50 protein-coding genes and 1 tRNA gene (2 of these 51 running past the window's edge) are annotated in these 56342 nt (G+C 68.1%); 20 read left to right on the forward strand and 31 right to left on the reverse strand.

Features of this window, described 5'->3' with window-relative positions:
• From V5F66_RS06265 to V5F66_RS06280, 4 genes are all read left to right on the forward strand, one after another.
• Positions 1-185, forward strand: partial view of an ABC transporter ATP-binding protein gene (locus tag V5F66_RS06265; RefSeq protein ID WP_394093478.1) — the 3' end only. 685 nt of this gene lie to the left of the window's left edge; only the last 185 of its 870 coding nucleotides appear in the window; its start codon lies off the left edge, out of view; its stop codon occupies positions 183-185.
• A gap of 100 nt (positions 186-285) precedes the next feature.
• Positions 286-2178 carry a sensor histidine kinase gene (locus V5F66_RS06270; protein ID WP_394093479.1) on the forward strand — a complete coding sequence of 631 codons (1893 nt, stop codon included), beginning with the start codon at positions 286-288 and terminating at the stop codon, positions 2176-2178.
• Entirely contained in the window at positions 2168-3547 is a 1380-nt protein-coding gene (locus V5F66_RS06275) for a sigma-54-dependent transcriptional regulator (protein WP_394093480.1), read from the forward strand. The genes V5F66_RS06270 and V5F66_RS06275 overlap by 11 nt, the downstream gene beginning before the upstream one ends.
• A 146-nt stretch (positions 3548-3693) precedes the next feature.
• On the forward strand, positions 3694-4551 hold the full coding sequence (locus V5F66_RS06280) for a beta-keto acid cleavage family enzyme (protein WP_394093481.1): 858 nt from the start codon (positions 3694-3696) through the stop codon (positions 4549-4551).
• A gap of 149 nt (positions 4552-4700) precedes the next feature.
• Here V5F66_RS06280 and V5F66_RS06285 read toward each other — a convergent pair whose 3' ends face one another.
• Positions 4701-6707: a sigma-54-dependent Fis family transcriptional regulator gene (locus V5F66_RS06285; RefSeq protein ID WP_394093482.1), complete on the reverse strand. Its 2007-nt coding sequence runs from the start codon at positions 6705-6707 to the stop codon at positions 4701-4703.
• 398 nt (positions 6708-7105) lie between these two features.
• On the opposite strand from V5F66_RS06285, the gene V5F66_RS06290 reads away from it, so the two are divergent.
• The 7 genes from V5F66_RS06290 (at position 7106) to V5F66_RS06320 (ending at position 14072) form a co-directional block, all read left to right on the forward strand.
• The gene (locus V5F66_RS06290; RefSeq protein WP_012116013.1) at positions 7106-8113 is read left to right on the forward strand and encodes a thiamine pyrophosphate-dependent dehydrogenase E1 component subunit alpha; all 1008 of its coding nucleotides are present in this window, start codon (positions 7106-7108) and stop codon (positions 8111-8113) included.
• 29 nt (positions 8114-8142) lie between these two features.
• Positions 8143-9165 (forward strand): alpha-ketoacid dehydrogenase subunit beta, encoded by a 1023-nt coding sequence (locus V5F66_RS06295; protein ID WP_394093483.1) that lies wholly within the window; start codon positions 8143-8145, stop codon positions 9163-9165.
• Between the two features lie 255 nt (positions 9166-9420).
• Positions 9421-10539: an acetoin dehydrogenase dihydrolipoyllysine-residue acetyltransferase subunit gene (locus tag V5F66_RS06300; protein ID WP_394093484.1), complete on the forward strand. Its 1119-nt coding sequence runs from the start codon at positions 9421-9423 to the stop codon at positions 10537-10539.
• Between the two features lie 90 nt (positions 10540-10629).
• Positions 10630-11415: a glucose 1-dehydrogenase gene (locus V5F66_RS06305; RefSeq protein ID WP_012116010.1), complete on the forward strand. Its 786-nt coding sequence runs from the start codon at positions 10630-10632 to the stop codon at positions 11413-11415.
• Between the two features lie 14 nt (positions 11416-11429).
• Positions 11430-11780, forward strand: a complete 351-nt coding sequence (locus V5F66_RS06310) for a carboxymuconolactone decarboxylase family protein (RefSeq protein ID WP_394093485.1) — start codon at positions 11430-11432, stop codon at positions 11778-11780.
• 13 nt (positions 11781-11793) lie between these two features.
• Positions 11794-12864, forward strand: a complete 1071-nt coding sequence (locus V5F66_RS06315; RefSeq protein ID WP_394093486.1) for a 2,3-butanediol dehydrogenase — start codon at positions 11794-11796, stop codon at positions 12862-12864.
• Between the two features lie 287 nt (positions 12865-13151).
• The gene (locus V5F66_RS06320) at positions 13152-14072 is read left to right on the forward strand and encodes an NAD(P)/FAD-dependent oxidoreductase (protein WP_394051293.1); all 921 of its coding nucleotides are present in this window, start codon (positions 13152-13154) and stop codon (positions 14070-14072) included.
• Between the two features lie 9 nt (positions 14073-14081).
• Here the strand turns inward: V5F66_RS06320 and V5F66_RS06325 are convergent, their stop codons facing one another.
• Genes V5F66_RS06325 through V5F66_RS06335 form a run of 3 tightly spaced genes read right to left on the reverse strand, consistent with a single transcriptional unit; the run spans position 14082 to position 16676 of the window.
• Entirely contained in the window at positions 14082-14879 is a 798-nt protein-coding gene (locus tag V5F66_RS06325; protein ID WP_394093487.1) for an ABC transporter ATP-binding protein, read from the reverse strand.
• Positions 14880-14881: 2 nt separating this feature from the next.
• Positions 14882-15622: an ABC transporter permease gene (locus V5F66_RS06330; protein WP_394051295.1), complete on the reverse strand. Its 741-nt coding sequence runs from the start codon at positions 15620-15622 to the stop codon at positions 14882-14884.
• Positions 15623-15680: 58 nt separating this feature from the next.
• A complete protein-coding gene (locus tag V5F66_RS06335) occupies positions 15681-16676 on the reverse strand; it encodes an ABC transporter substrate-binding protein (RefSeq protein WP_394093488.1) in 996 nt (331 codons plus the stop codon).
• 326 nt (positions 16677-17002) lie between these two features.
• On the opposite strand from V5F66_RS06335, the gene V5F66_RS06340 reads away from it, so the two are divergent.
• The 4 genes from V5F66_RS06340 to V5F66_RS06355 all read left to right on the forward strand — a co-directional run bounded on the left by V5F66_RS06340 (position 17003) and on the right by V5F66_RS06355 (position 21717).
• Positions 17003-17851: an amino acid ABC transporter substrate-binding protein gene (locus V5F66_RS06340; RefSeq protein ID WP_049776017.1), complete on the forward strand. Its 849-nt coding sequence runs from the start codon at positions 17003-17005 to the stop codon at positions 17849-17851.
• 87 nt (positions 17852-17938) lie between these two features.
• Positions 17939-19327, forward strand: a complete 1389-nt coding sequence (locus V5F66_RS06345) for an ethanolamine ammonia-lyase subunit EutB (RefSeq protein WP_394093489.1) — start codon at positions 17939-17941, stop codon at positions 19325-19327.
• Positions 19324-20100, forward strand: coding sequence for an ethanolamine ammonia-lyase subunit EutC (gene eutC / locus V5F66_RS06350; RefSeq protein WP_394093490.1), 777 nt, complete (start codon positions 19324-19326; stop codon positions 20098-20100). The genes V5F66_RS06345 and eutC overlap by 4 nt, the downstream gene beginning before the upstream one ends.
• Positions 20101-20214: 114 nt before the next feature.
• Complete coding sequence (locus V5F66_RS06355; RefSeq protein ID WP_394093491.1) at positions 20215-21717, forward strand: amino acid permease; 1503 nt, start codon at positions 20215-20217, stop codon at positions 21715-21717.
• Positions 21718-21757: 40 nt separating this feature from the next.
• On the opposite strand, the gene V5F66_RS06360 is transcribed toward V5F66_RS06355, so the two are convergent.
• A complete protein-coding gene (locus tag V5F66_RS06360; protein ID WP_041576008.1) occupies positions 21758-22138 on the reverse strand; it encodes a hypothetical protein in 381 nt (126 codons plus the stop codon).
• A gap of 324 nt (positions 22139-22462) precedes the next feature.
• On the opposite strand from V5F66_RS06360, the gene V5F66_RS06365 reads away from it, so the two are divergent.
• Complete coding sequence (locus V5F66_RS06365; protein WP_394005420.1) at positions 22463-22822, forward strand: hypothetical protein; 360 nt, start codon at positions 22463-22465, stop codon at positions 22820-22822.
• A gap of 86 nt (positions 22823-22908) precedes the next feature.
• Here V5F66_RS06365 and V5F66_RS06370 read toward each other — a convergent pair.
• From V5F66_RS06370 to V5F66_RS06380, 3 genes are all read right to left on the reverse strand, one after another.
• A tRNA-Leu gene (locus tag V5F66_RS06370) sits at positions 22909-22993 on the reverse strand.
• Between the two features lie 98 nt (positions 22994-23091).
• A complete protein-coding gene (locus V5F66_RS06375; protein WP_394093492.1) occupies positions 23092-23544 on the reverse strand; it encodes a DoxX family protein in 453 nt (150 codons plus the stop codon).
• Positions 23545-23674: 130 nt separating this feature from the next.
• Positions 23675-24100, reverse strand: coding sequence for a HesB/IscA family protein (locus V5F66_RS06380; RefSeq protein ID WP_012116584.1), 426 nt, complete (start codon positions 24098-24100; stop codon positions 23675-23677).
• A 667-nt stretch (positions 24101-24767) separates the two neighbouring features.
• On the opposite strand from V5F66_RS06380, the gene V5F66_RS06385 reads away from it, so the two are divergent.
• Positions 24768-26843, forward strand: coding sequence for a putative bifunctional diguanylate cyclase/phosphodiesterase (locus V5F66_RS06385; RefSeq protein ID WP_049776061.1), 2076 nt, complete (start codon positions 24768-24770; stop codon positions 26841-26843).
• A gap of 103 nt (positions 26844-26946) precedes the next feature.
• Here V5F66_RS06385 and V5F66_RS06390 read toward each other — a convergent pair whose 3' ends face one another.
• The 20 genes from V5F66_RS06390 to V5F66_RS06485 all read right to left on the reverse strand — a co-directional run bounded on the left by V5F66_RS06390 (position 26947) and on the right by V5F66_RS06485 (position 50291).
• Positions 26947-27219 carry a DUF1467 family protein gene (locus tag V5F66_RS06390; RefSeq protein WP_012116586.1) on the reverse strand — a complete coding sequence of 91 codons (273 nt, stop codon included), beginning with the start codon at positions 27217-27219 and terminating at the stop codon, positions 26947-26949.
• A 122-nt stretch (positions 27220-27341) separates the two neighbouring features.
• Positions 27342-27746, reverse strand: a complete 405-nt coding sequence (mce, locus tag V5F66_RS06395; RefSeq protein ID WP_394000591.1) for a methylmalonyl-CoA epimerase — start codon at positions 27744-27746, stop codon at positions 27342-27344.
• A gap of 102 nt (positions 27747-27848) precedes the next feature.
• A complete protein-coding gene (locus V5F66_RS06400; RefSeq protein WP_394093493.1) occupies positions 27849-29519 on the reverse strand; it encodes a ribonuclease J in 1671 nt (556 codons plus the stop codon).
• 204 nt (positions 29520-29723) lie between these two features.
• On the reverse strand, positions 29724-30491 hold the full coding sequence (locus V5F66_RS06405; protein WP_012116589.1) for a biotin--[acetyl-CoA-carboxylase] ligase: 768 nt from the start codon (positions 30489-30491) through the stop codon (positions 29724-29726).
• 3 nt (positions 30492-30494) lie between these two features.
• Complete coding sequence (nuoN, locus tag V5F66_RS06410; protein ID WP_012116590.1) at positions 30495-31925, reverse strand: NADH-quinone oxidoreductase subunit NuoN; 1431 nt, start codon at positions 31923-31925, stop codon at positions 30495-30497.
• Positions 31926-31940: 15 nt separating this feature from the next.
• Positions 31941-33452 carry an NADH-quinone oxidoreductase subunit M gene (locus V5F66_RS06415; protein ID WP_012116591.1) on the reverse strand — a complete coding sequence of 504 codons (1512 nt, stop codon included), beginning with the start codon at positions 33450-33452 and terminating at the stop codon, positions 31941-31943.
• Between the two features lie 2 nt (positions 33453-33454).
• Positions 33455-35380, reverse strand: a complete 1926-nt coding sequence (nuoL, locus tag V5F66_RS06420; RefSeq protein WP_012116592.1) for an NADH-quinone oxidoreductase subunit L — start codon at positions 35378-35380, stop codon at positions 33455-33457.
• A gap of 4 nt (positions 35381-35384) precedes the next feature.
• Complete coding sequence (nuoK, locus tag V5F66_RS06425) at positions 35385-35693, reverse strand: NADH-quinone oxidoreductase subunit NuoK (RefSeq protein WP_024278575.1); 309 nt, start codon at positions 35691-35693, stop codon at positions 35385-35387.
• Positions 35694-35703: 10 nt separating this feature from the next.
• Positions 35704-36318: an NADH-quinone oxidoreductase subunit J gene (locus tag V5F66_RS06430; RefSeq protein WP_012116594.1), complete on the reverse strand. Its 615-nt coding sequence runs from the start codon at positions 36316-36318 to the stop codon at positions 35704-35706.
• A gap of 203 nt (positions 36319-36521) precedes the next feature.
• Positions 36522-37010 carry an NADH-quinone oxidoreductase subunit NuoI gene (gene nuoI / locus V5F66_RS06435; protein ID WP_012116595.1) on the reverse strand — a complete coding sequence of 163 codons (489 nt, stop codon included), beginning with the start codon at positions 37008-37010 and terminating at the stop codon, positions 36522-36524.
• Between the two features lie 43 nt (positions 37011-37053).
• Complete coding sequence (nuoH, locus tag V5F66_RS06440; RefSeq protein ID WP_012116596.1) at positions 37054-38073, reverse strand: NADH-quinone oxidoreductase subunit NuoH; 1020 nt, start codon at positions 38071-38073, stop codon at positions 37054-37056.
• Between the two features lie 55 nt (positions 38074-38128).
• On the reverse strand, positions 38129-40207 hold the full coding sequence (gene nuoG / locus V5F66_RS06445; RefSeq protein WP_394093494.1) for an NADH-quinone oxidoreductase subunit NuoG: 2079 nt from the start codon (positions 40205-40207) through the stop codon (positions 38129-38131).
• Between the two features lie 118 nt (positions 40208-40325).
• A complete protein-coding gene (gene nuoF / locus V5F66_RS06450; RefSeq protein ID WP_012116598.1) occupies positions 40326-41627 on the reverse strand; it encodes an NADH-quinone oxidoreductase subunit NuoF in 1302 nt (433 codons plus the stop codon).
• Positions 41628-41632: 5 nt separating this feature from the next.
• Positions 41633-42322, reverse strand: coding sequence for an NADH-quinone oxidoreductase subunit NuoE (nuoE, locus tag V5F66_RS06455; protein WP_394000580.1), 690 nt, complete (start codon positions 42320-42322; stop codon positions 41633-41635).
• A gap of 119 nt (positions 42323-42441) precedes the next feature.
• Positions 42442-43629 (reverse strand): NADH-quinone oxidoreductase subunit D, encoded by a 1188-nt coding sequence (locus V5F66_RS06460; protein WP_394093567.1) that lies wholly within the window; start codon positions 43627-43629, stop codon positions 42442-42444.
• 32 nt (positions 43630-43661) lie between these two features.
• Entirely contained in the window at positions 43662-44291 is a 630-nt protein-coding gene (locus tag V5F66_RS06465; protein WP_012116601.1) for an NADH-quinone oxidoreductase subunit C, read from the reverse strand.
• 15 nt (positions 44292-44306) lie between these two features.
• Positions 44307-44891, reverse strand: coding sequence for a NuoB/complex I 20 kDa subunit family protein (locus V5F66_RS06470; protein ID WP_012116602.1), 585 nt, complete (start codon positions 44889-44891; stop codon positions 44307-44309).
• Positions 44882-45247 (reverse strand): NADH-quinone oxidoreductase subunit A, encoded by a 366-nt coding sequence (locus V5F66_RS06475; RefSeq protein WP_012116603.1) that lies wholly within the window; start codon positions 45245-45247, stop codon positions 44882-44884. The genes V5F66_RS06470 and V5F66_RS06475 overlap by 10 nt, the downstream gene beginning before the upstream one ends.
• Positions 45248-45932: 685 nt before the next feature.
• The gene (locus tag V5F66_RS06480; protein ID WP_394053736.1) at positions 45933-47354 is read right to left on the reverse strand and encodes a DUF3300 domain-containing protein; all 1422 of its coding nucleotides are present in this window, start codon (positions 47352-47354) and stop codon (positions 45933-45935) included.
• Between the two features lie 363 nt (positions 47355-47717).
• Positions 47718-50291 (reverse strand): hybrid sensor histidine kinase/response regulator, encoded by a 2574-nt coding sequence (locus V5F66_RS06485; RefSeq protein ID WP_394093495.1) that lies wholly within the window; start codon positions 50289-50291, stop codon positions 47718-47720.
• A gap of 388 nt (positions 50292-50679) precedes the next feature.
• Between V5F66_RS06485 and V5F66_RS06490 the strand changes: the two genes are divergently transcribed.
• Positions 50680-52395, forward strand: coding sequence for a flagellar biosynthetic protein FliO (locus V5F66_RS06490; RefSeq protein ID WP_394053738.1), 1716 nt, complete (start codon positions 50680-50682; stop codon positions 52393-52395).
• 94 nt (positions 52396-52489) lie between these two features.
• On the opposite strand, the gene dksA is transcribed toward V5F66_RS06490, so the two are convergent.
• On the reverse strand, positions 52490-52906 hold the full coding sequence (gene dksA / locus V5F66_RS06495; RefSeq protein ID WP_041576138.1) for an RNA polymerase-binding protein DksA: 417 nt from the start codon (positions 52904-52906) through the stop codon (positions 52490-52492).
• 303 nt (positions 52907-53209) lie between these two features.
• On the opposite strand from dksA, the gene V5F66_RS06500 reads away from it, so the two are divergent.
• Together V5F66_RS06500 and V5F66_RS06505 are read left to right on the forward strand one after the other, a co-directional pair.
• Complete coding sequence (locus tag V5F66_RS06500) at positions 53210-54055, forward strand: AAA family ATPase (protein ID WP_012116608.1); 846 nt, start codon at positions 53210-53212, stop codon at positions 54053-54055.
• Positions 54056-54073: 18 nt separating this feature from the next.
• The gene (locus tag V5F66_RS06505) at positions 54074-54454 is read left to right on the forward strand and encodes a hypothetical protein (RefSeq protein WP_394005410.1); all 381 of its coding nucleotides are present in this window, start codon (positions 54074-54076) and stop codon (positions 54452-54454) included.
• Between the two features lie 167 nt (positions 54455-54621).
• On the opposite strand, the gene V5F66_RS06510 is transcribed toward V5F66_RS06505, so the two are convergent.
• Positions 54622-55470 carry a MipA/OmpV family protein gene (locus tag V5F66_RS06510; RefSeq protein WP_012116610.1) on the reverse strand — a complete coding sequence of 283 codons (849 nt, stop codon included), beginning with the start codon at positions 55468-55470 and terminating at the stop codon, positions 54622-54624.
• A 193-nt stretch (positions 55471-55663) separates the two neighbouring features.
• On the reverse strand, positions 55664-56342 hold the 3' portion of the coding sequence (locus tag V5F66_RS06515; RefSeq protein ID WP_394093496.1) for an SURF1 family protein. It continues 104 nt past the right edge of the window; 679 of the gene's 783 nt are visible here — the last part of the coding sequence; its start codon lies off the right edge, out of view; it ends in the stop codon at positions 55664-55666.

Genomic DNA, 56342 nt, shown 5'->3' on the forward strand with positions numbered 1-56342 from the left:
ACCGCATCGTCGTGCTCACCTACCGGCCGGGCACCATCAAGCGGGACATCAAGGTGGAGCTGCCGCGCCCGCGCGACAGCGCCTCGCCCGCCTTCAACGAGCTGAAGCGCGAGCTCTCCGCCCTCGTCACCGCCGAGCAGCACCGCTTCGAGGAGGTGGAACTCAAAGGCTTGACCACCGACTGAGCCGGGACGAGCATCCGCCGGCGCCTACCCTCGGGCGCCGGCTAAAGACAAGGACCGCGCCACGGCGGCCAAGCGGCCAGGGAGCCGACGGACCAGGACCATGCGCCCCGATCTCGCCACCGCAGCGCGCGCCATGCTCCTCGCCGTTCTCGGCGCGGCAGCACTGTTCGCCGTGGTGAAGGCGGGGGAGATGGCGGAGGCCCGCGTCGGCGAGCGCCTCGCCAGCGAGGCCCGCCACCGCAGCGAGATCTATGCCCAGAGCCTGGAGGGCGCCATCGAGCGGTTCGGCTATCTGCCCGCCGCCGCCGCCCTCGACCTCAATGTGCGCAGCGCCCTCGTCCAGCCCGACGACCCGAGGCTGATCGCCACCGTCAACACCTATCTGGAAACCCTCAACCGCGCTGCCGGGGCCAGCGTGCTCTATCTCATCGACCCCTCGGGCATGACCATCGCCGCGTCCAACTGGGACACGCGGGAGACCTATGTGGGCGTGGACTTCAGCTATCGCCCCTATTTCACCGAGGCCATGGCGGGCCAGGCCGGCCGGTTCTACGCCATCGGCACGCTGACCGGCGTGCCCGGCTATTTCATCAGCGCCCCGGTGGCGATCGACGGCAGGATCCGGGGCGTGGTGGTCACCAAGGTCAATCTCGACCCCTTGGAGGCGGTGTGGCAGGAAGCCGCCGACCGGGTGCTGGTGACCGACCCGAATGGCATCGTCTTCCTCGCCTCCGATACGCGCTTCAAGTTCCACGCCACCCGCCCCATCGATGCCGCCACCGCGCAGGAATTGAAAAAGACTCGCCAATACGGGCGCAAGACCTATCCGCTGCTCAATCTCGGCACGGTGGAGACGGTGGGCGGCGTGCCCCTGATCGCGGCCTCGGACGTGGCCCCTCACGGCCGGGTCATCGCCGACGACAAGCCCCTTGTCCCCTATGACTGGCACCTGCTGCTGTTTGCCGACGCCGCTGCGCTGGAGCTGGCCGGGCGCACCGCCCGCGTGGGCATGACGCTGGGCTTCGGCGTGCTCGGCCTCATCGGCCTCTATTGGTGGCAGCACCTCAAGCGCGCCCGCGAGAGCCTCGCCGCCCGCGCGGCACTGGAGGCCGCGCAGCGCGAGCTGGAAGCCAAGGTGGAGGCCCGCACCGCCGACCTCACCGCCGCCAACGGCCAGCTCGCGGGCGAGATCGAGGAACGCCGCCGCGCCGAGGCGGAGCTGCGCGCCGCGCAGGACGAACTGGTGCAGGCCGCCAAGATGGCGACCCTCGGCCAGATGGCGGCCGGCATCACCCATGAGCTGAACCAGCCCCTCACCGCCTTGCGCGGCCTCGCCGACAATGCCGGCAAGCTTTTGGAGCAGGGGCGCGAGGAGGAGGCGCAGGCCAATCTCGGCCGCATCACCGCCATGGTGGACCGGCTCGGCAAGATCACCGGGCAGTTGCGCGCCTTCGCCCGCAAGAGCAGCAGCGAGACGCTGCCGGTGGACGTGGCGGCGGCGGTGGCCGAGAGCCTCGCCATCCTCGCCCCGCGCATCCGCGTCGCCGGCATCGGCGTCCAGACCGACCTCGACGCGGCCGCTGCCACCGTGCGGTTCGAGCCCATCCGCCTGAGCCAGGTTCTGGTGAACCTCGTGGGCAACGCGCTGGACGCGGTGAAGGGCCGGCCTAGCGCCTGGGTCGGCCTTTCCACCCGGCGCGAGGGCTCCCGCATCGTCCTCAGCGTGGAGGACAACGGCCCCGGCCTGCCGGAGGCCACCCTCGCGCGCATCTTCGATCCCTTCTTCACCACCAAGCCGGCGGGCGAGGGGCTGGGGCTGGGCCTGCCCATCTCGCTCGCCATCGCCCGCGAATTCGGCGCCACCCTCACCGCCCGCGCGCGGACAGGCGGCGGCCTCGCCTTCGATCTCGTCATGGAGGCTGCGGAGAGCGCGGACGCGGTCCCGCCCCAGCCGGAAAGATTGCGCCACGAAAGGACGCACCATGTGTGCTGAGCGCGCCCTCAAGTCCACCCCCGCCCCGCACTCGGCCGCCCGGCCCCGCGTGGTGCTGGTGGACGACGAGGAGATGATCCGCATCACCATCGAGCAGACGCTGGAACTGGCCGGCATCGCGGTCGAGACCTTCGACAGCGTGGATGCGGCCCTGCCCGCCATCGGCCGCGACTTTCCCGGCGTGGTGGTGAGCGACGTGCGCATGCCGGTGCGCGACGGGCTGGAACTGCTGGCGGACGTGCGCCGGCGCGATCCCGAATTGCCGGTGGTGCTCATCACCGGCCATGGGGACGTAGCCATGGCGGTGAGCGCCATGCGCGAGGGCGCCTATGATTTCATCGAGAAGCCGTTCGTCTCCGACGCCTTCGTGGAGGTGGTGCGCCGCGCCCTCGACAAGCGCGCCCTCGTGATGGAAAACCGCCGCCTGCGCATGGCGCTGGACCGGGGCGAGGCGGGCGATGCCATCGAGCGCTGCCTCGTCGGCCAGTCCCCCGCCATCCGCCGGCTGCGGGACGACGTGGCCCAGCTCGCCTCCACCAGTGCCGACGTGCTGGTGCTGGGCGAGACCGGCGCCGGCAAGGAGCAGGTGGCCCGCGCCCTGCACGAGGGCGGATCGCGGCGCGACAAGCCGTTCGTGGCGGTCAATTGCGGCGCCATCCCCGAAAGCATGTTCGAGAGCGAGATGTTCGGCCACGAGGCCGGCGCCTTCACCGGCGCCGGCAAGAAGCGCATCGGCAAGATCGAGCACGCGAGCGGAGGCACCCTCTTCCTCGACGAGGTGGAGAGCATGCCGCTCGCCATGCAGGTCAAGCTGTTGCGCGTGCTGCAGGACCGCAAGATCGAACGGCTCGGCTCCAACACCGCCGTGCCGGTGGACCTGCGCGTGATCGCCGCCACCAAGGAGGACCTTGCCGCCCTCGCCGACGCCGGCCGCTTCCGCAAGGATTTGTGCTTCCGCCTCGATGTGGTGAAGCTGGTGCTGCCGCCTTTGCGCGAGCGGCGGGAGGATATTCCCCTGCTGTTCGAGCTGTTCGTGGTGCAGGCGGCGGTGAAGTACCAGCGGCCGGTGACGGAGGTGCCGCCCTCGCTGCGCCGTGCGCTCATGCTGGCCGACTGGCCGGGCAACGTGCGCGAGCTGAAGAACGCCGCCGAGCGCCACATCCTGGGCTTCCTCGCCCCCGATTTCGCCGCCGGCGGGGCCGCGACCCCCGGCCTCAACGAGTTGCTGGACCGGGTGGAGCGCCTCGTGATCGAGGATGCGCTCAAAGCGTCGGGCCAGCGCATCTCGGCGGCGGCGCAGGCCCTCAACATCCCCCGCAAGACCCTCTCCGACCGCATGAAGCGGCTCGGCCTCACCGCCGCGGAGTGACCCTCGCGGTTTTCGGACAGTTTCGAGACTCTGCTTTCCCGTGCCTTCGGGCCCGGTATCCACTCCTGCCGCAAGCGTCCCTCCCCTCCCGCCCTCGCGGGGGCAGGGAGGTCCGCCGTCGCTGAAAACGCCCTGGAAAGCCGCCCATGACCAAGACCGCCGCCGATCCCGCGCCCGTGTCCGCTTTCGACTGGCCGCCCCTCATCGTCGCCAACGCCCCCAACGGCGCCACCCGCACCAAGGCGGACCACCCGGCCCTGCCCATGACCGCGGCGGACCTTGCCCGTGCGGCCGCCGAGAGCCTGGAGGCCGGCGCGGCGCTGCTGCATTTCCATGTGCGTGACGCCGAGGGCCGCCACCTGCTGGATGCCGACGCCTATCGCGACGCCTCGGCTGCCATCCGCGCGGCGGTGGGCGATCGTCTGGTGCTCCAGATCACCTCGGAGGCGGCGGGCCGCTACAAGGCGCCGGAGCAGATGGCGGTGGTGCGCGACGTGAAGCCGGAGGCGGTGTCGCTGGCGCTCCGGGAGATCATTCCCGATGAGGCGGCCGAAACGGCGGCGGCGGATTTCTTCGCCTTCGTGCGGCGCGAGCGCATCTTCACGCAGATCATCCTCTACAGCGCCGACGACGTGGTGCGCTATGGCGCCCTCAAGGCCCGCGGCGTGCTGGGCGAGGGGCAGGATTTCCCGCTGTTCGTGCTGGGGCGCTACACCACGGGACAGGTCTCCCAGCCCAGCGATCTTCTGCCCTTCCTCGCGGCGGGGACGCAGACGGCGCCGCTCTGGTCCATGTGTGCCTTCGGGCCGAAGGAGAACGCCTGCGCCACGGTGGCGGCGGGGCTCGGCGGCCACGTGCGGGTGGGCTTCGAGAACAACCTGTTTGCCCCTGACGGCACGGTTGCGCCCAACAACGCCGCCCAGGTGCAGCGCGCCTGCGACGCCGCACGCGCCCTCGGCCGCCCCCTCGCCAACGCCGACATGGCCCGCAAGCTGATGGCGTGAGTGCCACATGGCATGAGCGCTACCGGCGTTGAATCTCAGATAAGCCCGGCCGTCAGGACCGGGGCGCAACATGGACCCCTCCCCCGCAGGCGGGAGAGGGAGCAGACCGCGCCAGGCGAAACCGTCCGCTTTGAAGCTCCGGGCTGACCTCAGTTGCCCCCCTCGTCCCCATGCCGTGGCGAGGTGATCCCCAAGCGGCGCATGCGGCGGTGGATGGTGGTGCGGTCCACGCCCAGCGCGCGAGCCACCGCCGAGACGTTCCAGCGCTGGGCGGCAAGAAGCGCCAGCAGGGCGCCGCGCTCGTCCGGACTGGTGCCACCAGCCCCCATCCCGCCAACGGCAGAAGACCCGACGAGGAGCGCCACAGGCGCCGTCCCACACGGCCCAGTCGCCACCGGCGCCGCGTGGCGGATGCGGTCGGGCAGGTCGTCCCAGGCGATGACGGCGTCGCCTGCCACCGCGCAGGCATAGTCCAGCGCATTGGCCAGCTCGCGGATGTTGCCGGGCCACGCATAGGCGTGCAGCGCCGCCCGCGCTTCGCCCGACAGCTCGAACGGCACCCGCAGCACCCCGCCCCGCTCGGCCAGAAACCGCGCCACCAGCCAGTCGAGATCCGCGCGCTGGCGCAGGGCCGGCAAAGCGAGCACGCCGCCGCTGAGGCGGAAATAGAGGTCCTCGCGGAAGCGCCCGGCCTTCACCTCGGCGATGAGGTCGCGGTGGGTGGCGGCGATGACGCGGATGTTGACCGGCACCGGACGGGTACGGCCAATGGGCGTCACCTCGCGCTCGGCCAGCACCCGCAACAGGCGGGTCTGGAGGGTCAGCGGCATGTCGCCGATCTCGTCGAGGAAGAGGGTGCCGCCATCCGCCTCCATGACGAGGCCGCGCTTGCCCTTGGCGGCGGCGCCGGTGAAGGCGCCCGGCTCGTAGCCGAACAATTCGCCCTCGATCAGCGTCTCCGGCAGCGCTGCGCAGTTCACCGGCACGAACGGCTTGCCGGCACGACCGCTCGCGGCATGGATGGCTTTGGCCAAATGCTCCTTGCCGGTGCCGGTCTCGCCGCAGATGAGCAGGCTCATCTGGGTGTTGACGAGCTTGGCCGCCCGCGCCGCCACCTCCAGCATGGCGCCATCGCCGCAGGTGAGGGCTTCCAAAGGCTTCGGCAGGACCGGCGCGGGGGCAAGCGGCGAGGGCGAGGCGACACGCGCCGGCGGCTGCTGGGCCTGCGCGAACAAGGGCGTGCCGGAGAGGGCGAGGCGCACCATGCGCTGCGACGCCGGCCGCGACGGCATCAGGCGCGGCAGGTCGTCCACCTGGAGGTCGAAGAACTCGGACAGGGGTCGGCCGGCGAGCGGCCGCCCGTCGGCCAGGGCGGGGCGGCATTCCAGCTCGCGCATCATGAGCTGGCGGGTGCGGTTGTTGAAGCCGAGGATGCGGCCCGATCCATCCACCGCCAGCACATAGGCCGGGTCCACGTCGGCAAATTCCGGCGAGGGCGCGAGCTTCACGATCCATTCGCGGCGGAAGCGGTTGAGAAGGTGCGCCGTCTCGATCTTGTGGGCGACGGATTTGACGAACTGCAGCGCCAGATACTGGCTCTCCTTGGGCTGCGGCGAATGCAGCGCCGAGATGTCCAGCACCGCCGCCAGCGCGCCGCTGGGGTCGAACACCGGCGCGGCCGTGCAGGTGAGCGGGATGTGGGTAGCGTCGAAATGGTCGGACTGGTGCACCACCAGCGCCTCGCCGGTGGCGATGCAGGTGCCCACCGCGCAGGTGCCGGCATGCGGCTCGTTCCAGTCGGCGCCGAGATAGAGGCCGGCGCGCATGAGGTTGCTGTCGAAGGTGGGATCGCCGATGAAGTCCACCGTGATGCCCTTGGCATCGGTGAGCAGCAGCACGTAGCCGAGGCCCGCCACCTCGCGATAAAGCGTCTCCACCCCGAAGCGCGCCGTGTGCAGGAACTCGTCCATGGCCTCCTGATGCTCGCGCAGGCGGGCATTGGTAACGATGCACGGGTCGCGCAGCACCACCGGGTCAAGGTTGTGCTCGTTGACGCAGCGCCGCCACGACGCCTCGATGATGGCATCGCGGCGCGAGCCGTGCCCGCTCGCCGCGCGCACCAGCTCATCGATGTGCGCGGCCTGCTCCCGCTTCATGACGATCCTCCCAGACCGTTCCTTTTGCCGGAAGTCTCGCCCTGATCGGCGGCGGCGGCAAGGGGCGCGGCAAATGTGCTGGCGCGGGCTCCCTCAAGTCGTGCCGCAGCGCAGGCAATCCAATGCCAAGTCAAGGCTGCAACACCTGTGGCATTCGCCGCCACACCTGTGGCGCGCGCGCAGCAGTGGCGTACCGATGTTGCAATGCAATACGTAAGCGGAGCCAAGCTTTTTCAGAAAATCGGACAGTTGGCCCGCCCCTTGCTCAAGTCCCTCCAAGGCAAAAACAACGAGCCAAAGCAAATTCAACGGAGAGGATGCCCGATCGCTACCGCACCGGACATTCCGGTGGGAGCGGGGACCAACCGCCCTCCCCGTCCCTTAAGGAGGAGAAGAGCATGCCTGAGCCGACGCCAAGCGCTTTGTCCAACAATCCCATCCCGCTGCCGAAGGACCAGCTCCTCGAAGCCTATCGCACCATGCGCACCATCCGCGATTTCGAGGAGCGGCTGCATGTGGAGTTCGCCAAGGGCGATATCCCCGGTTTCGTGCACCTGTATGCCGGCGAGGAAGCCTGCGCCACCGGCGTCATGATGCACCTCACCGACATCGACCGCATCGCCTCCACCCATCGCGGCCACGGCCACTGCATCGCCAAGGGCGTGGACGTGGGCGAGATGATGGCCGAGATCTACGGCAAGGAGACCGGATCCTGCCGCGGCAAGGGCGGCTCCATGCACATCGCCGACCTCTCCAAAGGCATGATGGGCGCCAACGGCATCCTCGGCGCCGGCGCGCCTTTGATCTGCGGCGCCGGGCTTGCGGCCAAGTTCCGCGGCGACGGCGGCGTCGGCATCACCTTCTTCGGCGACGGCGCGGCCAACCAGGGCACGGTGCTGGAAAGCATGAACCTTGCCGCCATCTGGAACCTGCCGGTGATCTTCGTCATCGAGAACAACGGCTATGCGGAGGCCACTTCCGTCACCTACGCCACGGCTGTGGACAGCTACGTGGACCGCGCCACCGGCTTCGGCCTGCCGGCGGTGAGCGTGGACGGCACCGATTTCTTCGCAGTTCACAAGGCGGCCGGCGACCTCATCGCCAAGGCCCGCGCGGGCGGCGGGCCGGCGGTGCTCGAATGCAAGATGAACCGCTTCTTCGGCCATTTCGAGGGCGACAGCCAGACCTACAAGGCCAAGGGCGAGAACGAGTTCAACCGCGCCAACCGCGACTGCCTGAAGATCTTCGCCGATCGCGTCACCGCCGCCGGGGTGGTGAGCGAGGCCGAGATCGCCCTCCTCGACCGGGAGGTGGCAAGCCTCATCGACGACGCGGTCACCTCCGCCAAGGCGGCGCCCTTGCCGGCGGCGCGCGACCTGCTCAGCGACGTCTACGTCGCCTACTGATCAATCAAGATAATCCGGAAGGAAACACCATGGCTCGCAAGTTGAGCTTCAAGATGGCCATCAATGAAGCCCTCGATCTTGAGATGCGCCGCGACCCCAGCGTCATCCTGCTGGGTGAGGATATCGTCGGCGGCTCCGGGGCGCCGGGGGAAAAGGATGCCTGGGGCGGCGTGCTCGGCGTCACCAAGGGGCTTTATGCCAAGCACGGCAACCGCCTGCTCGACACGCCCCTGTCCGAGAGCGCCTATATCGGCGCGGCGGTGGGCGCGGCGGCCTGCGGCATGCGCCCGGTGGCGGAACTCATGTTCCTCGACTTCATGGGCGTGTGCTTCGACCAGATCCTGAACCAGGCGGCGAAGTTCCGCTACATGTTCGGCGGCAAGGCGACCACCCCGGTGGTCATCCGCGCCATGGTGGGGGCGGGTTTCCGCGCCGCCGCCCAGCATTCACAGATGCTCACGCCCATGTTCACCCATGTGCCGGGGCTCAAGGTGGTGTGCCCCTCCAATGCCTATGACGCCAAGGGCCTGCTGATCCAGTCCATCCGCGACAACGATCCGGTGATCTTCTGCGAGCACAAGAACCTCTACGGCCATGAGGTGGATGTGCCCACGGAGGCCTATGCCATCCCGTTCGGCGAGGCCAATGTGGTGCGCGACGGCAAGGACGTGACCATCGTCAGCTACGGCCTCACGGTCCACCGCGCCATGGACGCGGCGTCTGCCCTGTCGCGCCAGCACGGCATCGAAGCGGAGGTGATCGACCTGCGCACCCTCTCGCCCATCGACTGGGATACGGTGATCGAGAGCGTGGAGACCACCGGCCGCCTGGTGGTGGTGGACGAGGCCCATCCGCGCTGCTCCATCGCGACCGACGTCGCCGCCTACGTGGCGCAGCAGGCCTTCGGCGCGCTGAAGGCCGCCCCGCAGATGGTGACGGCGCCGCACACCCCGGTGCCGTTCTCGCCCACGCTGGAAGACCTTTACATCCCCACCGCCGACGCCATCGCCGGCGCGGTGCTGCGGACGGTCCCCCACGCGCTGGCAGCGTGAGGGGGGACCCGGGGCGGCTGAAGCGACGCCGCCCCCTCTCCCGCCCGCCGACACACCGTCATGCCCGGCCTTGTGCCGGGCATCCACGCCGGCCCGCTTGCCTAGACCTATCGAGGCAGTTCCCAGCCGCGGAGCGTGGATGGCCGGGACAAGCCCGGCCATGACGATACCCGTGAAACAGAGCAATCGAGAGCCGTTGCGACGGACCGTAACCCGCCTCGATCCGTCTCCCCAAACCCCTTTTGAGGAACCCCAATGCTGGACACCCGCATCAAGCCCATCGTCATGCCCAAGTGGGGCCTGTCCATGTCGGAGGGCAAGGTCACGGGCTGGCTCAAGCCGCCCGGCACCAAGATCTCCGTGGGCGACGAGATCCTCGAGGTGGAGACCGACAAGATCGCCGGCGTGGTGGAGGCGGGCGATGCCGGTATCCTGCGCCGCGCCATCGGCGCCCGTGACACAGTCTATCCGGTCAAGGCCCTGATCGGCGTCATCGCCGATGAAGAGGTGAGCGACGACGAGATCGACGCCTTCGTCGCCACCTATGCCGCCCCCGCCGAGGAGGACGAGGCGGCGGAGGAGAGCGCGCCGAAATACCAGTTCGCGGAGACCCCGTTCGGCCGCCTGCGCTATGCCAGGCGCGGCGATGGCTCCCGCACGGTGGTGCTCATCCACGGCTTCGGCGGCGATCTCGACAACTGGCTGTTCAACATCGACGCCTTGGCCGGCTCTGCCACCGTCTATGCCCTCGACCTGCCGGGCCATGGCCAGTCGGACAAGGCCGTCGGCGAGGCGAGCCTCGGCTGGCTGTCCGGCGCCGTGCTCGCCTTCATGGACAAGACCGGGATCGAGAAGGCCCATCTGGTCGGCCATTCCATGGGCGGGGCGGTGGCCATGCGCACCGCTCTGGACCAGCCGGGGCGGGTCGCCTCCCTCGGCCTCATCGGCTCGGCCGGGCTCGGAGCCGAGATCAACAGCGGCTACACGGATGGCTTCGTCGCCGGATCGTCCCGTCGCGACATGAAGCCGGTGCTGGAACAGCTGTTCCACGATCCCGGCACGGTCACCCGCCAGCTGGTGGAAGACATCCTGAAGTACAAGCGCCTCGACGGGGTGGACGACGCCTTGCGCGCGCTCGCCGCCAACCTGTTCCCGGCCAGCCGCCAGAGCGAGATCCTGGCCGAAAAGCTGAAGCCGACGGATGTGCCGGTGCTCGTCATCTTCGGCGCCAGCGACAAGGTGATCCCGCCCGCCCATGCCGGGGCTCTCGGGGACCGCGCCCGGGCCGAGGTGCTCGGCGAGGCCGGGCACATGGTGCAGATGGAAAAGGCCAACAAGGTCAACGAGCTGCTCCTGGACCACATTGGCCGCTGACCGCTCGTCCACCGCCGCCGCAGTCCGGAAGTGGCCGCCCGAGAGGGCGGTCAACGGCGACGTGTGGCCAATCATAATCAAGGAGGAACCATGCCCAGCCTGAAGGACAAGAGCATCGTCATCACCGGCGCGGCCGGCGGCATCGGCGCCGCCATCGCGAAAGCCCTTGCGGCGGACGGCGCCCGCATCACTGTGGCCGACCTCTCGGAGCCCGCCGCCCGCGCGGTGGCCGGGGAGATCACGGCCGCCGGCGGCACCGCCATCGCGGTTGCGGTGGATGTGCGCCAGCGGGCGCAGGTGCGCGCCCTGCTCGATGAGGCCGTGGCCGCCCATGGCCGGCTCGACGTGCTGTTCAACAATGCCGGCGTGGCCCAGACCCGGCCCTTTCTCGACATCACGGAAGACGACTGGCGCTTCGTCACCGACGTGAATGCGCTGGGCGTGCTCATCGGCATGCAGGAGGCCATCAAGACGTTCAAAAGACAGGGCGGCGGCGGCAAGATCGTCAACACTGCCTCCATCGCCGCCAAGCAGGGCTACGAGCCGCTGGCCCATTATTGCGCCAGCAAGTTCGCCGTGGTGGCCCTGACCCAGGCGGCGGCACGGGCCTTCGGGAAGGATCAGATCACCGTCAACGCCTTCTGCCCCGGCGTGGTTGCCACCGACATGTGGAAGATCATCGACAAGGGCTTCCGCGACAGCGGCCTCACCAGCGCCGACAACGAGGCGTTCGACACCTTCGCCGCCGGCGCCGTGCTGGGCCGGCCCTCCACCCCGGCGGACCTCGTGGGGGTGGCGCGTTTCCTCGCCTCCTCCGCCTCCGACTTCATGACCGGCCAGTCCCTGCTGGTGGACGGCGGCATGGTCTTCACCTGAGCGGGAGAGCGGCGATGAGCGAGCAGTCGATATCGAACGAGCTGAAGTCCATGAACCTTCGGTTCGCCACCCTCGGCAAAGCCTTGCCCCAGGCCATGGGCGCGTTTCGCAACCTGATGTCGGAGGCGTCGAAGTCCGCGACCCTTTCGACCAAGGTCAAGGAGCTGATGGCGCTGGCCATCGCCGTGCACAAGGGCTGCGGCGATTGCATTTTGTTCCATGTTTCCAATGCCAAAGGCCATGGCGCCAGCCGCGAGGAGCTGGCCGAGACGCTGGCCGTGGCCATCGAGATGGGCGGCGGCCCTGCCGCCGTCTACGCCGGCAAGGCCTTGGCCGCCTACGACGCGCTAACCAACGATAAATGAAGGAGAAACGCCCATGAAGGCCGCCCGCTTCCACGCCCGGCGCGACGTGCGCGTCGAGGATATCCCGGCCCCGACCGACCAGCCGGGTCCCCGCCAAGTCCTTGTGAAAAATAGGTTTTGCGGCATCTGCGGCACGGACCTGCATGAATATGCCGCCGGTCCCATCTTCATCCCCACCCAGCCCCACCCCTACACCGGCGCCAAGGCCCCCCAGATCCTCGGTCATGAGTACGGCGGAACCGTTGTGGCTGTTGGATCTTCGGTCACCAACGTGGCGGTTGGAGACCGCGTCTCGGTGCAGCCCATGGTGTCCCCGAGGGATGATTATTTCGGCCAGCGCGGCCTCTATCAACTGAGCGAGAGCCTCGCCATAATCGGCCTCGCCTGGCCGTGGGGCGGCATGGCGGAATACTCGCTTGTCAATGATTACAACGTGTTCCGGGTGCCAGACAGCGTCAGCGACGCGCAGGCCGCCCTCATCGAGCCCACCGCAGTCACCGTCTATGCGGCCGAGCGGGGCGGCGTGAAGCCCGGCGACAGCGTCCTCGTCACCGGCGCCGGCCCCATCGGACAGTTGCAGGTGCTGGCGGCGCGGGCGGCCGGGGCGACCCGGATTTTCCTAAGCGATACCAACGACAACCGCCTCGCCATGGCCCGGCAGATCCTGCCCGACGTCATCACCCTCAACCCCCGCTCGGACAAAGTGCCGGAGGCCATCCGCGACCAGACCGAGGGCGGCGTCGGCGTGGACGTGGCGCTGGAATGCGTGGGTGCCGAGGCGGCGCTTGGCACCTGCATCGAGGCGGTGCGCCGGCAGGGGGTGGTGGTGCAGGTCGGCCTTCACGTGGGCAAGCCCGCCGTGGACGGATTCACCATCACCTTCAAGGACATCGATGTGCGCGGCTCGTGGTGCTACACGACCCTCATGTGGCCGCGCGTCGCCGCTCTCATCGGCAGCGGCATCCTGCCGGCGGAAAAGGTTGTGACCCGCCGCATCCGCCTCGACGAGGTGGTGGAAAACGGCTTCGAGGCCCTGCTCAGCCCCGCCGGAACGGAACTGAAAATCCTCATCGATCTTCAGTGACACCAACGGCCCACGAACCGCAGGGATGGGCCATGGGTGCCAGCCCGCGCGGCGCCTGAGCGCAGCCCTCTCGATGACGGTCGCAGACCGGCATCGTCGGCATAGGAGATGCGCTGGCCGGGGTGCCTCATCCCGCTCCGGCAAGCGCTTGGCCCGGCGGGGATGGCTCACCGTCCCCGCCGGGTGGCCGTTCCGACGGCTGCCCGACGGCCCCTGGCTAGCCGCAGCGATCCACCTCGCATAAGCTTTCGTATCCGGAATGGCGGTAACGACAGCGGCGGGAGCCCATGTTCGACGCGGTGATCATCGGCGGGGGGCCAGCTGGGGCGTCATGCGCCCTGTGGCTGAAGATGCTCGGCTTCCGCCCCTGCATCATCGAGCGCAGGCAGGTCCTCGGTGGCCTGCAGAACGATAATCCCTATCCCAACAAGTGGATGGCCCCGGTCCGCGACAAGACCGGATTCGAGGTCGCAGCCGACATCCATCGCCACGTGATGGAGCATGACATCGTCTGCCGCCTCGGCGAATCCGTCACCGCTCTTGAGGTGGTGGAGGGCGGCTTCCGCGTAACCACCGCGGGCGGCGAGACGCTGCTCGGGCGCGCCTGCGTGCTGGCCTCGGGAGTGCGGCCGGTGAAGGGCGGCTTCGCGGAATCCCATGAGGTGATCATCGGTCCCGGCCGTACCATGTTCAACGCGGATTTCGAGCGCCAGTCCGTCGCCATCCTCGGCGGCGGCGACAATGCCTTCGAGAATTACATCTTCGTGCGCAAGCGTGGGGCGGAACGCGTCACCCTTTATGCCCGCACCATCCGGGCCCGGCGCGAGTTCCTGGAGAAGGTGCCTCCGGCGGACGTACGCATCGGCACCTATCCGGTGGCACCCGAAATCCCCGAGGTGGCGGGCCGGCGCTTCGATCGCATCGTGGTGCTCTACGGCTGGGAGCCCTATCTGCCCTATGCCCGGCACCTCGACCTTGCCCGCGACCCGCGCGGCTTCGTGGAGACCAGCGCGGATTGCGAGACCTCCATCCCCGACCTCTATGCCATCGGCGAGATCGCCCAGCGCATGCATCCCTGCTGCGCCACCTCCATGGCGGACGGTGTGGTGGCGGCAAAGGCCATCCAGCGCACGCTGGAGCAGGACGCCGTGGCCCGCTTCGCCGAGCGGGTGCGCCGCGCGGCCGCTTCCGATCCGGTTCGCGGATAGGGGCTGGCTTCAGCGCGCGGCGGCGGGCTGGCCGAGGCTTTGGAGCACGGCCGGATCGTTGCGCAAGGGCGCGCCTGCCGTCACCGGCGCGGCGAGCGCTGCCGCCACCTCCGGCCGCTTCAGGAGGGCCGCAGCGGCCTCGAACACCGCTCCGGGCGCCGCCTCGGGCCGGATGGGCTTTTGCGGGAGATCCGCCACCACCCGCGCCGGGCGGGGGGACAGCACCACGATGCGGTCGGCGAGGCGCACCGCCTCGGTGATGTCGTGGGTGACGAACAGAGCCGCCGCCCCCGCCCCTTCCACCTCAGCCCGCAGCAGCGCCTGAAGATCGCCGCGCAGGCCCACGTCGAGGGCGGAGAAGGGCTCGTCCATCAGCACCAGGTCCGGCCGGAGCGCGAAGGCGCGGGCGATGGCGACGCGCTGCTGCATGCCGCCGGAGAGCTGCGCCGGCCGCTTGCCGAGATCGGCGGAGCCGAGGCCGAGGCGCCGCAGGATAGCCTGCGCGGCCGCCCGGCGCTCCGCCCTCGCCGCGCCAAGCGCCTTGAGGCCGAAGGCGGCGTTGTCGCTCGCGTCGGCCCACGGCATCAGCCGGGGATCCTGGAACACCATGGCGGTGCGCGCGAAGCGGTTGGCCACACGCCCGGCCTGTACTGCCTCGACACCGGCGGCTAGGCGCAACAGGCTGGTCTTGCCGCAGCCGGAGGGACCGAGCAGGACCACCAGTTCGCCGGACTTCACCGTCAGGTCGATGCCGGCCAGCACCGGCACCCCATCGAACGCAAGATGCAGCCGTTCCAGAGCCAGCATGATCAGGCCTCCGCCGGCGCGACGGCTGACCCCTCGCGCGACGCCCGCCAGCCGCGCAAGGGCGCCAGCAGCAGGGCATCGGCGACCAGCAACACGACCACCGCGAGCACGATCCACGCCATGGTGGCGGCGAGGTCGAAATGGGAGCGCGCGGTGGCGAGGCCGCCCCCGACCCCATCGGCCCCGCTCAGCACTTCCGCCATCACCGCCACCTTGAAGGAGAAGGCGAGCGCCGTGGCGAGTGCCGGCAGAAGGAAGTCCGCCAACCCTGGCAGCACAAGGTCGGTGAGGCGCTGGAGCGGCGGCGCGCGATAGAGCAACGCCATCTCGGTGAGGGCCGGATCGCGGCTGGCGACACCTTCCAGCGCGGCAAGGAAGAGGATGGGCGCGGCGGTGACGGCCACAGTGAAGCCCGCCGCAGCGCCGCCGGGACCGAACCACAGCAGCGCCAGCACCACCCAGGCGATGGGCGGCGTGCCCAGCAGCGCCGTGAACACGGGGCGGGACATGGCGCCAACCGGCAGCACCAACCCACCGGCAATGCCCAGCACCAGCCCCACCGCGCCACCCGCAAGGCACCCGCCGAGGGCATGGACCAGGGTGGCCAGAAGCGCCGGGCCGGCAGCGCCACTCACCACCAGTTGCACCATGGCCTGCCCTGTGTCCCGCAGGCTCGGCAGCACGAAGGGGCCGAACACCGAGGCACCCCACTGCCACGCGAGGGCGAGGAGGCCGAGGCCCATCCCTGTCCACGCCGCGCGCGCGGCGGCTGCGCGAAAGCCGGGGCGGGCCATCGGCGCCTCAGAAGTTCATGTAGAAGCTGTCGGGCGGCAGCTTGCCGGCCAATGCATCCGGCTCGAAGGCCAAAAGGGTCTCGTAGAAGGCGATGAGGCCGGCCTTCTGTTTCGCCGCCGCTTCCGCCACCACGTTGAAGTGGTCGAGGGCGTTGGCGAACATGTGGGCCTTCACGTCCATCTTCTGCTCGGCGAGCTGGCCTGCTTCACTCTTGTTGGCCATCACCCAGTCGCGGGCTCCGGGCAGGCCCGCACCGAGCGCCGCGATCAGCTCGGGGCTGTGCTCGATCAGGCGCTCGTGCACGGCGATGCCGGCCATGGGCAGGCCGAGGCCCTTGTGCTGCACCTTCCAGTCGTCCTGCAGGCTGATGGCGCGGTTGAGGATGCGGCCCTCCTTCTTCGCCATCAGGATGGCTGCGGTAGCCGGCGGCTCGGAAAGGATGGCGGTGGTGGCGCGCCCGGCGGCCAGCATCTGCGCCGCCTCCATGGGGGTGCGCACATAGGTGATGCTCATGTCCTTGTCCGGATCCATGCCGTAGCCCTTGGCGATGGAGCGGAAGACGAGGTCGGGCATGTCATTCTTGAAGAAGCCGACCAGCTCCTTGCCGGCAAGGTCCTTGAACGACTTGATGCCTTCGTCCCCCGACACCACGAACAGATGGCCCATGGACAGGATCGCGAACAGCTTCAGCGGCAAGCCGCGATTGGCGAGGTTCGCCGGCACATGGGTGGGGGTGGTGAACAGGCTGGTGCGGCCGGAGACGATGGCGGCGCGCAACTCGTCCGTGTCGCGCCACAGGCGGAAGGACGCGCCGGGCGCCACCTGGTCGAGCGCGCCGGACTGCAGCAGGCGCAGCAGCACGATGGTGGAGCCATTGGGCGCACCGAGGATTTCGAGCCCCTGCGCCGGGGCCGCCAGCGCCGGCAGATGCGGCAGGGCGAGGGCCCCGGCGGAGCCTGCGAGCGCGCCGAGCAGCGCGCGCCGATTGAGCAATCCGTTCATGGAAATTCCCCCGGAGAATGCAGGCGCCGAAACGCGAGGCGCGCTTAAGCTATATCCATGTAGATATAATAAATGACCGCCGCCACCAAGCCGACTTTCGCTCCGGAACACAGGCCCTGGTGACGCAGTCGGGCGGCGCCTCTCGAGGTCGGGTTCCCTGTTGGCGTGGGAGAAAGCGGCCGCATCCGATGGTGCCAACGACGCAGCTCTTGGCGGGACGCGCCGCGCACGGCAAGATCGCGCCGCGGGTGGGAGCTATAAGCAGACGTTTCGGGGGGACGGGCATGGCGACAGGAACCGGTCAATCAGCGCGTGGGAGTGCCCCCTTGCGCGGCCTGTGGGCGCCCCTTGCGGCGCTGGCGATCTTCGCGGCCTGTGCGGCCCCCGCCGGTGCCCAGACCCTCGACCGGGTGGCGGGCGGAGAAGCCTTTCGCATCGGCTATCGCCAGTTCGCCCCGCCCTATTCCTACGCCGCCGCCAACGGCCAGCCCTCGGGCTATATCGTGGACCTGTGCCGCGAGGTGGCGGACGGGGTGAAGCGGACGCTGAAGCTGCCGGCCATCAAGGTGGATTATGTGAAGGTCACCGCCGAGGACCGCTTCGAGGCGGTGCGCGACGGGCGCATCGACATCCTGTGCGAGCCGTCCTCCATGACCATGTCGCGGCGAGCGCTGGTGGATTTCTCCCTGCCGACCTTCCTCGACGGGGCGGGCGTCGTCACCCGTGGCGCGCCGGTGAAGGGGCTGGAGGACCTCAAGGGCAAGAAGGTGGGCGTGCTGCGCGGTACCACCACCGAGGAGACCCTGCGCTCCACCCTGGGCCAGATGCGCATCGCCGCCGACATCGTCACCGTCACCGACCATCCCGACGGGCTCAAGCAGCTCGCCGATGGCAAGCTCGACGCCTATTTCGGCGATCGCGGCATCCTCAACTACCTGATCGCCAACAGCCCGGCCGGCAACCGCCTCAGCCTCTCCGACCAGTATTTCACCTTCGAGACCTATGCCCTCGCCCTGCCCCGCGGCGATCAAGCGTTCCGTCTGGTGGTGGACGCGACGCTCGCGGACCTCTACCGCACCGAGCGCATCCGCGACATCTATGCCAAGAGCTTCGGCAAGTTCCCGCCGGACCAGTTCCTCAACGCGCTCTTCGTCATCAACGGCGTGCCAAAATAGCGCGCGGGCCGTCCGGGACAGTTTCCCCAGAGGCATATTTGTTGCAGGAAAAGAGGTCCCTGCCCCGGACAGAGCGTGGAGACCGCCATGGCTTACGTGCATCGCATCGGCGCGAAATCCTTCGTCTTCGCGGACCTGAAGGAGCTGATGGCCAAGGCGACGCCGCCGCGCTCCGGCGACATGCTGGCCGGCATCGCCGCTGCCACCACCGAGGAGAACGTAGCCGCCAAGATGTGCCTTGCCGACGTGCCCTTGAAGGCGTTCCTGTCTGAAGCGCTCGTGCCCTACGAGACCGACGAGGTCACCCGCCTCATCCTCGACAGCCACGATGGCGACGCCTTCGCGCCGGTGTCTGCCATGGCGGTAGGCGACTTCCGCGACTTCCTGCTGTCCCATGAGGCAACGTCACAGGTCCTCGCCGGTCTGGCGCGCGGCCTGACGCCGGAGATGGCGGCCGCCGTCTCCAAGATCATGCGCAACCAGGACCTCATCCTGGTGGCGAAGAAGTGCCGGGTGGTCACGCGCTTCCGCAACACCATCGGCCTGCCCGGCACCATGGCGGTGCGCCTGCAGCCCAACCACCCCACGGACGATGCCGCCGGCGTGTCCGCAGCCATTCTCGACGGCCTGCTCTATGGCTGCGGCGACGCGGTGATCGGCATCAATCCCGCTTCCGACAGCCTGCCCGTCATCGACCGCCTGCTGAAGCTGATGGATGAGGTCATCACCCGCTTCGAGATCCCCACCCAGAGCTGCGTGCTGACCCATGTGACCACCTCCATCGGCCTCATGGAGCGCGGCGCGCCGGTGGATCTGGTGTTCCAGTCCATCGCCGGGACCCAAGGGGCCAACCGCTCCTTCGGCATCGACCTCAAGGTGCTTGCCGAAGGCGCCGACGCTGCCCGCGCGCTGAAGCGCGGCACGGTCGGGCAGAACGCCATGTATTTCGAGACCGGCCAGGGCTCGGCCCTCTCCGCCGGCGAACATCACGGCGTGGACCAGCAGACGCTGGAAGCCCGTGCCTATGGGGTGGCGCGGGCCTTCGAGCCGCTGCTGGTGAACACCGTGGTCGGTTTCATCGGGCCGGAATATCTTTATGACGGCAAGCAGATCATCCGCGCTGGGCTGGAAGATCATTTCTGCGGTAAGTTGCTCGGCGTGCCGCTTGGGGTGGATGTCTGCTACACCAACCACGCCGAAGCCGACCAGGACGACATGGATACGCTGCTCACCCTGCTGGGGGCGGCGGGCGTCACCTACATCATGGGCATTCCCGGCGCCGACGACGTGATGCTGAACTATCAATCCACCTCCTTCCACGACGCGCTCTACATCCGCGAACTGCTGGGGCTGAAGCGCGCGCCGGAGTTCGAGGCGTGGCTGGAGCGCATGGACATCACCGCCCCCGATGGCCGGCTGCTGCCCGCCGATGCCCGCCATCCGCTCCTGGGCTATGTGGCCGGGCGCGCGGCATGATCGCGCGAGATCCCTGGGCGGCCTTCTCCCGCCACACCCCCGCGCGCATCGCCCTCGGCCGCACCGGGGCCAGCCTGCCCACGGAAGAGGTGCTGCGCTTCGCCCTCGCCCACGCCCAGGCCCGCGACGCGGTCCACACGCCGTTCGATGCGGATGGCGTGACTGCCGATGTGGAGAGCCTCGGCTTTGCCACCCTGCGGGTCTCCAGTGCGGCACCGGCGCGGGACATCTATTTGCGCCGCCCGGACCTCGGCCGCCGCCTCTCCGACGACAGCCGCGCCATGCTGGAAGCGGCGGCGGGCGATCCCGTGGATCTGGCGCTGGTGGTGGCGGACGGGCTGTCCTCCGCCGCCATCCACGCCCAGACGAAGCCGTTTCTTGCGGCTTTCAAGCCCTTCATCGCCCAGCAAGGCTGGAGGCTCGCGCCAGTGGTCATCGCCTCCGGCGCGCGGGTGGCGCTGGGGGACGAGGTGGGCGCCCTCCTGAAGGCGCGGGCCTGCGTACTGCTGGTAGGGGAGCGGCCGGGCCTGTCCTCGCCCGACAGCCTCGGCCTCTACCTCACCTTCGATCCGCAGGTCGGCCGTACCGATGCCGAGCGCAACTGCATCTCAAACGTGCGCCCTGAGGGCCTGAGCTTCGAGGCCGCCGCCTTCAAGCTCGCCTGGCACATCCGCGAAGCCCTACGGCGGCAGGTCACCGGCGTGGAACTGAAGGATGAAAGCGACCTGCTGCTCGAAAACGGGCGCGCACCGGCGCTGCTGAGCGCCAGCTGACACATGATCTGCGAGCATTACGCTGCGGAAATTGCCAGACTGGCAACAAAGTTGCCTGTGCGTAAGCTTGGGCGCGGAGTGGCTCCGGCGCCCGTTCACGGAGGGCTGGGTCTCATGGCAGATGGCAGCAAGGCCGGCGTGACGTACACCACGGTGGACGTCGCCTATTTCGAGCAGCGGGCGCTGAAGCGGCATGCACGGGTCTGGTCGCTCTGGGCGCTGGGCGTCGGAGCGGTGATCTCGGGCCATTTCTCGGGCTGGAACCTGGGCATCGCCTCGGGCGGCTGGGGTGGCATGTTCATCGCCGCCGTCATCATCGCCATCATGTATCTGGGGCTCACCTTCTCCATCGCCGAGATGTCGCCGGCCCTGCCCCATACGGGCGCCGCCTATTCCTTCGCCCGCACCACCATGGGGCCATGGGGCGGCTTCATCACCGGCCTGTGCGAGAATGTGGAATACGTGATCACGCCGGCAGTGGTGGTGTCCTTCATTGGCTCCTACATGGGCTCCATCTTCGGTACGCCTCCGGCGTTCCAGCCGGTCTACTGGATCTTCGGCTACATCCTGTTCGTGGGGCTCAACATCGCCGGCGTGGAACTCTCGTTCCGGGTGACGCTGGTGGTTACGCTGGCGGCACTCGCCTGCCTCGTTGCCTTCTGGGTGAGCGCCCTGCCGGTGGCGAACTTCTCGCGATGGGCCCTCAACATCGGCGTCGGGCCGGACGGGACGGCGGTGGAGTTGCCCAACGGCGGCGGCCCGTTCCTGCCCTTCGGCCTTTCGGGGGCGCTTGCCGCCCTGCCCTTCGCCGTCTGGCTGTTCCTCGCCATCGAGCAATTGCCCCTGGCGGCCGAGGAATCGGTGGACCCGAAGACCGACATGCCCAAGGGCATCATGGCAGGCATGGCGACCCTCATCGTCTCCGCCTTCATGATCCTGTGGCTCAACTCATCCGTGGCGAACGGCGCGTTCGGCCTGTCCACCTCGCTGGAGCCCCTGCTGGACGGCTTCAAGGCCATCTATGGTGACGGGCTCGCCCGGCTGCTCGCCTTCGTGGCGGTGATCGGGCTGATCGCCTCGTTCCACACCATCATCTATGCCCAGGGCCGGCAGATCTATTCGCTCTCCCGCGCCGGCTATTTCCCGCGCGGCCTTTCCGTGACCCACGGCGGGCGCAAGACGCCTCACGTGGCCATGATCGCCGGCGCCATCGTCGGCCTGGTGATCATGCTCGGCATCTGGTTCGCGCTGGGGGCGGAGGCGGGCGCGGCGGCCATCGGTGGCACGCTGCTCAACATGGCGGTGTTCGGCGCCATGCTGTCCTACGTGATGCAGGCCCTGTCGTTCATCCTGATGCGCAGGAACATGCCGCACATCGAGCGGCCCTATAAAAGCCCGTTCGGAGTCGCCGGGGCGGTGCTGACCATCATCATCGCCCTCGTCACCATCTACTTCCAGCTGTCGGACCCCATCTATCGCAACGGGGTGCTCGGCGTCGCCCTGTGGTTCGCCGCGGGCCTCGCCTATTTCGCCGCCATCGGCCGCCACAAGCTGGTGCTGTCGCCGGAGGAGGAATTCGCCATGTCCGGGGGCAAGGCGGAGTACAAGTCCTACTGAATGGATGGCGGCCCGTCTTGCTGGCGGGCCGCCGTTCGCATCACACCTGCTCGGACGACACCACGCGGAAGGTGTGCATCTCGTCGTCTTCGCGAACCGAAATATACTCGCCCACCTCGAAGCTTTCGTCGCCGAAGCGATAGCCGGCCTCGTCGTCGTCGGTGCCGTGGATGTCATAGCGGAACGCCCAGCTTCCGCCGGGGCGACGCACCAGATGGCCCACCTCGTCCGCCTCGTCGGGGCGGAACCGGACCACGCGGCAGACCTCGCGGTGCTTCGCCCACAAAGTGGGATCGATGCGCCCCGCCTCGTTCAGCGGCGCCACGAAGCTGTAACCGAACGTGCGCGAGCCTTCCGGATGGCCCTTCTCACGGGCAAGCTCCATGCGGATCTGACGGAAGCCGTGCGGCAACTGGGACATGCATTTCTCTCCCCGGACCTTACGGTCTCGTACATCGGCCGGCCCGAATGGGCCATCACGATGCGTTGACGATAGCGCCATTCGCCCGCCGCTCCGGCAGGAAGCCAGCGGCTCCGCCTGCGCGGTGGCGAAGGGGTGCATCGATGGAATCACCCCCTCCCGAGGGTAACCCTTGGAAATGTGATTTTTGCGCATCGCGTTCGCAAGGCATTTGACCTCGCGCAAGGCTTAGCCGGCACAAGATCCTTGATAGTGGCTGTGGGAGTGCTGCGTCCCGAGCGGGACGTGGACGGATCGGGGGGAACGCCCGACGGGAGAGACAACATGAATGATTCCGCAGTTTTTCAAGGCTTGGCCCGCGCCCTCAGCACCGGCTCGCCACCAGTGGCTTGGCCGTTCGCGGTCTGGAAGAACCTGTTCTTCGACTGTCCGCTGGCTGCGTCCGCCCATGTGCAGCAGTTCGTCGGACGACAGATGCAGGAGCAGGTCCAGCTCCTGAACGACCTCGCCAAGGAACACAACCCCACGGCAGCGTTCTCGCGCGAAGCGGCCTTCCTGCAGCAGTCCGCCCTCGCCTGGAACAGCGAGCTGCTGGAGGTCGCAGAACTCGTCCAGACACGGCTCCTGAGCGCCACCCAGCCCGGAAAGCCGCAGGACCAGCCGCCCTTCGCCCGCGCAGCCTGAGCCAACAGCGACCGCCGCATCGCTACGATGCGGCGGCGTCCAGCACGGAGCGGGAGAGCAAGCGCCAAGGCAAGGCTGACTTGAATTGGTGCGGACGGCGGGACTCGAACCCGCACGCCTTGCGGCGCAAGATTTTAAGTCTCGTGCGTCTACCGGTTTCGCCACGTCCGCCCGGGCCGGACGCGCGATGACGACCGGGAGCGGGACTTTAGGGAAGATGACGGCCGCCGGCAACGCAGCCGCCATCCACGTTCACACCTTCCGCGCCTTCACGCCTTGCGGCCCTGCGCGAGGCGCGCCTCACGCCCCTGGCGCTCCAGCTCCAGCTTCCGGCACAGGATCGCACCCACCATCAGTCCGCCGATGAGGCTGATGTGCTCCACTACCACGTGGAACTCGAACAGCCGCTTTTCCCCATCCATGGCCCAGAACGGATGGGCGATGGGGATGGTGAGCGCCGTGAATACCGCCAGCATGCCGAATCCGAGCCACGCCGCGCGGTTGAGCAGCACCAGAACGGAGCCGATGAGCAGCACGGCGATGACGGCCGGTGCGAACACGCCCGACGGCTCGACGCCGAAGAATGACAGCTCGGCCAGATTGGCCGGATAGTTCATCAGCTTGTCGAGGCCCGCGCCCCAGAAGATGAAGGTGAGCAGCAGGCGCGCGACGACGCCGAAGATGGGGCTCGCCAGAAGGGTGGCGAGAAGAGATGGGGTCAAGATGGCACCTTTCGTGCTGTGAAGCTTGTGCGGCTGGTCCGCCCGCGCCTCACGCCGGGCGGCCTCAGCCGCCCGCTTCTCTTGTCCCCGTGCGGATGAACCGCAGATGAACTTCGCAATGAGCCTGTGTTCAGCCCTGGCCGGACGCAGCGCTCATGTCGACCGGCGTGATCGCGACCGATTCACCGCAGCCGCAGGACGAGGTCTGGTTGGGATTATTGAACACAAACTGGGACGAGACCTTGTCGGTCTTGTAGTCCATCTCGGTGCCGAGCAGGAAGAGCACGGCCTTGGTGTCCACCACCACCTTTACGCCCTTGTCCTCGACGACCGAGTCGAAGGGGGCGATCTCAGTGGTGAAATCCATCTTGTAGGACATGCCGGCGCAGCCGCCGTTCTCAATGCCGACGCGCAACGCAGTGCCCGGCTCCGCTGCCGCGAGGATCTCGCGCAACTGTTCGGCGGCGGCATCGGTGATGCGGATCACAGGCGGTAGGCTCCGCTTGGCAGGCGAAGGGGCCGGGGCTGCGGTGGACGTTTCGGAAGCAACACTCATGGGTAATCTCCGAGCCTTGCCGTTTCAAGGACGGCGGGCACATCCCATAAATGGAGGATGAGGGGCGCCCTCACAAGGCTCCATATGATCTGGCGGTAGATCAAAACCACGGGCACGGGCCCGATCGGCTATTGAGCCCAGCAATGCGCCTCGAGATTTCGGACCGAAATGACGCAGGGCTGAGGAACCGGTGCATAACTGGAGCCATTGTTTTTGATAGGGAATAGATTTATAAATCCACATTATAGAGGTACTAAAGTGCCATGAAGTTATTCTTGCCGGGACCCTGCCGGTGGGATGCAAGGCGGAGCGTCGGACAGATGGGACAATGAGGGCACGCGTTGCCACGTTCCTCTCCGGCGCTGCCCAGGGCCTTGCGGTCTTGGCCGTGTCGGCCAGCCCTGCGGCGGCGTCGGCGCTGTGGCAGGACGTAGCGGAACTTTCCCACTCGACCTCCCCTCAGGCCGTGATCCTCGCCAGCGTCCTGCTTCTGCTCGGGGTGATGGTCGCATACAGGCTGGTCCGGAAACCGCGCGCGCACGGCGATGGACGTGAATCCGAAGCCGGTAAACCCGCAACCTTCGTCCCCGCCGCGGCCGCTGCCTCTCTGGCAGCCCCGCTCGTGTCCGGCGCGACGGGCCCGGGACCTGCCAGCAGCGGCGACAGCATGGCCCTGCGGGAGAGCGAGGAACGCTTCGATCTGGCGGCCAGGGGGTCGGACCAGGGGGTATTCGACATCCATGTGGGCCGCAGCCTGTATCTGTCGCCCCGTGCCCGTGACATCCTCGGCATCGCCCCCAAAGCCCCCGTCGACATACGGCGGACCTTTCGCCAGATGCTGCGCGGCGCGGACCGCCGCAAGGTCGCCGCCGTTCGGAAGGATCTTGTCCGCGGCGGCAGCGACGTCGATCTCGACATCCGGATTTCCCGGCCCGACGGCGCCAGTCGCGATGTGCGGTGGCGTGGCCTCGCCACCCGTGACGGCGATGGCGCCGTGACCCGCGTGGTGGGCATGATCACGGATGTGACGGCGCAGAAGCAGAGCGAGCGCCACCTGCGCCTTGCCGCCGCTGTGTTCGCCAGCGCCCACGACGGACTGGTGGTGACCGATCTCAACGCGGTGGTTTCCGCCGTAAACCCGGCGTTTTCGCAGATCACCGGCTATTGCGAGGCGGAGATCCTCGGCCGGTCCATGCGCACCATGCATTCCGGCCGTCACGACCGCGAATTCTATCGCGGCATGTGGGGTGCTCTCACCTCGACAGGCAGCTGGCACGGCGAGATCTGGAACCGCCGCAAGAACGGCGAGATCTTCCTCCAGCAGCTCAGCATCCGCACCGTCTTTGACGAGAAGGGCAAGCCGCAGAACTATGTGGGCGCCTTCCAGGACATCACCCGGATCAAGCATTCGGAATTCGAGCTCGACCGGATCGCCCATTACGATCCCCTCACCGACCTGCCCAACCGCACCCTGCTCGCATCCCTCCTCGACCTTGCTGTCAGCCGGGCCGGCAAGACCTGCGCCGTGCTGTTCCTGGACATCGACCGCTTCAAGACCGTCAACGACAGCCTCGGCCATATTGCCGGCGATGCGGTGCTCAAGGCGGCGGCCGATCGCATCCGCGCCGCGCTTGATGCCGATGCCACGCTCGGGCACTACGGCGCCGACGAGTTTGTGGTGATCCTTGAGGAGATCGAGGGGCCGCAGGATGCGGCCCTCGCCGCATCGCGCCTCATCGACGAACTGGCGCGGCCGTTCACGATCAATGGCGGCGAGATCTATCTGGGCGCCAGCGTGGGCATCAGCCTCCATCCGCTCGACGCCGACGATGCCGCCCAGCTGCTCCAGCATGCCAACACGGCTCTGGCCGAGGCGAAGGCACAGGGGCGCGGGATCTATTCTTTCTACACCCAGGCACTCACCCGCAGCGCCCGGGTCCGCATGGAGATGGAAGCGGACCTCCGGCGCGGCCTCGTGCGCGAGGAGTTCCGCCTGAACTTCCAGCCGGTGGTGGACCTGGCCAACGGGCGCATCGCGGGCGCGGAGGCGCTGGTGCGCTGGCAGAGCCCGGTCCATGGCCTTGTCCTGCCCAACCGCTTTATTCCGCTCGCCGAGGAAACCGGCCTCATCGAGCCCCTGGGCGACTGGGTGCTGGAGGAGGCCTGCCAGCAGATGGCCAAATGGACCGCTGCGGGGGCCGATCTCGATTTCATCGCCGTGAATCTGTCGCCGCGGCAGTTTCAGCGTGGCACCCTCTGCGAGCGCATCGAAGAGGTGCTGCGCCGCACCGGCCTTCCCGCTGCGCGGCTGGAGGTGGAAATCACCGAGAACGTGCTGTTCGGCGCTGTGGCGGCCGAACGCAAGCTGCGTGACATGCGCGACAGCGGCGTGCGCATCGCGCTCGACGATTTCGGCACCGGCTATTCGTCACTGGCCTATCTCAAGCGCTTTCCCATTTCCAAGCTGAAGATCGACCGCAGTTTCGTGCACGACCTGCCCCGCGCCGCCGACGCGGAAATTGCCACCGCCATCATCTCCATCGCCCGTGCGCTCGGGCTCGATGTGGTGGCGGAGGGCATCGAGGCTCCCGAGCAATGCGCCTTCCTGAAGGAGCGCGGATGCGGCTTTGGGCAGGGCTATCTGTTTGGCCGCCCGGTAACCAGCGAACGCTTCCTGCGTCTTGCGCTCCAGGGGCCGATCGCTACCGCCATGGCCCATCCCGGCAGCCCGCGGCTCCACTGATCGCATCGGCCCCGGCGGCGGACCAAGGCCGCGGTGGCATGCTCAGGCGCCGCAGGGGCGATGCCGACAGGCCGTGGTGCCGTCTGGCTCGCCGGCCCCCGGCTCACCCCTCCTTGGTGTCGAAGGGCATGGGCAGGTCTTCGAGCGAGACGATGCCGCTGGTGATCAGCCAGACGATGCCGGCGGTGATAACCGCCGCGACGATGGTGGTGGCGAGGGCCTTCTTGAGCAGCGCGGGACGCACCGGCGCGCCCGGATCGGTGCCGGGCGTGATGTCCCGGCTCTCCGCCTGGGAGCGCACGCCCCACGGCAGGACCGCGAACAGGGCGGTCCACCAGACAATGAAATAAATGGCGACGACGGCACCGATCGACACGCGGCGTTCCTTGCTGGCGCACCCCGGTCCGCCGGCAGGGCAGGCCGATCGGGGCAAGCGTCCTCGGTTCACGACTTCAAGGACGGCTTCGGCGGTGCCACCGGCAACCGCCCGCCGTCTGATCAGGCCTGCTCCAGCTCCACCAGGGTACCGTTGAAATCCTTGGGGTGCAGGAACAGCACCGGCTTGCCATGGGCGCCGATCTTGGGATCGCCGGAGCCGAGCACACGGGCGCCGGTTGCCTTCAGCTGGTCGCGGGCGGTGAGGATGTCATCCACCTCGTAGCAGATGTGGTGGATGCCGCCGTCGGGATTGCGCTCCAGGAACTTGGCGATGGGGGAATTCTCTCCCAGCGGCTCCAGGAACTCGATCTTGGTGTTGGGCAGGGTGACGAACACCGTGGTCACGCCATGCTCCGCCTGCGGCACGGCGGCCGAGACATCCGCGCCCAGCGTGTCCCGATACAGCGCGGAGGCGGCGGCGATGTCGCGCACCGCGATGGCCACATGGTTCAGGCGTCCGATCATGATTTCCTCCGCTCAGATTTGTCGATCCATACCGCAAGCGAAGCTGGCGCGGAACACGCCGGAGGTCGAAGAAGCGCCCGGCCGGCCGCGCCCTCTCACCGCTCACACCTCCAGGATATGGACGTGGCACACCGGCTTCTTGCCCCACACCGCGTTCACGGCGCTGCGCACCGCGCGCTCCAGGGTTTCCGCCAGCGCATCAGGATCGCGGCGGCGGGCCTTGGGCAGGTTATCGAGCGTCGCCACCACGGTGTCGAGCACGTGGTCAAGCATGTCGATGCCGCCCTCCCCCCGCTCCGGAACGCCGGTGATCTCCACCGACGGGTCGCCGGCAAGCCCACCCTGCCGGTCCACGGCGACGGCGACCGACACCGCGCCCACGAAGGAGAGCTTGCGCCGCTCCGGGATCGAGCGGCCGCCATCGGGGATCAGCAGCCGGCCGTCCTTGTAGAGGCGGCCGAAGGGCACGTCGTCCACCCGCTCCGCCGGGCCGGGGGCGAGGCGGATGACGTTGCCGTCATAGCAATTGACCACCTCGGGCACGCCGAGGCTCTTCGCCAGCTGGGCATGCTCATGCAAGTGCAGCGCCTCACCGTGAACCGGGATCGACACCTGCGGCCGTACCATGCGGTACATTTCCGCAAGCTCACCCCGGCGCGGATGGCCGGACACATGGACCAGCGCCTTGCGGTCGGTCAGCACCTCGACGCCCCGTTTGGTGAGGGCGTTGATGATGTGGTTCACCACCTTCTCGTTGCCCGGAATGGTGCGCGAGGAGAACACCACCAGGTCGCCGGGCGACAGAGCGATCTCCGGGTGGTCGTCGTCGGCGATGCGGCGCAGCGCGGCGCGCTGCTCGCCCTGGCTGCCGGTGAGGATGGCCACGACCTTCTCACGCGGCAGGTAACCATAGGCCTCGGCGGTGCGGAACGCGGGCACCCCATCCAGCAGGCCCTGCTCGCGGGCGACGCCGATGACGCGCTCCAGCGCGCGGCCCACCACCACCACCTCACGGCCATTGGCGTAGGCCGACTCGGCGATGCCGCGGATGCGCGCCACGTTGGAGGAGAAGGTGGTAAAGGCCACCCGGTGCTTCGCCTTGCCGACGATCTCCCGGAGCGAGGCCCCCACATCCGCCTCGGACGGCGAAACGCCGTCGCGCACCGCGTTGGTGGAATCGCAGATGATGGCGCGGACGCCCTCGTCGCCCAGCGCCTTGAGTCGGGCGACATCCGTGGGCAGGCCCACCACCGGGGTCGGGTCCAGCTTCCAGTCGCCGGTGTGGACCACCAGCCCTGCGGCAGTGCGGATCGCCAGGGCGTGGCTGTCTGGGATCGAGTGGGCGACCGGGATGAATTCAACCCCGAAGGGGCCGATTTCCACGGTCCCGCCGCTGCGCACCACGGTGATCGGCAGCTGGGACGGCGCGCCAGGCTCGCCCGCGCGCTTGGCTTCCAGCAGCCCGGCCGTGAAGCGGGTGGTGTAGATGGGACACTTCAGGCGTGGCCAGAGGTCCAGCACCGCGCCGATATGGTCTTCGTGGGCATGGGTGAGGACCAGGCCGGCGATGTGCTTCTTCTCGGCCTCCAAGAAGCGGATGTCGGGCAGGACGAGGTCGACCCCCGGCGCCTCCTCGCCCGCGAAGCTCATGCCGAGATCGACGATGAGCCAGGTGCGGGCCTTGCGCGGGCCAAAGCCGTAGAGGCCGAGATTCATGCCGATCTCGCCGACCCCACCGAGGGGGGCGAAGACCAGTTCGTCGGTTGGTGCCATCAAAGGGTCACTTCCAAACGCGGCACCCGCGCCGACAAGGCCCCGCCAAACCGGGGCACGCGGACGGGCGCGCCGAAAATCAGGAGGCCGGAGGAGGTATTCCTATCCGGCTAGGGGCGGGCAATCAGGATCGATCCCAATGAAGCGGGCTGCGGGCCGCAATGCAAGGGGCCGCACGACGCCTGTGCGGCTCAATCCGGCCTCTCAGTCCGACTTGCCCAGGGAGACGTCACCCGCCGTGATGATCTCCGCGATCCCATCCTTACGGCGCAGCATCATGGCTCCGCGGGTATCGATGTTCTCAAAACGGCCCACCACCTCGCGCTCGCCGATCTTGACGCTCACCTGGTCGCCCATGCCGAGCGCATAGCGCATCCAGTCGGACCGGATGGCGGGAAAACCCGCGCCCGCATTCCACTGGTTGAGCCGCACCGCCATGGCGAGGTCGAGGGCTTCCAGCAGCCGATCTGGTGCCGTGGGCGCTCCCGATTCTTCGAGGCTGGTGGCACGGTAGGGCAGATCGTCGGGATGGTGCAGGCAGTTGACGCCGAAGCCGATCACCGCCGCGGGCCGGCCCGAGGGATCAGCGCCGCCTTCCACGAGGATGCCGGCCACCTTGCCGCCGTCCAGCAGGAGGTCGTTGGGCCATTTGAGCCTGAGCGCGTCCGGACGGATCTGCGGTGCGGCGGCCAGCACGGCGTCGCGAAGGGCAAGACCCGCCACGAAGCACAGCTGCGCCAGGTTCGCCACCGGCGCCGGATTGGGCAGCACGAGGCTGGCGAACAGATTACCGAGCTCGGAGGTCCAGGGACGGCCCCGCCGGCCGCGGCCGGCGGTCTGGATGTCCGCCACCAGCCAGACCGGAAACGTCTCACTCCGGCCAAGGCGCGCCATCCCCTCGGCGTTGGTGGAGCCGATCTGGGTGAAGCGGACGATGGGAACCGTGGAACCCTGGAATTCGTAATGAGCCATCGATCAGAAGAGCGAACGGGCCGCGACACCCGCCGCCTCGATAAGAGGAGCCGGATAGACGAAATAGAAGATGGTGAAAAGCCCACTCACCGCCAGCACCGCCTTCAGTTCGGTCGGCATGGGATCGAAGGCCTCGACCGGCTCGTCGAAATACATGATCTTGACCACACGCAGGTAATAGAACGCGCCTACCACCGAGGCAAGCACGCCCACCACCGCGAGGGCGTAAAGCCCGGCCTGGATCGCCGCCACGAACACATAGTATTTGGCAAGGAAGCCGGCCAGCGGCGGAATGCCGGCGAGGGAGAACATGAGCGCGCCCAGCGCCAGCGCCATCAGCGGATTGCGGCGGGCGAGGCCGGACAGGTCCTCGATGGTTTCCACGGCCTGACCCTTGCGGCGCATGGTCAGCACGCAGGCGAAGGTGCCGAGCGTCATCACCACATAGATGGTCATGTACAGCAGCACGCCGCGTACGCCTTCCGCCGTGCCGGCCGCAAGACCCACCAGCGCGAAGCCCATGTGGCCGATGGAGGAATAGGCCAGCAGGCGCTTGATATTGCGCTGGCCGATGGCGGCGAAGGCGCCGAGCACCATGGAGGCGAGCGAGACGAAGGCGACGATCTGCTGCCACTGGTGGGTCACGTGCGGGAACGCCTCGATGACGACGCGCACGAAGATGGCCATGGCCGCCACCTTCGGCGCGGAGGCGAAGAAGGCCGTGACCGGGGTCGGCGCACCCTCGTAGACGTCCGGCGTCCACATGTGGAACGGCACCGCCGACACCTTGAAGCACAGGCCCGCCAGCAGGAACACGATGCCGAAGATGAGGCCCGGGCTGGGCTCCTTGGCCACGGCGGCGATCTGCAGGAAGTTCACCGAGCCGGTGAAGCCGTAGATGAACGAAGCGCCGTAGAGCAGCATGCCCGAAGACAAGGCACCGAGAACGAAATACTTCAGGCCAGCCTCGGTCGAGCGGACGGAGTCGCGGTTGATGGAGGCCACCACATAGAGCGACAGGCTCATCAGCTCGAGGCCGAGATAGAGCGCGATCAGGTCACCCGCCGACACCAGCATGCACATGCCAAGCGTGGCGATGACGATGAGCACGGCGTACTCGAACTTCGCCTGCTTCTCCCGCGCCTGCCAGTCCACCGCCATGATCAGCGAGACCACCGCGCCGAGCACGGCGAGGAGCTTCATGAAGCGGCTGTAGGCGTCCACCACGAGGGAGCCGTTGAAGGCGGTGACTTCCGCCGCCGGCTGGAGCAGCACCAGCACACCCACCGCCGCGAGCACGGCGATGGCGAGGCCGGTGACGAGATTCGCCGACCCCTCTCCGCGGAACGCACCGATCAGGATCAGCACGATCGCCGAGACGGCGAGCACCAGTTCGGGCAGGACCGCGCCGATGGGAGGCAGGAGCTGCGTCATTGAGGCGACCTCGGATCAGAAGCTCAGCAGCAGGGCGGTCTTCACCGCACCCGCCACAGAATCGGTACGCGCGACGACCGCGTTCACCGCATGGGATGTCATGTTGAGGATAGGCGCGGGCCACACGCCGAAGAGAATGGTGAGGATCACCAGAGGCACCATGATCACGATCTCCCGGGGGGAGAGGTCCATCATGGTCTTCAGCTTCTCCTTCTCGAGCGGCCCGAAGATCACGCGCAAATAGAGCCACAGGGCATAGCCCGCCGAGAGGATCACGCCGGTCGCCGCGAAGAAGGCGATCCAGGTGTTGCGCTCGAAGGCGGCAAGCATGGTCAGGAACTCGCCGATGAAGCCCGAGGTGCCCGGCAGGCCCACGTTTGCCATGGTGAAGATCATCAGCACCGTGGCGTAGAGCGGCATGCGATGCACGAGGCCGCCATAGGCCGCGATCTCGCGGGTGTGCAGCCGGTCATAGATGACGCCCACGCACAGGAACAGCGCGCCGGAGACGAAGCCGTGGGAGATCATGAGGAACATGGCCCCCTGCAGGCCCTGCTCGTTCATGGCGAAGATGCCCATGGTCACGAAGCCCATGTGGGCAATGGACGAGTAGGCGATCAGCTTCTTGATGTCCTCCTGAACGAGGGCCACCAGCGACGTGTAGATGATGGCCACCACCGAGAGGGTGAACACCAGCGGCGCGAAATAGTGGCTCGCTTCCGGGAACATGGGCAACGAGTAACGCAGGAAGCCGTATCCGCCCATCTTCAGCAGCACGCCCGCCAGAATGACCGAACCGGCGGTGGGCGCCTCCACATGGGCGTCGGGCAGCCAGGTGTGCACCGGCCACATGGGCATCTTCACCGCGAAGGAGGCGAAGAAGGCCAGCCACAGCCAAGTCTGCATGCCGGACGGGAAACCGTGGGTCAGCAGCGTCGGCACGTCGGTGGTGCCGGACTGCCAGTACATGGCCATGATGGCGAGCATCATCAGCACGGAACCGGCCAGCGTGTAGAGGAAGAACTTGAAGGCCGCGTAGATGCGCCGCTGACCGCCCCAGATGCCGATGATGAGGAACATCGGGATGAGGCCGCCCTCGAAGAAGAAATAGAAGAGGACGAGGTCCAGCGCGCAGAAGGTGCCGATCATCAGCGTTTCGAGCACCAGGAACGCGATCATGTATTCCTTCACGCGCTTATGCACGCTCTCCCAGGAGGCGAGGATGCAGAAGGGCATGAGGAACGTGGTGAGGATGACGAAGGGAAGCGAGATGCCGTCCACGCCCATGTGGTAGGCGGCGAGCTCGCCGAGCCACGCCTTCTTTTCCACGAACTGGAAGCCGGACGCCGCGGAGTCGAAGCCCGGCAGCAGCAGCAGCGACACCACGAAGGTGACGAGGGTGGTCCACAGCGCCACCCAGCGGGCGTTGCGTGCGGTCACCTCATCATCGCCCCGCACCACCAGGATGAAGAGCGCGCCGACCAGCGGCAGGAAGGTTACGACGGAGAGGATGGGCCAGTCGGTCATCGTCACACTCCGGCGAACATGAACCAGGTGATGAAAGCCGCGACGCCGATGAGCATCACGAAGGCGTAGTGGTAGAGGTAGCCGGTCTGGAGCCGCACCACCCCGCGCGTCACGTCGAGCACCCGCGCCGACACGCCGTTGGGGCCGAAGCCGTCGATGATGGTGCCGTCGCCGCGCTTCCACAGCAGCCGGCCGATCCACAGGGCCGGCTTCACGAAGATGCGGTCGTAGAGCTCGTCGAAGTACCACTTGTTCAGCAGGAACTGGTAGAGCGCGTCCTGCGACTTGGCCAGCGCCACCGGGACCGTGCGATCGACCACGTAGAACCAGTAGGCGACCAAGAAGCCGAGCACCATCATCAGCGTCGGTAGGTACTTCGCCCACAGCGGGATGTCATGGATCTCGTGAAGGATGTGGTTTTCCGCACCCATGAAGATGGAGTGGCGGAAGAAGTCGTGCACGCCCTCGCCCACGAACACGTTGTAGAGCGCGAAGCCCGCGATCACCGATCCCACCGCCAGCACGCCGAGCGGAATGGTCATCACCCGCGGCGATTCATGTGCCGCCTCGTAGTGGTGGTGATCGTGCGGGTGGCCGTGGAAGGTGAGGAAGATCAGCCGCCACGAATAGAAGGAGGTCAGCGCCGCCGCCGCCACGGTCATCACCCAGCCGTAGAGGGCGAAATAATTGTGCGAGGCCCACGCGGACTCGATGATGGCGTCCTTGGAGTAGTAGCCCGCAAGAAAGGGGAAGCCAGTGATGGCCAGGGTCCCGATCAGCATCATGACGTAGGTGAAGGGGATCTTCTTGGCGAGCCCGCCCATGTGCCGCATGTCCTGCTCATGGTGCATCGCGTTGATGACCGAGCCGGCGCAGAGGAACAGAAGCGCCTTGAAGCAGGCGTGCGTCACCAGGTGGAACACGCCGATGGAATAGGCCCCGGCTCCCATGGCCACGAACATGTAGCCGAGTTGGGAACAGGTGGAATAGGCGATCACCTTCTTGATGTCGTTCTGCACCAGGGCCACGGTGGCCGCGAACATGGCCGTGGTGGCGCCGATCAGCATCACCACGTTGAGCGCGGTCTGCGACAGCTCGAAGATGGGCGACATGCGCGCCACCATGAACACGCCGGCGGTCACCATGGTGGCGGCGTGGATGAGGGCGGACACCGGGGTCGGGCCCTCCATGGCGTCCGGCAGCCAGGTGTGCAGCAGGAACTGCGCCGACTTGCCCATGGCGCCGACGAACAGCAGCAGGGCGATGACCGTGGGCGCATCCCAATGGTGGCCGAGGAAGGGAATGGTCTTGCCCGCCAACGAAGGCGCCGCCGCGAACACCTGCTCGAAGGCGATGGAACCGGTCATCACGAAGATGGCGAAGATGCCCAGCATGAAGCCGAAGTCACCCACGCGGTTGACCACGAAGGCCTTCATGGCCGCCGCATTGGCGGAGGGCTTCTCGTACCAGAAGCCGATGAGCAGGTAGGAGGCAAGGCCCACGCCCTCCCAGCCGAAGAACAGCTGGAGCAGGTTGTCCGCCGTCACCAGCATCAGCATGGCGAAGGTGAACAGCGACAGATAGGCGAAGAAGCGCGGCCGGCTCGGGTCCTCGTGCATGTAGCCGATGGAATACAGGTGCACGAGAGACGACACCGTGGTGACCACGATCAGCATGATCACGGTCATGGTGTCGACCCGGAACGCCCAGTCGACCTTGAGGTCGCCCACATGGATCCACTGCATCACCTGGACGCGCGTGTCGTGGTCGCCGAAGCCGACGCTGAAGAACGCAATCCAGGCCAGGAAGCAGGCGATGAAGAGCAGCGAGGTGGTCACCACCTCGCTCGCCCGCGCGCCCATGGTGCGGCCGAACAGGCCGGCAATGAGGAAGCCGAGAAGGGGGAAGAAGACGATCGCCTGATACATGGCCTCAGCCCTTCATGGCGTTGATGTCCTCGACGGCGATCGAACCGCGGTTGCGGTAGAACACCACGAGGATGGCGAGGCCGATGGCCGCCTCGGCCGCCGCGACGGTGAGGACAAGCAGCGCGAACACCTGGCCGGTCAGGTTCCCGAGGAAGGCCGAGAACGACACCAGGTTGATGTTCACGGCGAGCAGGATCAGCTCCACCGACATGAGGATGACGATCACATTCTTCCGGTTGAGGAAGATGCCGAGCGTTCCCAGCGTGAACAGGATCGCCGCGACGGTGAGATAGTGGGAGAGACCGATGTCCATGCCCATCCCCTCAAAGGCCCTGGCCGGGGCGCACCTTGACCACGTCCATGGCGGTCTTGGCGGTGCGCGCGACCTGCGCCGAGATATTCTGGCGCTTCACGTTCACCTTGTGGCGCAGGGTGAGCACGATGGCGCCGATCATGGCGACGAGAAGCACGAAGCCCGCCGCCTGGAAGAAGTAGATGTAGTCCGTGTAGAGCACCTGCCCGATGGCCTGGACGTTGCCCACGTCGCCCGCGGACGGCGGCGCCGACTTCACCGCCGAAGCGACGCCCGGCCCCATCACCCAAGCCCCGGCGACAAGCACCAGCTCGGCGAGGAAGATGAGCCCGATCACGAGGCCCACCGGCAGGTATTGCAGGAAGCCCTGGCGCAGTTCCACGAAGTCCACGTCGAGCATCATCACGACGAAGAGGAAGAGCACCGCCACCGCGCCCACATAGACCACCACCAGGATCAGCGCGAGGAACTCCGCACCGATCAGGATGAAGAGCCCCGCCGCGTTCACGAAGGCGAGGATGAGGAACAGGACGGACTGCACCGGGTTGCGGGAGGAGATCACCATGAAGGCGGACGCCACCAGCACGAAGGCGAAGAGATAGAAAAACGCTGCCGCGACGTTCATGCGCGAAGCCCCCCTCCCCGCGGCGCGCCCGCGCCGGTCATGTCCGGCCCCTTATGGCGGCCGGCCTGTCGATTGCCTTGACGCATCCCAAAAGTCCACTGTCGTGTCGTCGCGCAGGACGCGTGACGCTCGGCTGTCCCCCACTGCCGGCCGAAAGCCGGCAACATCAATCCCGACCTTCCGGCCACCGGCCGGAAGCGCGCTCAGCGATACGGCGCATCCATGGCGATGGACCGCGCGATCTCGCGCTCCCACCGGTCACCGTTCGCGAGCAGCTTTTCCTTGTCGTAATAAAGCTCTTCGCGGGTCTCGGCGGCGAATTCGAAGTTCGGCCCCTCGACGATGGCATCCACCGGGCAAGCCTCCTGGCAGAAGCCGCAATAGATGCACTTCACCATGTCGATGTCGTACCGGGTGGTGCGGCGCGTGCCGTCATTGCGGCGCGGACCGGCCTCGATGGTGATGGCCTGCGCCGGGCAGATGGCCTCGCACAGCTTGCAGGCGATGCAGCGCTCTTCCCCGTTGGGATAGCGGCGCAACGCATGCTCGCCGCGAAAGCGCGGGGAGAGCGGCCCCTTCTCGAAGGGATAGTTCAGCGTCGCCTTGGGCTTGAAGAAATAGCGCATGGCGAGGAAGAAGCCGGAGACGAGCTCCGTCAGGAAGAGACCGCGCGCGGCCTGATCGAGCTTCATGAACGCTCTCCCGAAGGGCAGTGCGGAAGAAGGACGGGCGCGGTCATCGCGGCGCCATCCCGGTGAAGTGCAGGACGCTCGCTACCACCACCACGGCAACCAGGGAGATCGGCAGGAACACCTTCCAGCCGAGTCGCATGAGCTGGTCGTAGCGATAGCGCGGCACCATGGCCTTCGCCATGGCGAAGAGGAAAAACATGAAGCACAGCTTGATGACGAACCACACCAGGCCCGGCACCCAGGTGAAGGGCGGGAACGGCAGCGGCGAGAGCCAGCCGCCGAGGAACAGGATGGTCGCCATGGCGCACATGGTCATGATGGCCACGTACTCGCCGAGCATGAACAGCAGGTAGGGCGTCGAGCCGTACTCGGTCATGAAGCCGGCCACCAGCTCCGACTCCGCTTCCACGAGGTCGAAGGGCGGGCGGTTGGTCTCGGCCAGGGCCGAGATGAAGAAGATGACGAACATGGGCAGGAGCGGCAGGAAATACCAGTTCAGCAGCCCGAACCGGCCGTTCTGCGCCTCGACGATCTGCGTCAGGTTCAGCGAGCCCGCGCACATCAGCACCGTGATGATCACGAAGCCGATGGAGACCTCGTAGGACACCATCTGCGCGGCGGAGCGCAGCGCCGCCAGGAAGGGATACTTCGAGTTGGACGCCCAGCCGCCCATGATGATGCCGTACACGCCCAGCGACGAGATGGCGAAGATATAGAGCACGCCCACGTTCAGGTCGGCGATCACCCAGCCCTTCGCCAGCGGCACAACCGCCCAGGCAGCAAGCGCCAGAACGCAGGTCACCAGCGGGGCAAGCAGGAAGATCGCCTTGTTGGCGCCGGCCGGGATGGTCGGTTCCTTCAGCACGAACTTCAGAAGGTCGGCGAACGACTGGAACAGGCCGAAGGGGCCCACCACATTCGGCCCGCGCCGCAGCTGCACCGCCGCCCAGATCTTGCGATCGGCGAGCAGGATGAAGGCGATGAAAATCAGGAGCGCCACGAGCAGAGCCAGACTCTGCCCGAGGATGATCAGCACCTGGATAAGGGTATCCTGCCAGTTCATGTCCTCGATCCCGTGCCGCTTGCAGCTGTCCCGTTCACCTGTGCCGCCATCCCCGTCACTCCGCCGCCTGCGCCGTCGCCGCAAGGCGCAGGGCAGAGCATTCGGCCATTACCGCGGAGGCGCGGGCGATGGGGTTGGTGAGGAAGAAATCATCGATGGGCAGCGCGAACGCCGCCTTGTCCACGGTGCCGCCCGCCTGCGCAAGGGTGGCCACCGCCGCCGGATCGGCCGCCGCCACCTCGTCGATGTGGCCGAGGTGGGGATAGGCCGCGACCAGCTGGGCACGCAACGCCAACACGTTGTCGAACGGCAGGGTCTGGCCGAGCACGTCCGACAGGGCGCGCAGGATGGCCCAGTCCTCGCGGGCCTCGCCGGGCGGGAAGGCGGCGCGGTTGGCGAACTGCACCCGGCCTTCCGTGTTCACATAGAGGCCGGACTTTTCCGGATAGGCCGCGCCGGGAAGGATCACGTCCGCCCGGTGCGCCCCGGTGTCGCCATGGGTGCCGAGATAGACCACGAAGGCGCCGGGGGCGACAGCCACCTCGTCGGCGCCCAGGAGGAAGGCAACGTCGAGCCCGCCCGGAGCGGTCATGGCCGCAACATCGAGCCCACCGGCGCCGGGCACCGCGCCCACGTCAAGAGCACCGACGCGGGCCGCGGCAGTGTGGAGCACCGCGAAGCCGTTCCAGCCGTCCTTCACCGCACCGCAGGCAACCGCCACTCGGGCCGCCAGCGCCAGCACGGCTGCGCCGTCCGACCGCGCGAGAGCACCCTGCCCGACGATGATGAGCGGACGCTCAGCCTTGCGCAGCACCTCGCCAAAGGCGCCGGTGCCGGCGAGATCGGACAGGCTGTCCGGGCCAGCACCGAGATATTCATAGGGGTAGGTGAGATCCACCTTGGCGCCGATGAGGCCCACCTTCAGCCCGCCCTGCCGCCAGCGCTTGCGCAGGCGCGCATTGAGGACCGAGGCCTCGTGGCGCGGATCCGTGCCCACCAGCAGGATGGCGTCCGCCTCGTCGATGCCGGCGATGGTGGGGTTGAACACATAGGTCGCTCGGCCCAGCGCAGGATCGAGCGCCGCGCCATCCTGGCGACAGTCGATGTTGGCCGAACCCAGCTTGCCGATCAGCGTCTTGAGGGCGAAGACCTCTTCCACGCTGGCGAGGTCGCCGATGATGGCGCCGATCTTCGCCGCGGGCGTAGCCTTCACCTTGGCGGCGATGGCGGCGAACGCCTCGCTCCAGGATGCGGCGACCAACCGGCCGTCCTTGCGCACATAAGGCCGGTCGAGGCGCTGGACCTTCAGGCCGTCCCACACATAGCGGGACTTGTCTGAGATCCACTCCTCGTTCACGACGTCGTTGTTGCGCGGCAGGATGCGCATGACCTCGCGGCCGCGGGTGTCGATGCGGATGTTGGAGCCCACCGCATCCATCACGTCGATGGACTCGGTCTTGATCAGCTCCCACGGCCGGGCATGGAACTGGTAGGGCTTGTGGGTGAGCGCGCCCACCGGGCACAGGTCCGCCACGTTGCCCTGCATCTCTGAGCGCATGGCGTGCTCGAGATAGGTGGTGATCTCCATGTCCTCGCCGCGGCCGATGGCACCGAGGTCGGGCACGCCGGCGACTTCGGTAGAGAAGCGCACGCAGCGGGTGCACTGGATGCACCGGTTCATGGAGGTCCGCACCAGGGGGCCGATGTACTTGTCTTCGACCGCGCGCTTGTTCTCGGCGAAGCGCGAGGTGTCCGCGCCATAGGCCATGGCCTGGTCCTGCAGGTCGCACTCGCCGCCCTGGTCGCAGATCGGGCAATCCAGCGGGTGGTTGATGAGCAGGAACTCCATCACCCCTTCGCGCGCCTTCTTGACCATGGGGCTCTTGGTGAGCACCACGGGCGGCTCGCCGTTGGGGCCGGGGCGCAGGTCCTTCACCGCCATGGCGCAGGACGCGGTGGGCTTGGGCGGGCCGCCCTTCACTTCCACCAGGCACATGCGGCAATTGCCGGCAATGGACAGCCGCTCATGGAAGCAGAAGCGCGGAATCTCGACGCCCGCCGCCTCGCACGCCTGGAGCAGCGTGTATTCGGCCGGGACATCGACTTCTGTGCCGTCGACGACGATCTTCGCCATCACTTCCACCTCGCCTTGTGCCGCGCCATGCGCGGCGGGAAACCCAGCGCAGCGCGCCCAGCCTCCCGTGTCAGTCCCCTTCCCGCCTGTCGCGACGCGCGCGCCTCGCGGGACGTTCTCACTCCGCCGCCACCGGAACCGGGTCCGGATGAGGGTTGGCGGCATATTGGTCGATCCGCTCTTCGATCACGTGACGATAGTGGCGGATGAGGCCCTGGACCGGCCACGCGGCGGCATCGCCGAGCGCGCAGATGGTGTGGCCCTCGATCTGGGTCGTCACTTCCAGCAGCATGTCGATCTCGCGCTTCTGGGCGCGGCCCTCGGCCATGCGGTTGACCACGCGCCACATCCAGCCGGTGCCTTCGCGGCAGGGCGTGCACTGGCCGCAGCTCTCGTGCTTGAAGAAGGCGGAGATGCGGGCGATCGCCTTGATGATGTCCGTGGACTTGTCCATCACCAGCACGCCCGCGGTGCCGAGGGACGACTTCACCGCGCGGGTGCCGTCGAAATCCATGATCAGGTCGGCGCACTGTTCCGCCGGGATCACCGGGCAGGACGCGCCGCCGGGGATGATGCCGAGCAGGTTGTCCCAGCCGCCGCGCACGCCGCCGCCATGCTTGTCGACCAGCTCCCGGAACGGGATGCTCATGGCTTCTTCCACCACGCAGGGCGTGTTCACGTGACCGGCCAGGCTGAACAGCTTGGTGCCCACGTTGTTCGGCCGGCCGATGGAGGAGAACCACGCCGCCCCGCGCCGCAGGATGGTGGGGGCGACCGCGATGCTCTCCACGTTGTTCACCGTGGTCGGGCAGCCGTACAGGCCCATGTTCGCGGGGAACGGGGGCTTCAGGCGTGGCATGCCCTTCTTGCCCTCGAGGCTCTCCAGCAGTGCGGTCTCTTCGCCGCAGATATAGGCGCCGGCGCCGTGGTGCACGTAGAGGTCGAAGGGGTAGTCGTGGATGTTGCTCTTGCCGATGAGGCCGGCGTCATAGGCCTCGTCGATGGCCGCCTGCAGTCGCTTGCGCTCGAAGATGTATTCCCCGCGCACATAGATGTAGGCGGCATGCGCGCCCATGGCGAAGGAGGCGATCAGGCAGCCCTCGATCAGCGTATGCGGATCGTTGCGCATGATCTCCCGGTCCTTGCAGGTGCCGGGCTCGGATTCGTCGGCGTTCACCACCAGATAGTGGGGGCGCCCGTCGGACTGCTTGGGCATGAAGGACCACTTCATGCCGGTGGAGAAGCCGGCCCCGCCGCGACCACGCAGGCCGGAGGTCTTCATCTCGTTGATGATCCAGTCGCGGCCCTTCTCCAGGATGGCCTTGGTGCCGTCCCAGTTGCCACGGGCGCGCGCGCCCTTCAGGCCGAAATCCTGAAGGCCGTAGATATTGGTGAAGATGCGGTCCTTGTCGGCGAGCATGGCGGTCACTCCCCGGAGGTCGGCGCGAAGGCGCCGGATGTGGGGGCCTCGGCCGCGGGAGCCGCAGGCGCCTCGGGCGCGACGGCGTGCGCATATAGCGCCGGATCGGTCAGCACCCGTGCGCCGCCCTCGGGCTCGGAGCCACGGCGCGAGTTCTGCGGGCCGACCTTCACCGGACGGCCGGCAGCGAGATCATCGAGCAGCTTCTCGAAATTCTCGGGCGTCAGGTCTTCGTAGTAATCGTCGTTGATCTGGACCATCGGGGCGTTGGTACAGGCACCCAGGCACTCCACCTCAAGCCAGGAGAAGGTGCCATCGGCGGAAACGTGCCGCTCGTGGCCGATCTTCTTCTCGCACACATGCTTGATGGCTTCGGCGCCGCGCAGCATGCAGGGGGTCGTCCCGCACAGCTGCACGAAATACTTCCCCACCGGTTCCAGGTTGAACATGGTGTAGAAGGTGGCGATCTCCAGCACGCGGATGTTCGCCATGCCGAGGCGCTCCGCCACGGCGCGTATGGCCGGCTCGGGCAGCCAGCCGCCGGCGGCCTTCTGGGTTTCCCAGAGCAGCGGCACCACTGCGCTGGCCTGGCGGCCCTCGGGATATTTCGCGATCAGCTTCTGGGCGATGGCCTCAAGCTCCGGCGTGAAGTCGAAGCTCTCGGGCTGCTCTGCTGCGAGGCGGCGGACGGACATGGCTCAGATCCCGGAACGTGCGGCGCACGAAGCGTGCGCCGGCATCGGGCGGCAAGAAACGCGGCGACAGGAAACCAAGTGGCAGGAAACCCGGCGGAAAGACAGGGCGAGGCGGGCCATCAGCGGTCCACCTCCCCGAACACGATGTCGAGCGAGCCCAGCACCGCCGACACGTCGGCGAGCATGTGACCGCGACACAGGAAATCCATCGCTTGAAGGTGGGCGAAGCCCGGAGCGCGGATCTTGCAACGGTAAGGCTTGTTGGTGCCGTCCGAGACCAGATAGACGCCGAACTCGCCCTTGGGCGCCTCTACCGCGGCGTAGACGTCGCCGGCCGGGACGTGGAAGCCCTCGGTGTAGAGCTTGAAGTGGTGGATGAGCGCTTCCATGGAGCGCTTCATCTCGCCGCGCTTGGGCGGCACGATCTTGTTGTCCGTGGTGGAGACCGGGCCGGCCTCCTTCAGCAGGCGTTCCACGCACTGCTTCATGATCCTGGTGGACTGGCGCATCTCTTCCATGCGCACCACGTAGCGGTCGTAGCAGTCGCCGTGCTTGCCGATGGGGATGTCGAAGTCCAGCTCGGAATAGCACTCGTAGGGCTGGGCGCGGCGCAGGTCCCAGGCGGCACCGGAGCCGCGCACCATCACGCCCGAGAAGCCCCAGGCCAGCGCGTCCTCCAGCGACACCACGCCGATGTCCACGGTGCGCTGCTTGAAGATGCGGTTCTCGGTGACGAGGCCGTCGAGATCGTCCAGCAGCTTCAGGAACGGGTCGCAGAAGGCGCCAATATCCTCCACCAGCGCGCGCGGCAGGTCCTGGTGCACGCCGCCGGGCCGGAAATAGGCCGCGTGCATGCGGCTGCCCGAGGCGCGCTCATAGAAGATCATGAGCTTCTCGCGCTCCTCGAAGCCCCACAGCGGCGGGGTCAGCGCGCCCACGTCCATGGCGAACGTGGTGACGTTGAGGAGGTGGGAGAGCAGGCGCCCGATCTCGGAATACAGCACGCGGATGAGCTGGCCGCGCTTGGGCACCTCGATGCCCAGCAGCTTCTCTGCCGCGAGGCAGAAGGCGTGCTCCTGGTTCATGGGCGCGCAATAGTCGAGTCGGTCGAAATAGGGCACGGCCTGCAGATAGGTCTTGGCCTCGATCAGCTTCTCGGTGCCGCGGTGCAGGAGGCCGATGTGCGGGTCCACCCGCTCGACCACCTCGCCGTCCAGTTCCAGCACGAGGCGCAGCACGCCATGCGCAGCAGGGTGCTGCGGGCCGAAATTGATCTGGAAGTTACGGACCTTGTCGGCCGGCTTCATCTCGTCGGCGATGTCAACCATAAGGCGCTCCCTCAGCCGGCCTTGGGGGGAACGGGCGGCTGGCCCGAGGCCTTCTCGTCACCGGGAAGGACGTATTCCACGCCCTCCCACGGGGAGAGGAAGTCGAAGTTGCGGAATTCCTGCGGCAGGCGCACCGGCTCGTAGACCACGCGCTTCTGCTCGTCGTCGTAGCGCACCTCCACGAAGCCCGTGGTCGGGAAGTCCTTGCGCAGGGGGTGCCCGTCGAAGCCGTAGTCGGTGAGCAGGCGGCGCAGCTCCGGGTGGCCGGTGAACAGGATGCCATACATGTCATAGGCCTCCCGCTCGAACCAGTTGGCGCCGGGAAAGACCGAGCAGATGGAGGGAACCGGGGTGTCCTCGTCGGTCTCCACCTTCAGGCGGATGCGCACGTTCTGCTTCAACGACAGCAGGTGGTAGACGACGTCAAACCGCTTCTCGCGGGCCGGATAGTCCACGCCGCACACGTCCACGATGCAGTGGAACAGGCAGGCCGGATCATCCCGCAGGAAGGTGGCCACCTTGACGATCTGCGCCGGATCGATCTGCAGCGTCAGCTCGCCATGGGCCACGAGAGAGCCGAGGACGGCGCCCGAAAGGGCGGCCGATACGTGCGCCGCGAGGTCGTTGAGGGTCTCGTCCATCGAAATGCTCCCGGCTCAGCGCTCGATGGTGCCGATGCGGCGGATCTTCTTCTGCAGCAGCAGCACGCCATACAGCAGCGCTTCCGCAGTGGGCGGGCAGCCCGGCACGTAGATGTCCACCGGCACGATGCGATCGCAGCCGCGCACCACCGCATAGGAGAAGTGGTAGTAGCCGCCGCCATTGGCGCAGGAGCCCATGGAGATGACGTAGCGCGGCTCCGGCATCTGGTCGTAGACCTTGCGCAGGGCCGGGGCCATCTTGTTGGTCAGCGTGCCGGCAACGATCATCACGTCCGACTGGCGCGGCGAGGCGCGCGGCGCGAAGCCGAAGCGCTCCACGTCGTAGCGCGGCATGGAGACCTGCATCATCTCCACGGCGCAGCAGGCGAGACCGAAGGTCATCCACATGAGCGAGCCGGTGCGCGCCCAGGTGATGAGGTCGTCGGCGGTGGTCAGGATGAAGCCCTTGTCCGCCAGCTCGGAATTGATCTCCTTAAAGAAGGGATCATCCGCGCCCACGGGGCGGCCGGTGGAGGGATCGACGATGCCCTGGGGGGCCTGTGCGATCTCGGGCTTGGTGGCCGAAGGGGTCAGTCCCATTCCAGAGCTCCCTTGCGCCATTCGTAGATGAAGCCAACGGTGAGGACACCGAGGAAGGTCATCATCGACCAGAAGCCGAGGTCGCCGAGGCCACCGAACATGATGGCCCACGGAAACAGGAAGGCCACTTCCAGGTCGAAGATGATGAAGAGGATCGCGACGAGATAGAAGCGCGCGTCAAACGTCATGCGCGCATCGTCGAACGCATTGAAGCCGCATTCGTAGGCCGACAGTTTCTCCGGATCCGGATTCTGATAGGCCACGAGAAAAGGCGATACGAGCAGAGCGAGCCCGATCACCAGCGACACGCCGATGAAGATCACCACCGGCAAATAATCCATGAGCAACGCGTTCATTTTGCTCGCACCTCGGGGCGCTGGATCGGGGCTAGAAGCGGCGCAGATCGTCAGATCGCGACGATCGGGCGATGCGCTTGAAGCGGTACCGCGCCGTTCGGCTAGAGGAATTCGAAACGACGCCGCAGCCTTATCGCAGCGCCAGATGGGAGGCAAGTGCGCGCTTAGGCGAAGGTGATGTCCCTCGCCGGTGCGGAGGGAGCGCGGGCGTGGGGCGCGGTCACGGCATCCTGCCTCGTCTCAGCTCGAACAGCCGGCAAAACGGGTGAGCACGGGCTTTCGCAGCAGCAGCGGGCGACGGCGCGCGGAACCAGTCGCCCCGGCCCCGCACGCCTTGCCGGCGTCCTGCGTGGCACCATGCGACACAATGCCTTGTGGATGTCCTGATGCTTCGTTCGCAGCCGGTTGAGCGGGCTACGGAGCGGAAGCGATCCCCTTCCCGCAGCTTCGGAATCGGCTGCTGCCGAACCCGCATTCCACGCAACAGCACCATTGGCAGGGCCGGGAGCGGTCCGGGATCACGGTATCGATACGTGATGGGAAACCTTGAGCGCGCGCACCGGGCCAGCCGGGCGCGCGCTTTTGGCGAGCGGTTGAACGGCCACACGATAGTGCACTGCGAAGTCCCGGCCGGCGCGAGGTGAGTCGCGCCGGTCGGGATCGAACGGCCCTTCAGGCCATGGCGTCAGCGACGCCCGCCGCGACCGCCGCCACCACCGCGCGGCCTTACCGCGCCACCACCCTTCGGTCCGCCGCCAGAGCGCATCTGCGGCGCGCGGCCGGGGTGCCCTCCTCCGCCGGACCGCATCTGCTGCGGATGGACGGACGGCGGTCGCCCGCCGCCACCGCTCCTCTTCATCTGCGATCCGCCACCGGACGAACCTTTCTTCACGCCGCTGGAGCCGCGCTTCGTGCCCGCACCGCCAGCCTTGCCGGAACTGCCGGTCTTGGCGGAACCGCCCGGCTTGCCGGAGCCTCCATACTGACCCGCACTGCCAGGCTTGCCCGCGCCGCCGGGACCGCCGGGCTTGCCGACTCCTCCAGCGCCGCCGGGGCCACCCGGCTTGCCCGGCCCTCCGGGACCGCCCGTAAATCCCGGACCACCCGGACCTCCGGGTTTGCCCGGTCCGCCCGGACCACCGATGCCACCGGGACCGCCCGGTTTACCCGGACCACCGGGACCACCGATGCCGCCGGGGCCTCCGGGTTTACCCGGACCGCCCGGACCACCCGGCTTGCCCGGAAGCGGCTTGCCGGGATTAGGCTTCCAGGGCTGGCCGCCCCCCGGGCCGGGGCCGCCCCAATGACCCGGACCGCCCGGGCCGCCCGGGCCTCCCGGCCAGCCGGGACCGCCCGGACCACCTGGACCACCTGGACCACCAGGGCCGCCCGGCCAGCCGCCCGGACCACCCGGCCAGCCACCCGGAGGGGGCGGCGGCGGTGGGCGCCAGCCGGGATAGCCGGGCCACACCGGCGGATAGACCCAGCCGCGTCCCCAGTTCCATGAATTGTTCCAGGCATTGCCGACCAGCACGCCCGCCCCGAAGGCCAGCAGCCCCACGCCGGCGGCGGTGTAGATGGTCGAATAGTCGTATTCGGGCACATAGAGCACGGTGGGGTCGGCGGAGGTGATGTAGACCACGCTGCGCCCGCCCTCCTCGCGCCGGGTCACCACCTGCTTGTCGTTGGTCTTGAGCGAGCCCACCGCCTCGGCCTTGGCGCGCAGCGCCTGAATGGCCACCGAGACGTCCTCGGGCTGTGTCACGAAGGCGAAGCCGATGGACTGGGTCGATTCCAGATCCTCGTTCAGCTTCGCGACCACGGAGGGAAAGCGCACCATCGCCTTCACCGAGGGATCCCACTTCTGGGTGTCGGCGCCGGAGAAGTCGCCCTTCTTCACCGCGCTCTTGTTGCGCTCGATCCAGCGCTGGGCCTGCACCAGATCCAGCGGATAGACCGTCGCCGGCAGCAACTGCGCCAGCAGGCTGTCAGGATAGAGGGCGTAAGGGGCGAGCAGCGTCTCCAGCTCGGCAAGCGTGTAGCGCAGCTGGGCGTCCTGCCCCGCGGCCGGGGGCGGCGCGGCGGCGCCCGCATCCGGTGCCGGCATGGGGGGCGCCGGCATGGGAGGTGCAGGACTGGGGGGCTCCGGCGTGGGAGCGACGGCAGGTGGTGGCGGCGCGGCAACGGCCGGCTGCCCCGCTTCGGGCGGCGGCGGCGATTGCGCCAGGGCCGGATAGACGCTGGTGGTCCACCCGAATGCCAATGCGACCGCGAGTCGCGACCACCCCGCAAGTTCCCGGCGACGACCGGACATTGCCATGATGACCTCCCTTGTCCCCGGACGCCTGAGAACGCAAACGTCAGGTGGCCGGGCAGGTTGGTGCAGAAGCCGGGGCGCGGCCCGATTGGCCGCCACCAAGGCCCGCACGAGGCAGACAATGCGAAATTCCAAAGGCCCCGTCTACTCGGGTCAAGCGCGGAGCGTCTCGCTCACCGCCGCCACCAGCTGCTTGAGGGAAAACGGCTTGGGCAGGAAGGAAAAGCGCTCGCTGGGCGGCAGGTTGCGAGCGAACGCCTCCTCGGCATAGCCCGAGATGAAGATGACCTTGAGCGCGGGGTCGCGCGCCCGCAATTCCCGCAGCAGGGTGGGCCCGTCCATCTCCGGCATGACCACGTCGGAAATCACGATATCCACCTTGCCGGAGGACTCGAACAGCTCGAGCGCCTCGACGCCGCTCGCCGCCGCCAGAACCTCATAGCCGCGATTGGCCAGCGCGCGGCTAGCGAAGGCGCGCACCGCGTCCTCGTCCTCCACCAGCAGCACCCGCCCTTGCCCGGTGAGGTCGGCGACCTTGGGCTCCGGCTCGGCGGGGCGCGGCGGCTCCTCCTCCAGCGCGCCCGTGTGGCGCGGCAGGAACACGCGGAAGGTGGTGCCCTCCCCGAGCGTGCTCTCGGCGAGGATGGTGCCGCCGGTCTGCTCCACGATGCCGTAGACGGTGGAGAGGCCGAGCCCGGTGCCCTTGCCCACCTCCTTGGTGGAGAAGAAGGGCTCGAAGATCTTGCCCATGACCTCGGGCGGAATGCCGGTGCCGGTGTCGGCCACCTCCACCAGCACATAATCGCCTTCCGGCAGCCGCTGCCCGTAGGCGGTGGAGGCGGCCGCCGGGACATTGGCGGTGCGCACCGTCAGCGTGCCGCCGTCGGGCATGGCGTCGCGGGCGTTCACCACGAGGTTGATGATCACCTGCTCGAACTGGTTCTTGTCCACCTTCACCGGCCACAGGTCGCGGGCGTGCTGCACCTCCAGCGTGATGCGCTCGCCGATGAGGCGGCGCAAAAGGGCGGCAGCATCCGAGATCACGTCGGTGAGTTCGATCACCTGCGGCAGCAGGGTCTGGCGCCGCGAGAAGGCGAGCAACTGCCCGACCAGGCCGGCGGCCCGGTTGGCGTTCTGCTTGATCTGCATGATGTCCGGAAAGGACGGGTCGCTCTGGCGGTGCTTCACCAGCAGCAGGTCGCAATAGCCGAGAATCGCCGTGAGGATGTTGTTGAAGTCATGCGCCACCCCGCCCGCCAGGTGGCCCACCGCCTGCAGCTTCTGCGATTCGGCGAACTGCGCCTCCAGCTGCTTCTGCTCGCTGGTATCGATGGCGCACAAGGCGATGTCGCCGCCCCCGTCCGGACCGAGCGCGGCGGCGTAGAGCCGGGCGGAGCGGCCGGCCGGGCCGGCGAGGGTCACCTCGCACGGCGCGGGCGGCTCGCCCGCGTGCACCGCGCCGGCCAGAAGGCCTTCGGCACCGGCAGCGTCAGCCAACAGGGCCGCGAGGGGCCGGCCGGCGGCATCGCGGCCGAACAGGCGAGCGAAGGCGGCGTTGGCGGCGCGGATGCGCCCGGCCGGGTCCACCAGCGCCAAAGCCAGCGGCGCGTTGAGGAAGAACAGGTCCGATGAAGCCGCAGGAGCACTGGTTGCAGGAGCCCCGTCAGCAGGAGCTTGCGCCGCTACGGACCGGGCTACGCCCTCCCGCGCGGGCAGGAGGTCGACGAGCGCGTCGAGCGGCACGGCGGCCGCCACCATGCCGTCGGCCGGGGGCTGGGTCGGCGCGAGGCGCAGGATGGCGGGAAAGCGCGTGCCGTCCTTGCGGGTCAGCGCGACCTTGAGGGCGGCTTCCGCTCCCACGGCCAGCACCTGTTCGAGACCGCCGAGATCGTCGGGTGCCACCACCTCGCGCACGTCGCGGCCGTCCGGGCCCCAGTCGGCGAGGGCATAGCCGAGCATGCGGCACAGGGTCAGGTTGGGCGCCAGTACGCGTCCGCCGGACAGATGCAGCAAGCCCGCAGGCGCCCGTTCCCATACGGAGACGAGGTCCGCCCCCGGCACCACGTCGGGGGTGTGCGGCACGTCCACCGCCCCGCTCGCCGGCGCGACAGCGGCAGCAGGCGCGGCGGCCATGTCCTGCATGTCCTCCGCCATGCGCAGCGTCCACAGCACCCGTCGCGGCGAGCCGAGCGGATGCACCGACACCTCCAGCCTGCGGCCGCCGGGGCCGGTGGCGAAGGCGACGGCGCTCGTGGCCATGGTCGCGGCGGCAACGGCGTTCAGCAGTTCGCCCACCATGGGCTGGCTGCCGGGGATGCGCGCCAGGAAACGCTCGGGCACGGGCGGTGCATCCACCCCGCTGCGGCACATGCGCAAATAGGCGGCGTTGGATTGCACCACCCGCTCGCCATCCTCCACCACCGCCATGGCGTCGCCGGAGGCGGCAAGCGCGGCGTCCGCCAGGGGATCTTCCGGTTCGCCACCGGTCAGCGTGCGCCGCACGGCGAGCACCAGCTCGAAGGCGCCCACCACGGCGAGCGCGGCCACGAGGGCCGAGAGCAGCGCATTCGTGCCCTCGCCGAGCACCACCCCCGCCGCGAAGCCGCCGGCCAGCGCGGCGGCGAGGGCCAGCACCCCGCGCGCAACCCGGCCGGACGGCTTGGCGCCCGCGCGGTTGCGCACCACCTGCCTGCCAGCGCCACTTTCCGTCGCTCGCTCACCGCTCATTGCAGTCGCTCTGCTCCGCCACACCGAAAATCCGATCCCACGAGGGTGAATCGGCCCAATTGGTAAATCTGCCCCTAAACCCAAGATAAAAGAATGCGTTAACGGATCAGTTTCCGCTGGGACAGGCCGGAACAGTCCTGAAGCCAGGCCCGCATTCTGCCGCCAAATGCGCGCACGACTTAATTCCTGCCATGATTATCAACAAAGGCTTAGGCCTCGAGCTTCAGGATCACAGCCAATGCGCCGGTCGGCGTGTGCGGGTCCGAAGCTGGCACACATCGAGCCGGTGACGAAGAGGCAGAGCGCCGCCGTCGTCGGCATGGGGGTTTCCCCAATTGCGTTTCGTGGTCCACAGGCACACGAAACGCCCTTACATCAGAGCGGAGGCATGATGCTACAGCAGTTGTTCGGTTCCCAGCTCGCGCTTCCGATCCGCTTGGCGATCGCCGTCGTCGTGATCGGCGCCTTGTTGGCCGTGACAGTGCTGGTGATGCGACGCCTCACCAGCCGTGGGCGCGGCCCCGTCCGCAGCGGGCGCGCCGGTCCCCGCCTCGCGGTTCTGGACAGTGTCGCGGTGGATCAGCGCCGTCGGCTCGTCCTGGTCCGCCGGGACGAGGTTGAGCACCTGCTGCTCGTGGGCGGCAGCAGCGACATCGTGGTGGAGCACCAGATCGCCGTCGAGGATGAGGCCCCCACTGCCTCTGCCGCGCCCGCGCCTGCCCCGGCCATCGCCGCCTCCCGCGAAGCCCCGGCCCTGCAGCGACCCGCCGGCCGGCGTGGCCTTCCTCCCGCCGCGCCTGTGGCTCCCGCCGCTCTCGCAGCGGAAAGCGTCACCGCGCCCCTGCCGGCGCCAGAGCCCGCCCCTGCGGTGGCCGTGGCTCCGCCGGCACCCGCCGTCGCGCCAGCGCCTCTCGCCGAGCCCCGCGAGGACCGTCGTCCCCTGCCCTCCCGCCGGCCCCTGCTGCGCGGCGACAATCCCTCCCCGGCGCCCCGGCCGTCCCTGCGCCCCACCGTCGAGCCCCCTGCCATCACGCCGCCCGCCGCTCCTGCGTATGCCCCTCGGCCTGCGCCGCACGCGCCCCTGACCGCCGCCGCACCGGCGGTGGAGCCTGAAGCCGTCCGGCCCGCCGCCGTGGAGGCCCGCAAGGCGCCCGAGATCGAGCTCGCGCCGCCCGCGCGACTCGAGCCGGCACCCATCCTCCGGATGGAGCCCTCCCGCTCCGAAGCGCCCGCCCCGACCACCGACAGGCGCCTTGACGAGCTAACCCAGCGGCTCGATGCGGCGTTGGCCCATCCCGAGCCGGTCGAGCCCACCCCTACGGTAGCCGAACCCCAGCTGAGCCTTGCCGACCTGCTCGGCGAGGCCCCCGAAAAGGCGGCCGAGCCGGAATCCGCTCCCCAGGACGCCGCGCCCAAGGTGGAACCCCGGGTGGAACACAAGTCTGAGGCGGCGCCCGAGGCCGTGGTCAATCCGGAACCCGCCATCGACAGCCCGCAGGTGCGCCCCTCCGACCGGCCGCTCTCGCGCTTCCTCTACCAGTCACGGTCACGTCCCGAGCCGCGCGGCGGCGAGGAGATGCGCCCGCGCCTCGATCCCCTGCCCCGGATCGAGCGCCCGTCGGAAGACGGCGTCCGCCCGGCCGCTCCGGCCCGCTCGGAGCCGCCGCTGCGGCCCCGGGAGTTCGCGTTCCGCCCGGTTGAAGCCAATCCCCGCGAGCCCGCCAGCCGGGAGGCGCCCGCCCTCGACGCGCCGCGCCGCGAGCCGCCGGCCCTGCGCGAGATCACCCGGGAGCCGCTGCGCCCCATCGAGGCCACCCCGGTCCTGCCCCGTCCGGGCATCGGGATCGAGGCCAAGAGCGAGGCCAAGAGCGATGCAAAGCCCGAGGTGAAAGCCGAGATCAAGGCCGACGCCCAGCTGGAGTCTAAAGTGGACGAGGAGGTCCCGGCCCGTCCCGGCTTCATCCCGTCCGTGGCGCCCAAGGCCGCCGACGCTCTGGCCGACACCCCGGCCCCCGCGCCCGAGCCGAAGGCGAAGGATCCGCTCGACGATTTCGATGCCGAGATGGCTGACCTGCTCGGTCGCAGCAGCGCCCGCGGGCACTGAACCGAACGCCACGCATAAAAAAGGCCGGCGACGCCATGCGTCGCCGGCCTTTTGATTGGCGGCGATGAAACCGAAGACGGCGCCCGTCGGGGCGTCAGTCGTCGCGATAGACCCGCTCGCGCCGCTCGTGCCGCTCCTGCGCCTCCACCGAGAGGGTGGCGATGGGACGGGCCTCCAGGCGCTTCAGCGAGATGGGCTCGCCCGTATCCTCGCAATAGCCGTAGGTTCCGTCCTCGATCCGCAGGAGCGCGGCATCGATCTTGGCGATGAGCTTGCGCTGGCGGTCGCGGGCGCGCAGCTCGATGGACCGGTCGGTCTCGGACGAGGCCCGGTCGGCGAGATCGGGATGGTTCTGATTCTCGTCCTGAAGGTGCTGCAGGGTCTCGCGGGCCTCCTTCAGGATATCTTCCTTCCAGCGCAACAGCTTGACGCGAAAATATTCGCGCTGCCTGTCATTCATGAAAGGCTCGTCCTCGCGGGGCCGATAGTCCTCGTCGATTTGGATCGACATCAGCAAGGTCCTCAATATGCGTCGCTGACCCTGGCGCCGTGTCGCTTTGGACCCTTGCATCCCAAGGATGCAGGGTCCGGGCGAACCTTGCCGCGTCAACGACCTGAAGCAGCCTCCTGGCGATCTGGCCGGCGGAGCCGGACCCTCCCGGACAGGAATGACGCTCCATTGTCGGGGGCGCTTATATCGACGCCGCAGGTTTCCGACAACCGGCATCACAGGGTTGTCGGGGCTTGACGCGGCGCGCCCCGCCCCCGACCCTGCTGCACTGCGGCGGGATGGCCGCCGGGAGGACGGGTATCCATGCGTTTCGAGGGCACGCAGAGCTATGTGGCGACCGATGACCTGAAGGTGGCGGTCAACGCCGCCATCGTGCTCGAACGCCCCCTGCTGGTGAAGGGCGAGCCCGGAACCGGCAAGACCGTGCTGGCGCAGGAGGTTGCAGCAGCGCTCGGCGCGCCGCTCATCGAATGGCACGTGAAATCCACCACCAAGGCCCAGCAGGGCCTCTATGAGTACGACGCCGTGGCGCGCCTGCGCGACAGCCAGCTCGGCGACCCGAGGGTGCACGACATCACCAATTACATCCGCCGCGGCAAGCTGTGGACGGCGTTCGCCTCCGACGTGCGGCCGGTGCTTCTCATCGACGAGGTGGACAAGGCCGACATCGAATTCCCCAACGACCTGCTGCTGGAACTCGACCGCATGGAGTTCCACGTCTACGAGACCGGCGAGCAGGTGAAGGCGCGCCAGCGCCCGCTGGTCATCATCACCTCCAACAACGAGAAGGAGCTGCCCGACGCCTTTCTGCGCCGCTGCTTCTTCCACTACATCCGTTTCCCCGACGCCGAGACCATGCGCGCCATCGTCGAGGTGCATTTCCCCGGCATCAAGCAGCGGCTCGTGGGCGAGGCCATGCGTCTGTTCTACGAACTGCGCGAGGTGCCCGGCCTGAAGAAGAAGCCGTCCACCTCCGAGCTGATCGACTGGCTGAAGCTGCTGCTCGCCGAGGATGTGGACAGCGAGACGCTGCGCCAGCAGGATCTGCGCAAGACCATTCCGCCGCTGGCCGGCGCGCTGCTGAAGAACGAGCAGGACGTGCACCTGTTCGAGCGCTTGGCCTTCCTTGCCCGCCGCGAGCAGCGCTGACGGAGCCTCATCCGCCCCATGGACGCCATCGGTTTTCTCGTGACGCTGCTGGTGATCGGCGTGCCGCTCGCCATGTTCTTCGCCCTGCGCCGGACCAAGCACCCGGCGGCGCCGGAGCGACAGGCCGCGCCCGCCACGCCGGCGCGCCGGCCCCCTGCCGATTTCGGCATGGCGCGGGAAGGCCATGATGCGCCGGCACCTGCTGTGGAGCCGTCATCCGGCACGCCAGCTTCAGGCGCTGCCGCGGCAGCCGCGGGCGGCGCCTTCATCCTGGCCGTCGAGGCGGCGCGTCAGCACGCGGGGGAAAGCGGGGGCGAATCGGCCGACGCCGGCCACAGGACTGGCCACGGCGGGAACGGACCGGATTCCGGCGCCGACTCCGGCAGCGGCGGCGCCTAGGGTTTGGCCCGAGCACACTGCCCCGCGCGCCAGTCGCGCGCGGACTGATTCCAGCAGCGTCGGGACGGGATCAGCCGTCAGGTCGCGGCGAGCACCGCGACAGTCAGGCTATCCCACGCGCCTTCTCGTGACAAAGACAGGGACGCTTCCGGGCGCAAGGCGCCCGATCACCACCAGGCCTTGCCGATGTTGAAGGTGTAGCTGAGCGAGACGCCGGCCATGAACTGGTTGGCATCGGTGGTGAGCGGCGAGGACGAGGCGTCGCCCAGCAGGTGGCCGTAGGTGCCGTAAACACCGGCCTCGAAGCCATTGCGGAAATTGTAGGTGAGCTGAGCGGTGGCCCCCACCAGGTCGAACCCGGCGCCCGCGCTGTAGGCCGGCAGGGGATTGCCGAATGCCGTGGCCACGGCCGCCTGCACCGGCGTGACACCAAAATAGGTCTCCATATAGCCGGAGCCGCCATAGGTCAGGCGCGGGCCGACAGCGAAGCGCCACTGGCCATAGGGCACGATGACATCGGCGCCGAGCAGGCCGCGGATGCCTTCGAAACCGCCCACGCCGTAGCGCAGCTCGGCGCGGGTGCGCAGCCAGGGCGTCACGTACCATTCAGCGAAGCCGCCGGCTTCCACCGAGACGCCGATATCGCCAAGACCGGTCAGAATGTCGGAATCGCTCGCGTTGCGCCCCCAGTCGAGCCGCCCGACCGCGCCGACGCGGAAGGTGCCGGTGTCCAGCAGGGCGATGGAGGGGTTGTCGTCCACGCTGCGGAAGACGTTGAGCTGGCTCGCCTTGCTGATGGAGAAGATGAGACCCGGGCGCACCGTGTAGTCATCGGAACCAGGGTACTTGGGTTCCAGCTGGCCGGCAGCGCCGATGGTCAGATACCAGTCCTCCTGCGCCGAAGGCGCGACCGGGGTGGCCGGCGGCGGCGAAAACAGGTCGGCCGCCGTGGCGGGAACCAGCCCGCCCACGGAAAACACCGTGGCGAGAAGGGCGAAACGCAGCGACCGATGCATGGATGACCTCTGACTGAAACCGCGGCCATCCTGCGGCCGAGCCGTTTGTAAATCCCCAACGCGGCGACACCGTCCGGGCTGTTCAGAGAAGATGGCTAACGGCCTGTTGCGTCAAGAGCTTGCCGGCGATGCCGGGCGCACCGTTGCAAAAGGGCAACGCCTATTCCACCGCGGAGCGTATGACGCCCCGGTCTCAGCCCGGTCCCCCGCTGCGGCGCCGGGTCCACAGGAAGGCGGCCGTCACGCCCACCAGGGCAGCGGCGAGGCCGTACCAGGTGAGCGCATATTCCAGATGGCGGTTGGGAAACGCGAGGCGCGTGCCGCCGGACAGGGGCAGCCCGCCCGGCACGGCATTCGCCTCCTCGTCGATGACGAAGGGCGCCGCGCCCGTGAGGCCGCGGGCGGCGGAGATGCCGGCGGGATCCATGCGGAAAAAGCTGCCATGGGCGGGATCGTTGGCCGGCACGAACCAGCTCGCCTCCTCCGGCAGACGCAGCAGGCCCACCACCTCCACCTCGCCCGCCACCTGGCCGGCGGCGCGGGAAGCGGGATCGCGCCGGTCGGACGGGACGAAGCCGCGATTGACCAGGATCGGCGGCCAGTCCGGGCGCAGCAGCGGCGTCACAACGAGATAGCCCTGTCCCTTCACGGGACCCACCGTATCCTCGCCGCGCACCGTATAGACCAGGGTTTCCCGCCCATGATCAAAGGTGCCACTCACCCGAACGCGGCGATACTCGTCCGCCTCGCGGCTGAGCCTGGGCCAGAGTTCCGGGGCCGGAACAGGCGCGGGCGGCGCATGGACACGCGCGTCCACGCGGGCGAGCAGCTCTTCCTTCCACGCCAGGCGCTCCAGCTGCCAGGTCCCGAGG

Source organism: Xanthobacter versatilis, assembly GCF_043193975.1.
GTDB lineage: Bacteria > Pseudomonadota > Alphaproteobacteria > Rhizobiales > Xanthobacteraceae > Xanthobacter > Xanthobacter autotrophicus_E.

What these genes read in the sequence shown, in the direction of transcription:
- eutC (WP_394093490.1), top strand. Translation starts at nt 19,324, where the DNA reads ATGATCGCGCGAGATCCCTGGGCGGCCTTCTCCCGCCACACCCCCGCG.
- V5F66_RS06385 (WP_049776061.1), top strand. Translation starts at nt 24,768, where the DNA reads ATGGCCCTGCGGGAGAGCGAGGAACGCTTCGATCTGGCGGCCAGGGGG.
- V5F66_RS06325 (WP_394093487.1), bottom strand. Translation starts at nt 14,879, where the DNA reads ATGCTGGCTCTGGAACGGCTGCATCTTGCGTTCGATGGGGTGCCGGTG.
- V5F66_RS06415 (WP_012116591.1), bottom strand. Translation starts at nt 33,452, where the DNA reads ATGACCGACTGGCCCATCCTCTCCGTCGTAACCTTCCTGCCGCTGGTC.
- V5F66_RS06285 (WP_394093482.1), bottom strand. Translation starts at nt 6,707, where the DNA reads ATGAAGCGGGAGCAGGCCGCGCACATCGATGAGCTGGTGCGCGCGGCG.
- V5F66_RS06380 (WP_012116584.1), bottom strand. Translation starts at nt 24,100, where the DNA reads ATGAGTGTTGCTTCCGAAACGTCCACCGCAGCCCCGGCCCCTTCGCCT.
- V5F66_RS06280 (WP_394093481.1), top strand. Translation starts at nt 3,694, where the DNA reads ATGACCAAGACCGCCGCCGATCCCGCGCCCGTGTCCGCTTTCGACTGG.
- nuoH (WP_012116596.1), bottom strand. Translation starts at nt 38,073, where the DNA reads ATGAACTGGCAGGATACCCTTATCCAGGTGCTGATCATCCTCGGGCAG.
- mce (WP_394000591.1), bottom strand. Translation starts at nt 27,746, where the DNA reads ATGATCGGACGCCTGAACCATGTGGCCATCGCGGTGCGCGACATCGCC.
- V5F66_RS06360 (WP_041576008.1), bottom strand. Translation starts at nt 22,138, where the DNA reads ATGTCCCAGTTGCCGCACGGCTTCCGTCAGATCCGCATGGAGCTTGCC.
- V5F66_RS06305 (WP_012116010.1), top strand. Translation starts at nt 10,630, where the DNA reads ATGCCCAGCCTGAAGGACAAGAGCATCGTCATCACCGGCGCGGCCGGC.
- V5F66_RS06490 (WP_394053738.1), top strand. Translation starts at nt 50,680, where the DNA reads ATGATGCTACAGCAGTTGTTCGGTTCCCAGCTCGCGCTTCCGATCCGC.
- V5F66_RS06465 (WP_012116601.1), bottom strand. Translation starts at nt 44,291, where the DNA reads ATGGACGAGACCCTCAACGACCTCGCGGCGCACGTATCGGCCGCCCTT.
- nuoF (WP_012116598.1), bottom strand. Translation starts at nt 41,627, where the DNA reads ATGCTCGCCGACAAGGACCGCATCTTCACCAATATCTACGGCCTTCAG.
- V5F66_RS06505 (WP_394005410.1), top strand. Translation starts at nt 54,074, where the DNA reads ATGGACGCCATCGGTTTTCTCGTGACGCTGCTGGTGATCGGCGTGCCG.
- V5F66_RS06310 (WP_394093485.1), top strand. Translation starts at nt 11,430, where the DNA reads ATGAGCGAGCAGTCGATATCGAACGAGCTGAAGTCCATGAACCTTCGG.
- V5F66_RS06330 (WP_394051295.1), bottom strand. Translation starts at nt 15,622, where the DNA reads ATGGGCCTCGGCCTCCTCGCCCTCGCGTGGCAGTGGGGTGCCTCGGTG.
- V5F66_RS06315 (WP_394093486.1), top strand. Translation starts at nt 11,794, where the DNA reads ATGAAGGCCGCCCGCTTCCACGCCCGGCGCGACGTGCGCGTCGAGGAT.
- V5F66_RS06460 (WP_394093567.1), bottom strand. Translation starts at nt 43,629, where the DNA reads ATGAAGCCGGCCGACAAGGTCCGTAACTTCCAGATCAATTTCGGCCCG.
- V5F66_RS06320 (WP_394051293.1), top strand. Translation starts at nt 13,152, where the DNA reads ATGTTCGACGCGGTGATCATCGGCGGGGGGCCAGCTGGGGCGTCATGC.
- V5F66_RS06300 (WP_394093484.1), top strand. Translation starts at nt 9,421, where the DNA reads ATGCTGGACACCCGCATCAAGCCCATCGTCATGCCCAAGTGGGGCCTG.
- V5F66_RS06485 (WP_394093495.1), bottom strand. Translation starts at nt 50,291, where the DNA reads ATGAGCGGTGAGCGAGCGACGGAAAGTGGCGCTGGCAGGCAGGTGGTG.
- V5F66_RS06295 (WP_394093483.1), top strand. Translation starts at nt 8,143, where the DNA reads ATGGCTCGCAAGTTGAGCTTCAAGATGGCCATCAATGAAGCCCTCGAT.
- V5F66_RS06510 (WP_012116610.1), bottom strand. Translation starts at nt 55,470, where the DNA reads ATGCATCGGTCGCTGCGTTTCGCCCTTCTCGCCACGGTGTTTTCCGTG.
- nuoG (WP_394093494.1), bottom strand. Translation starts at nt 40,207, where the DNA reads ATGGCGAAGATCGTCGTCGACGGCACAGAAGTCGATGTCCCGGCCGAA.
- V5F66_RS06400 (WP_394093493.1), bottom strand. Translation starts at nt 29,519, where the DNA reads ATGGCACCAACCGACGAACTGGTCTTCGCCCCCCTCGGTGGGGTCGGC.
- V5F66_RS06335 (WP_394093488.1), bottom strand. Translation starts at nt 16,676, where the DNA reads ATGAACGGATTGCTCAATCGGCGCGCGCTGCTCGGCGCGCTCGCAGGC.
- nuoL (WP_012116592.1), bottom strand. Translation starts at nt 35,380, where the DNA reads ATGTATCAGGCGATCGTCTTCTTCCCCCTTCTCGGCTTCCTCATTGCC.
- V5F66_RS06355 (WP_394093491.1), top strand. Translation starts at nt 20,215, where the DNA reads ATGGCAGATGGCAGCAAGGCCGGCGTGACGTACACCACGGTGGACGTC.
- V5F66_RS06365 (WP_394005420.1), top strand. Translation starts at nt 22,463, where the DNA reads ATGAATGATTCCGCAGTTTTTCAAGGCTTGGCCCGCGCCCTCAGCACC.
- V5F66_RS06275 (WP_394093480.1), top strand. Translation starts at nt 2,168, where the DNA reads ATGTGTGCTGAGCGCGCCCTCAAGTCCACCCCCGCCCCGCACTCGGCC.
- V5F66_RS06475 (WP_012116603.1), bottom strand. Translation starts at nt 45,247, where the DNA reads ATGAACGCGTTGCTCATGGATTATTTGCCGGTGGTGATCTTCATCGGC.
- nuoK (WP_024278575.1), bottom strand. Translation starts at nt 35,693, where the DNA reads ATGGACATCGGTCTCTCCCACTATCTCACCGTCGCGGCGATCCTGTTC.
- dksA (WP_041576138.1), bottom strand. Translation starts at nt 52,906, where the DNA reads ATGTCGATCCAAATCGACGAGGACTATCGGCCCCGCGAGGACGAGCCT.
- V5F66_RS06290 (WP_012116013.1), top strand. Translation starts at nt 7,106, where the DNA reads ATGCCTGAGCCGACGCCAAGCGCTTTGTCCAACAATCCCATCCCGCTG.
- nuoI (WP_012116595.1), bottom strand. Translation starts at nt 37,010, where the DNA reads ATGAAGCTCGATCAGGCCGCGCGCGGTCTCTTCCTGACGGAGCTCGTC.
- V5F66_RS06405 (WP_012116589.1), bottom strand. Translation starts at nt 30,491, where the DNA reads ATGGCTCATTACGAATTCCAGGGTTCCACGGTTCCCATCGTCCGCTTC.
- V5F66_RS06500 (WP_012116608.1), top strand. Translation starts at nt 53,210, where the DNA reads ATGCGTTTCGAGGGCACGCAGAGCTATGTGGCGACCGATGACCTGAAG.
- nuoE (WP_394000580.1), bottom strand. Translation starts at nt 42,322, where the DNA reads ATGTCCGTCCGCCGCCTCGCAGCAGAGCAGCCCGAGAGCTTCGACTTC.
- V5F66_RS06430 (WP_012116594.1), bottom strand. Translation starts at nt 36,318, where the DNA reads ATGAACGTCGCGGCAGCGTTTTTCTATCTCTTCGCCTTCGTGCTGGTG.
- V5F66_RS06345 (WP_394093489.1), top strand. Translation starts at nt 17,939, where the DNA reads ATGGCTTACGTGCATCGCATCGGCGCGAAATCCTTCGTCTTCGCGGAC.
- V5F66_RS06270 (WP_394093479.1), top strand. Translation starts at nt 286, where the DNA reads ATGCGCCCCGATCTCGCCACCGCAGCGCGCGCCATGCTCCTCGCCGTT.
- V5F66_RS06480 (WP_394053736.1), bottom strand. Translation starts at nt 47,354, where the DNA reads ATGCCGGCACCGGATGCGGGCGCCGCCGCGCCGCCCCCGGCCGCGGGG.
- nuoN (WP_012116590.1), bottom strand. Translation starts at nt 31,925, where the DNA reads ATGACGCAGCTCCTGCCTCCCATCGGCGCGGTCCTGCCCGAACTGGTG.
- V5F66_RS06470 (WP_012116602.1), bottom strand. Translation starts at nt 44,891, where the DNA reads ATGGGACTGACCCCTTCGGCCACCAAGCCCGAGATCGCACAGGCCCCC.